The sequence below is a fragment of the Ferruginibacter sp. genome (genome assembly GCF_028288465.1).
In the GTDB taxonomy this organism is placed as follows: domain Bacteria; phylum Bacteroidota; class Bacteroidia; order Chitinophagales; family Chitinophagaceae; genus Ferruginibacter.
Map to the genome: position 1 here is coordinate 1 of NZ_JAQBNR010000071.1, position 49,573 is coordinate 49,573.

Sequence of the window (49,573 nt, forward strand, 5' to 3'; positions counted from 1 at the left end):
TTGGAAGTCAGCCCTCCGGGGGATTTAATGGTAACAATTGTATTGACTTTTGAATTTGCTATTATTTCGTATGATAAATTAACCGGGGTAAGATCCCGTTGAATTATGTTTTGGGACAATACCAAAAGGTGAGGTACCCATTTACCCTCTTTATTTACTATGCGGATATCACTGTAATCTGTTTTTACACGTGCGCTTATTTCCGGCGTAAAAACAATATTATAAAAGCTGGATTGTTTAACGGTATCCAGCAAACTAAAGTATTTATAACCGGCTGTTTGCGCACTACAGCAAAGACATAGCAGGTTAAAGAAAAAAACACTAATCCACTTTGGCTTCATTATCTATAATTATTTTTTTTAGGCGCTGATACATAAATGATACAATCAGCAGCAATATACCAAGACAAAAGAAAGCAGCAATCTTTCCGCCTGCGGGAATGTTCCTGATATCGAATATAAATAATTTAGCCAGGGTTAACGTAAACAGGCTAAGCGAAATAATTCTTAAAGAACGATATTTATAATGCATGCCCAGCCACATAAAACCAAATGAACACATACCCCATAAAATGGGCAACCCTGTTTTTATATAAATGCGTTGGATATTTTCGAGCGGGTTAGTTGTACTGTAAAAAATAGTATTCACAATTAAAGCAATTTCTGAGCTGAGGTAAATGACAGCAACAATGCACAATACCCACGCTGAAAAATTAAACAAGTCTTTCATAGAATTGCTGTTGCTTTTAAAAAGGCGCATTAATCTGTAAAGCGCAATTGCTGCAAGAAGCGCTGTTGCCCAGTGTGCCAGCATATGTATTTCGTTGCTGTTATGAATGAGCATGTTTTGTTGTATAAAAAACACCTGTGTTTCAAACAATAGATATAACAGCACTGAAACCGACAGCAGCAACGCAATGGTTTGCCAATGCAGGTTTGCCCACTTAATTTTCGGACTAACGTAGGTTACTATGTTTAAAAATATTGTTGTGTACAACAATACGTAAAGCATGTTGAAGTTACTGTCAGGATAATAAAAATTGAATTGAAAATTAATTTCCAATGCTCCTGCCAGGAACAGTAATACAATTGCACCCAGGCGAAAAACCATTGGATGCGGAATGATTTTAATGCCTGTTGCCAAACTTGTTTCATTGTCTCTGCTGCGCAGCATGAATAACAGGTAAGTAGCAGCCGCTGCAAAAATGGACGTGATGAAACCCTTATTGACGATGATTTTAACGGCATTATTTTGAAGAATGTACAATTGAGACCAGTCCATGAAAAGGCTGATCAGCATTAATAACCATACAAGAACCGATGCATATTGAATGATGGTAATTCTTGCTTTTGTAAACAACCAATAGAGCAGCACAGCTTCACTAGCCCAAAACAACGTGATGTAATTACCATGTAATTGTATGGGTGCGGTGATAGAAATAAAGGTGAGCGTAATGCCAATCAGCAGGTATAAAATATTAGAATCTGCTTTTTGTTTACGGAATAAAAAATAAGAAGCCGCTAAGTTATAGATGCCCATCGAAGCACTGAATAAGCCTTTGAATTCCGTCGCATTCATTTTGTTTATACAGTAAAGGCCAGCGGCAAAATAAAGGGAAGTGCCTGCAAGCAGAATACCGAAATCAGAAGCAATAAATTTCTTTTTCTCCCTGATATTATGGGCAATGTTTATTATAAAATACATCAGGTAAAAAATGGTAGCGTATACAAAACCATTCCGGTAAGTGGAAAACGGTTCATCATAGCCCAGCGTTATGAGCCAGCTGCCAAACAGGATAACGGTAAAAATAAAACTCAGCAAATTTAGCAGGCGCCAGGCTTTGTTAAAAGCAATTACTAAAAGACCGGCGTTTAAGATAATAAGATAAATAAACAATGCTTTGTAATTGTTGCTGCCATCACTCACTAAAAAAGGTGCAGCAAAACCGCCAACCAGTGCGATAATAATTAACTCCTGTTTATTATACAGCAATGAAAGTAACACTGCAAATAGAGTGATTACTACCATAATAATAAACGCAGTTGTTTGACTAAAAAGATGAAACTGGTGATAGGCCAGCGTAATAGTAAAATAAAAAACAGCCAAACCACCTCCCGCCAAAACGGAGCTAAAACTTTTGTAGTTGTTGCGCATGCGATGTGCCAGGGCTACCAGTATACCGCCACAAAATATACCAATAGATACCCGTCCAACCGGGCCTACCCAATCCTGGTCAATCGCATACTTTACAAAGAAGCCAATGGCCAGCACCAATATGGCGATGCCAATTTTATTGACAAGATTTTCGCCAATAAATTTTTCCATATCCGGATGGCGCTCAAAAAAACCGGGCGCTGGTTTGGGAAAATCTCCTGCAGGCAGAGAATTGATCAACGGTTTTGCTGGTTCTGTTTTTTCGGTCAAAATTTCTTCCTGCTCACCTGCGTTGAATGTGGCTGGTTGTTCAGTAGGCTGAGGTTCATTTGTAGTCAGGGCCGATATTATAATAGGCTCCGGATCATCTGCTATTGTAAACAGGCTGGTATACGTATTTACATCTTTTAGCGGCGGTTTTACTTCAACGGGTACATCTGCTTCTTTGATGGTGGAAGGTTCGGGTGGAGCAATCTTTTCGGGCGTTAATTTTATAAGCTGGTTTCTTAGCAGCCTGAACTCGCCTTCGAACTTTTCAAGCTGCCGGCTTATTTTACTGTTTTGGTTGAGTACGATAATTAAAAAAATAATCAGCAAAAGGATAGACAAAAATTCCATACGGCATAAATTGGGTAAAGGCTAAGGTAGCGAAGCAATTATCAATTATGTAAATTTTTTTAAGGCAGGTGCGGAAGACTGCGGGTTAACGATGGAATTGTATGAAATTATATGATCAATGAATGTATTCAACCATCAACACCAGTGTTGAATAATGCCTACGCATTGAGGCACTTTGTGTGATTAATGTAAGCTGATTTAATTGCTGATATCAAACAAGACAGCTAACCTGGCAGCAGTATTTAATTATCTATCTCCAGGTAAATCGGGCAATGATCACTGTGCTTTACATCAGGATAAATGTCTGCGCTTACCAGCTGATTTTTAAGCGCATCGGTAACAGTGATATAATCAATGCGCCAGCCCTTGTTGTTTAAACGCACTGTTGGAAAACGCTGACTCCACCAGCTGTAACGGTGTGGTTCGGGATGAAATTCCCTGAAAGTATCTATCCAGCCACTGGCTAAAAATTGACTCATCCATTCCCTTTCCTGTGGTAAAAAACCAGAAGAATTTTTGTTACCCTTTGGATCGTGAATGTCTATTTCATTATGAGCAATATTGTAATCGCCGGTTAAAATTAATTTGGGGTATTGCTTTTTTAAATCGTTCACCCATGCATGAAATTCATCCAGCCAAACATATTTAAAAGCCTGCCTTTCTTCACCGGAAGTACCCGACGGAAAGTAGGCATTGATTAAACGGATATCTCCAAAATCAGCCTGTATTATGCGTCCTTCATTATCACTGGATGGAAGGCCGCAGCCAATCACCACATTATCCGGTTTGATTTTTGAAAAAATAGCAACACCACTGTATCCTTTTTTTTGCGCACTAAACCAATGATGATGAAACCCCAATTCATCCAGTTGTTTAAAGTCTACATCATCTTTGGTAGCTTTTGTTTCCTGCAGGCAGATGATGTCCGCCGGGTTGGTTTTGAGCCAGTCGATAAACCCTTTTTTAAAAGCAGCACGAATGCCGTTGACATTATAGGAAATGATGCGCATGAGAAAAATTAGTTGAAGTTTACAAATTCAATATAGCAGTTATGATTTTACTTTTCCACCAGCAGGGAAAGTAATACCGAGATTCAAAATCATTTCATAAGTACCGAAAGCATGTTTGGCTGTGCCCTGATATATTTTTAGATTTGAGTAACGGGCATAATCAATTTTGTTGCAATACTCCAGGTAAACATACTTGCAAAACGTCGCCCTGATGGCTCCTTCAACACCCATGTTCCAGCCACCGAGTTGAAAATGTGCATCATTTGCCTGGCCGAAAAATTTGTTATCAACATGCGGAATAACCGGACCTATACCTGCTTTGGCTAAAAAATCAATCTTTACTTTTTCATTGTTGCTACTGTACCATTGCGAACGCTTAACAATATTAAACAGTAAAAAATTGGCTCCATTATTCAGGTAATAATAAAAATCTGGCTGGCGGAAACTTACAACTGTATCTACTGTTCTTTTGTTAAGTGTACCTTTAACTCTTGCCTGCTGATCTGTAAAAATAAACTTGGTATGATCAAAATTTATTTCAAAAGCGATGCCTCTTTTTTTATTTACAAAAAGGCCGATGCGGTAGTTATATTGTGGTATTGAAATGGCTTTTGTAAATAAGCCTTCGTTCCATCCCGGATGATCATTGCCGCGAATGTTTACAAAGCTGTAATGATTACCAAGAGATGGCTGATCAATTTTTACTTTGCTGTTGGTGTACCATTCTTTATTATAACCCCATGAAAAATAGAATTCTTTTTTTCTTTCTTTTTTATTTGTTTGTGCTGCTACGGAGGAATTAACAACAGTTAGTGTTAAGATGCAGGCTACATATTGGATTAATACTCTTTTAGTCATTCAATTTACTTTCTTTATGATTTGCAAAAATATACAAAAATCGGGCACCCGCATTTGAATTGTACGGCAAAATCTAATTAATCCAGAAATTGTGGTGCTTCCAGTTAAAACTACCTTGCAATATAAAAATACACGGTAGTTAATGTAGTAATATTACTAAATTATTCTGAGCCAAATCTGGTAATAAAATTAAGTTTTGGCTTGAAATAAAAATGAGATGTTGAGCCAAAACTGGAAATAAAGTGTAGTTTTGGCTTAAGATAATTTAAATTTATTTGGATGATTATCATTGGAAGAGAAGAAGAAAAAGCTTTACTGGATGAGGTTTTAGCAAGTACAACCGCAGATTTGGTAGCAGTATTTGGCCGGCGGAGAATTGGCAAAACTTTTCTTATACGCAATCACTTACAAAAGAACATTATTTTTGAATATTCAGGGATCCATAATGTAGAAACTGCCGTTCAGTTAAATGGTTATTGCCGGGCGCTGGCAAAACAACTAAATACCAATATTGATTTACCAGATGCTGCTGACTGGTTCGCTGCTTTTGATTTAACATCAAAGCTGGTGCAAAAAAAATTACGCCGAAAGAAAGTGATCCTGTTTTTAGATGAGTTCCCCTGGATGCAAACACCCAAGTCTAATTTTTTGGCCGCCTTTGAGCAATTCTGGAATACCTGGGCCAGTAAGCAAAATAACCTGGCCATTATTCTTTGTGGGTCTGCAGCCAGTTGGATGATACAAAATGTAGTACGTAATAAAGGAGGGTTGCACAACCGTATTACCCAAAAAATTGCCTTGCAACCTTTTACACTATATGAAACGGAAGCCTTTTTAAAAAGCCGAAATGTACAATTGAACCGCTACCAGATAACCCAACTGTACATGGCTTTTGGAGGTGTACCACATTATTTAAACCAGGCAACGCCAGGCCACAGTGCTGCACAGATTATTGAAAAAACATGCTTTACAAAAAACGGGTTTTTATACAATGAGTTTACTGATTTATATAAAGCATTGTTCGATACTGCGGATCGCCACTTTAAAGTAATTAAAGCATTGGCCGCAAAACCGATGGGGTTAACTCGTAATGAAATTATCAAATTGTGTAAGTTGCAAAGCGGCGGTAGTACCACTAATTTGCTGGATGAATTATCGGCATCTGGTTTTATTACACCTTATATTCCGATTGGGAAAAAAAGTAAGGATAGCATTTATAAACTTACAGACGAATACTCCTTGTTTTATTTAAAATTTATGGCGGCCAACCGCGATGGCAGCAAAGGTACCTGGCTAAGGTTAAGTGACACGCCTGCCTGGAAAAGTTGGAGCGGTTTCGCATTTGAAAGTGTGTGTAGCAAACACATTCCTGCTATTAAAATAGCCCTTGGGATCAGCGGCAGTTACAGCGAAACATCTATTTGGAGAAGTAAAGGCAATAACAATAATGGTGGAGCGCAAATTGACCTTGTAATTAACCGGAGGGACAACTGTATTAACCTTTGCGAAATTAAGTTTTACGAGGCTCAATTTTCATTGGATAAAAAGTATGCTGCGGCCTTACAACAAAAGAAAAATATTTTCAGGGCTGAAACAAATATCAACAAACATCTTTTTATTACGCTCATTACCAGTACAGGCATTCAGCCAAACGAAAATAGTATTGGCCTGGTTGATCAATACCTGAATCTTGACCAGTTGTTTGTTGCATGGCAAAAAGAAAGATAACATCCTGAGCCAAAACTATCTTTTAATCATAGTTTTGGCTCAGGATATTTTAAGCCATTGCAATGGCTTAACGTAGATAAAACCATAGCCTACTGTTTTATCTACGCTTACATTTTTGAGGTGTCAGCAAGATAAAATAACAGCTATAATCCGCTACGTTATTCCAGAATGGGGCGCAGCCACCTTTTTACTTCATCCGGTGGCATTGCTTTTCTCTCTGTATAATCTTTCAGTTGATCATCATTTATTTTGCCCACACCAAAATATTTACTTGCCGGGTTAGCAAAATACCAGCCACATACCGATGCCGCAGGATACATGGCCAATGATTCTGTGAGGTGAATCCCGGTGGTAGCTTCACCACCTAATAAAGTAAACAGTTTGTATTTTTCTGTATGGTCAGGGCATGCGGGATAGCCTGGTGCTGGCCTGATTCCCTGGTAGGCTTCGCCTATCAATTGCTCATTGGTTAAATGTTCGTCTGATACATAACCCCAGTATTCAATACGGGTTTTCTTATGCAGCAGTTCTGCAAATGCTTCTGCAAAACGGTCGGCTAAAGCCTGTAAAATGATCTTATTATAATCATCATGAGCTTCCTCAAATTTTTTGATATGGGGCTCGATGCCTTCAATAGTTACTGAAAAGGCGCCTATAAAATCCTTGAGACCAGTGGCCTCCGGTGCAATAAAATCACTTAAAGATAGGTTGGGCTGACCGGCCGCTTTTTTTATTTGCTGGCGTAAAAATTCAAGCTTTAAAGTGGTCGCTTCATCTTTTACTTCAACCGTATCTGGTGATGTTTTAGTAGCAGGCCAAAAACCAATAACGCCTCTTGCCGTTAACCATTTTTCAGCAATAATTTGCTGCAGTAATTTTTTGGCATCATTGTATAATTTGGTTGCTTCAACACCAATCACTGTATCCGTAAGCAATGCAGGAAATTTGCCGTGCATTTCCCATGCAATGAAGAAGGGCTGCCAGTCAATGTATTCAGCTATTTCAGCAAGGTCATAATTATTGAAAACTTTTGTTCCGGTAAATGCTGGTGCTACCGGTGTAAAATTGTCCCAGTCAACTGCAGCACCGTTTTGTTGGGCTTCTGCAAAAGGTAAATAATTCTTGACTGTTTTGCGACTGGCAAAATCTTCCTTTAATTTATGATATTCGGTTTTGATACCATTTAAAAATTCAGGTTTTGTTTCTTTGTTTAGTAAGCTGCCGGCAACGGTTACGCTGCGGCTGGCATCCAGTACATGTATCACACCGTTATCATATTCCTGCGCAATTTTTACGGCCGTGTGCATACGGCTGGTTGTGGCGCCACCGATCAAAAGTGGTTGTGTCATGCCTCTTCTTTTCATTTCGTGCGCCACATGCACCATCTCATCCAATGAGGGTGTAATGAGCCCGCTCAGCCCAATGATGTCCACATCGTTTTTGATGGCCGCATCCAGAATTTTATCTGTTGCTACCATTACACCCAGATCAATAATATCATACCCGTTGCAACCTAATACAACGCCTACAATATTTTTACCGATATCATGTACGTCCCCTTTTACGGTAGCCAATAAAATTTTTGCTGCGCCAGCTGCCTCTTCATTAGTAGTCCCTGCGGCAAGATGCGCCTGTTTCCTGTCTTCTTTTTCCTGTTCGATAAAAGGCGTTAATACAGCCACCGCTTTCTTCATTACACGGGCACTTTTTACAACCTGTGGTAAAAACATTTTGCCTGCGCCAAACAAGTCACCCACGATGTTCATTCCATCCATCAGCGGACCTTCAATAACATCCAATGGCTTCGGATATTTTTGACGGGCTTCTTCTGTATCTGCATCAATGTAATCTGTAATGCCGTTTACCAACGAGTGGGCAAGCCTTTTTTCTACCGGTTCATTTCTCCACTTTTCATCTTTCACCTCTACCTTGCCTTTTGCTTTTACTGTTTCAGCATGGATGATTAATTTTTCTGTCGCTTCATTGTTATCATTGTTGCGGTTTAAAATTACGTCTTCGCACAGGTCGCGTAAAGTGGGATCTATTTCATCATACACCACCAGCTGGCCGGCATTAACAATACCCATATCCATACCTGCTTTAATGGCATAAAAGAGGAACACGCTGTGAATGGCTTCCCGCACATGGTCATTGCCGCGGAAAGAAAATGATACGTTGCTTACACCACCACTTACCTTGGTCAAAGGCATTAGCCTTTTAATTTCTTTCGTAGCTTCTATAAAATCAACAGCATAATTATTATGTTCTTCAATACCGGTAGCAATAGCAAAAATGTTGGGATCAAAAATAATATCCTGCGGATCATACCCAACCTGTTCAGTCAGAATTTTATAGGCCCGGTGACAGATTTCGATTTTGCGTTGTTTGGTATCAGCCTGCCCCACTTCATCAAACGCCATCACAATAACCGAAGCGCCATAGCTTTTACAAATAAACGCCTGCTCAATAAATTTGGCTTCGCCTTCTTTCATCGAGATAGAATTCACGATGCACTTACCCTGCACACATTTTAAGCCGGCTTCGATGATGGCAAATTTGGAAGAATCAATCATGATGGGAATCTTTGCAATATCCGGTTCTGCCTGTACCAGGTTTAAGAAGGTGGTCATTGCTTCCACGCCTTCCAGCATGGCATCATCCATGTTGATGTCAATTACCTGTGCGCCACTTTCTACCTGTTGGCGGGCCACACTAAGGGCTTCCTCATACTTACCATCCTTAATCAGACGGGCAAATTTTTTACTGCCGGTTACATTGGTTCGTTCACCAACGTTTACAAAATTTGTTTCAGGCCTGACAACCAGTGGCTCCAATCCGCTTAAACGCAGGTAAGGTTTGATGTGAATATTTTCGCTCATAATTTTATACTTCAATTGCCCTGTGGCTTGCTGATATTTAATATTTTTTTGACGACCTATTTTACAGTTTCATAACCTAATACGCTGCTACAGTTGGTCACACCATGCTTTGTAAATGCATATGGAAGTTTACTTGCAACTCCACGTCCTGTAATTTTTGATATCACAAATCGTTATATCAAAGAATCTACTCTGCTGACGTTAATTGTAGGGTGCTTATCTTACTCAATTATTTTTATTCTGAATCAATTTCCGGGACACTGTCCCGGAAATTGGATTTTATAAAGCTTCTTCCAGCACGGGTAACTCCCTTGGTTTATATTTAGCCACTTCATCTGCAATATGTTTGATGTGATCCGGTGTGGTGCCACAACATCCGCCAACGATATTTAACCAGCCATTCGCCGCCCATTCTTCAATGATATGCGCTGTTTCATGCGGTTGTTCATCGTACTCACCAAAGGCATTGGGCAAGCCTGCATTGGGATAGGCAGATGTATAACAACTGGCAATGGAAGATAACTCTTCAATATGCGGCCGCATTTCCTGTGCGCCCAATGCACAGTTAAGCCCGATGCTGATGGGGTTGGCATGCTGCAGCGAAATATAAAAAGCTTCCAGCGTTTGACCGCTTAAAGTTCGGCCACTGGCATCTGTGATGGTGCCGGAAATCATGATTGGCAATTCGGCAATACCATTTGTTCTGAAATAATTTTTAGCTGCATACACAGCGGCCTTAGCATTCAGTGTGTCAAAGATTGTTTCAATCAGTAACATATCCACGCCGCCATCTACAAGGCCTTTTATTTGCTCAGTGTAGGCCGCGGCTACTTCATCAAAAGTTACTGCACGAAAGCCCGGATTGTTTACATCCGGAGACAGCGACAATGTTTTATTGAGCGGGCCAATAGCACCCGCAACAAAACGTGGCTTATCCGGATTTTTGGCAGTGTATTCATCTGCAGCTGTTCTGGCGCACTGTGCTGACGCCACATTTAGTTCATAAGCCAGCGATTGCATATCATAATCAGCTTGCGCAATTACCGTACTGCTGAAGGTATTGGTTTCAATAATGTCGGCACCTGCCTCCAGGTATTCTTTATGTATGCCAATGATAATACCAGGCTGGGTAATACTCAGCAAGTCATTGTTTCCCTGTACATCCGTATGCCAGTCTTTAAAACGTTCGCCGCGGTAATCGGCTTCCTTTAATTTATGCCGTTGTATCATGGTGCCCATGGCGCCGTCAATGATTAGTATCCGTTCTTTAAGGCAATCTTTTAATGTTTTTTTCATCGCTTTAATAAAAGTTAAATTATTAACTAATAGTTGAAGTGAGTGACACAACGATGCTGAACATGGCTGTAACGGCTCACTAAAAAATCGTAAACTATTAAACGAGAATCAAATCCGGGAGAAGATGTTGGGAGTTGCTTTCGTTTATTAGTTCACTTGGCCTTTGAAGGCTGTTGAATACAGGCTGAACAATAAACAAATCCACCTGTAACCCTGTAAAATTAGGACAAGTTTACGTTATAGCAAAATGCGGACGGCACAGAAGTTCATAGATTGAGCGGGGCTAATTTCCGGCATTGATGTAGTTTTCAACCGGTATACGGTTGCTGATACTTTTGGCCAGCGTCATTTCATCAGCATATTCCAGCTCGCCGCCAAAGGCAATACCGCGGGCAATGGTGGTAATTTTTACGGGATATGCTTTTAATTTTTTTCCGATATAGTAAATGGTCGTGTCGCCCTGGATGTTGGCGTTGAGGGCAAAAATGATTTCTGTAATAGATTCTGTTTCCATTCTTTTAGCAAGGGAATCTATGTTCAGCTGGTCGGGGCCTACACCATCAAGTGGCGAAATAATGCCGCCGAGTACATGATAAATGCCGTTGAATTGCTGGGTGCTTTCTATGGCGATTACGTCCCGGATATTTTCTACCACACACAACAGATCCTGCTTGCGGCTGTGGTTGCTGCAGATATTACAAAGCGCAGCGTCTGAAATATTGTGGCAGCGGGAGCAAAATTTTATTTCTTCCCGCATCAATGAAATGGCTTCGCTGAAACGTGTTACATCTGTCACATCCTGTTTGATAAGATGCAGTACCAGCCTGAGCGCTGTTTTTTTTCCTATGCCCGGCAGGCGTGCAAATTCATTCACCGCATTTTCTAAAAGAGAAGAAGAAAAAATCATGGCGCAAAGATAAATGGTTATTTTAATGGATAATTGATAATGGGGTAATGGATAATTTTTTGTGGCTGATACTTTCCGCAATTCAGGCGAAATGCTTTCTTTTCGAAAACAATAGCCTTGCAATCAGCAGGCATTATCCAATATCCATTAAAAAATTATCCTTTAAAGCTCTATTTCCCGCTCATTATCCCAATTGGCTTTGATAGTTAATTTTTTATCTAGTGTGAGCGCATGCTCGGGTTGAATTTTCTTTTTGTAATTGCCTGGGTCCCATATGCCATTGTTATTGGCGTCGTACAAAATGCGCAATTCGAATTCGCCGGGGTTAAAATATTTATCCGTCCAGGAGGCAGCCGTAACTTTTACAGATTTTACAATTTCAGCACCGTTTAAAAACTGTATTACCGGGTGGCGTGCTGAATCCAGCTTGGTAAAGCGCAGGGTTATGCTACCATAATCACTTTCCTTTTTTGTTTGAAATTTGAGCGTATCAGATTTTGCCAGCGTATTGTTGGCGGTATCGGCGATGGCCTCTTTTGGAATCACTAAACGGTAGGCGGTTTCCAGCGGCCATTTGTTTTTTACAATGATAATTTTACGGGTGCTATCCATCGTTATGGTGGCTCCTTCCACCTTAATAAAGTTGGTGTCGGTCAAAACTATTTTGGTGCTGTCGAACAGTTTTAATTTATTATTAAAGCGCAATTCAAGATTGGTAAATATGTCCTGGGCCGCACCGGTACCCAGGCTGGGAGTTAGTTTCAGCTTTTTATCAGCGGCAGATTTGGCTGGCAGGCCAGCTGCTTTTTTTATATCTTTTTCTTCTTCGTATGCGTACAATCTTACCGAATCGTTTTTGCCACTTACCCGAACCGGTTCATCTGCAAAAGCAAAACTTTCAATTTTTGAGTTGTAGGTTTTACCGCCATCGCCATCCTTTAATGCATACACTTTATACTCTCCCGGGGCAAGGTTGGTAAAAGTAAAAATGCCGTTGCGGTCTATCCTGGCAATATAATTAGGCTTTCTTATTTCAACAGCAGAATCAGGGGCATCGCGGTATAGCAATGCCTGCAGTGTACTATCTGGCTTGCCGGTTTCGGCCATTAATACTTTGCCGCTTAATTTTAAAGAATCAATGGTGTTGCCGGTTGAAAATACATAAGTAAATTCCTTAAACGGGTTGCTTTCGTTATTGTCTACAATAGCGTTTCCAAAATTGATGGCATAAGTAGTTTTATCCAACAGGGTATCTTTTAACTTAATACTAACCTCTTTTAATTTATAGGTAATGATGGGGAAAGTTTTTGGAAAAGGCGATACAATCACATTTTTTTGAACGTCCAGCACATTGATGTACTCATCAAAAACCAGCGTGATTTTATTGCCGGTAAAATTCGTGGTCATTAATTTAGGAAGGGCAGCAACCAAAACAGGCGGGATACTATCCCTGGGGCCGCCGGTTGGTGCACCAATCTGTGCACAACCGCTTCCGGTAACCGTAATAAAGTAAATAAAAAAAACAGCAGCAGCGGTGTATAAAACATTTTTAATCTTCATCAAATGGTGTTGAACTGCAAACTTAAACCCTTTATGCTATTTGCCCGCAACCCTGAATCATAAAATTGACTTAAGGGTTTATTTCCTCCTCTTCTTCAATCAGATCATGCAATGCGACTGCCAGCTTGTTGTCTTTTACAAAATTGCACCAGTGGCATTCGGGTTTACCACAGCCAGTATAAAATTCCCTGGCCTGTATTTTTGCCCATACTGTTTTTATTTGTTGTTTTACAGTTTCAGTATCAGCCGGGGTGATGATGATTTTTTCTTTGCGGTATTGTTTCTTTTTATCGGGTTCAACAAAATCAAATTCGGTGCTGATCACCTTCCAGTCTTTCTGGCCATAATTATCAACCAGTATTTTATAAAATACCGCCTGACGCCAGTAATCGCCACCATTGGGGTCTTTATCATTTGGGCCTTTCATTTTCGGTAACGCATTGTCAACATTGCCGCTTTTATAATCAACTACATTAATCTCTTTGCCGTTGAATTCAAGTTTATCCAGCTTGCCTTTTAGTGGTACGCCATTTACAACTACGCCTTGTATGTTTCTTTCAACGGTTACAATCTTGTTCCAGGTATTGATGTATGTGTCATAGTATTCCGGCAATACCATGGAGCCTTGTTCCATTCTCCGCTGAAATTCCTCTTCTGTAAAATTTTCCCGGTGTTTGCGCAGGTACCTGCTAAAGTCAGCCACTACTTCTTCTTTTGGCGGAAAGGTTTTGCTTTCGCTGGCAAGCATCTTGGTGAACAATTTTTCCAACGCATGATGGATGGCACTTCCAAACTCCAGCGTTTCGCTTTTGCCCGCCGGTATGCGGATGAGGTTTTTATAATAGAAGCCTAAAGGACAATCCAGGTAAGCACTCAGCGCCGTTACATTCATCACGAATTTATCCAGTAAACCACTGATAAAATCGGCCTCGCTTTTTTCAATTTCCGGCGCCTGTGCGGTGAACTGCAGTTGCTGAAACGCCAACATTTCTTCATCTGTTAAAGTAACTTTTTGTACCGGCAAAATATGCTGTTCTAAAATTTCTGCCAGGAACATGGAGGGTTCCATTTCTTTACCATCGTTTTTATATTTGGCATAAGAAATATGCAAATGCTTTTCCGCACGGGTTAGTGCTACATAAAACAGTCGTCGTAATTCCTCTTCCTCGCTTGATTTTGGTTGTGTTGAAAACAGCGTATCCGGCATTTTATAACCCCCAGCCGGCTTGCGTTTTTTTTCCCAGCTGGAAGCATTGATGCCCGCAAAAAATACGTATTCAAATTCAAGCCCTTTACTGCCGTGCGCCGTTAGCAGGTTTACACCTTTATCACTTCCTGATACCTGCGTGAGAGGTAACTTCAATTCCTCTTTTTGCATAAGATCGATTGTTTTCACCAGGTCATCCAAATTTAAAAAGGGATTGCGTGCTGTTTCATCTTTTATAAAATCGAATAGTTTGGTAAGCAATTGCATCAGCATCACCTTTTCATCACTTTGCATAATGTAGGTGAGCACACCACCATCATGAATGATCTTTTCAAACAACTGCTGCAGGGTTACATTCGATACATCAGCAATCAATCTTTCAATGATGCCACTAAAGTTTTTTAGTTTTTCATTGATGCCGGTATCAAATAAATCTTTAGGCCTTGCTGTTGCTTTATCATACAATAATTTACGAATAGATGTTTGTTCATTGTTATACCGCTTCTTATTCACTTCCACCGTAATTTTTGCAATTTCAATAGGTGGAATTAAATAAAAATCATAATGCAGTATTTCGAATAGCATTTTATCGCCGCCATAGGGAATATCATGTTCGGCATTTAAGTAGCGCAGTATTTCGATGATTTTTTTTGCAAAAGGATGTTCCAGAATATTAACCGAACGCTTGCTGAAGATGGGTATTTTTTTTAACCGCAGGTAAGCCGCCAGTTCTTCGCCATATTTATTTTCTTTGTAGATGACGGCAATTTTTCCGGGGTCTATCCCCTCCTGTAATAATGCCTCTACCTGGTTGGTAATGCCGGCCAATTCATCCCTCACGGAATTGTACTCTGTAATAACCGGCAGGTGCAGCAAGGATTTCAGGCCTTCCCGGGATGAGATCAATTCTTTGCTGAGGCCTTCAATTTGTTTTACCAGCCGCTCTTCATTTTTGTTGATCAGCGTTTTTGATATATCCAGTATGGGTTGAGTGCTGCGGTAGTTATTGGTGAGTACCACGGTTTTTAAAACCGATACATACTGATCTGCAAAGCCCAGCATGTTCTCCACATTGGCCCCCTGGAAACGGTAAATACTTTGGTCATCATCGCCCACTACAAATACATTCGGTGTATCCCAGTAATTGATGAGCAGCTGCACCAGCCTGTTTTGTGTACCGCTGGTATCCTGGAATTCATCTACCAGTATGTACCGGAACCTTTCCTGGTAATCGGACAAAACATTCGGGTTGTTTTCAAAAACAGCAATCACCCAATTGATCATATCATCAAAATCGTAGCGGTTTTTCTGGCGCATCAATCGCTGAAAATTCTCAAACTCATTTACCGCCGCACGTAACTTTTCGGCCTTATCTATTTCTTCATCAATCTTATCCTGCTTGATATCACCGGCATTAAATTGTTTATATTTTCTTTTATATACAAACTCATCCCGTAGCGGCAAATCTTTTATAAAATCATTTATTTTTTCATTGATGAAGGAAGGCGTCCAGCCCTCTCTTTTCATGTTACTGAATAAATTACGCAGGTTGTTTACTTCATAATATACATCGCCGCGGTATCGTTTCAGCGGATGTTCTTTCTTAAAATTATCTATCAGCGCTTTAAACAATTGTATGCTCTCCAGTTCGGAAATGGCATCCAGCGAATTCTTTTCAAACAACGGCAAATTGTCCTGTATTACATCATTGCAAAAAGCATGGAAGGTGTAAATATTTACTTTGTAAGCATCTGCGCCGATAAACTGCTGCAGCCTGCGTCGCATGGCAATAGCGCCTGCATCGGTGTAAGTAAGGCATAAAATATTTTCAGGCAGGGCATCCGTATCCAATAATATTTTACCAATTCTCGCAGCAAGAATTTGCGTTTTGCCCGTGCCCGGGCCAGCAATCACCATTACCGGACCTTCGATGGTATCTACGGCAATACGTTGCTGTTCGTTCAGCTTTTTATATTCTTCGTTGAATTTTTGTTGTAGTTGTTGTTGATATGTTTGCATGTTCTGTTGCAGGACGGTTTAACTTAAAAAATAATCTCCGGGGGAAATTGATTAAAGATAACAAGCCTGCCGGTAGCGTTAAAATTTTTATGGATGCAGCATTCATTTATGATGCTGACTGATGGTTAACTTTTATAACTATGTTCAACTTTTTTCTGTACTTAACCGCAGGCGGGAGTTAAACACCGCCAAGGGTGATGGACAAAACATAAAACAAAACACACTTAATATTGTTGTAGGGTAAAATATAAAAATGAGCAAAGTCTACTCCCTTAAAACCGTACAGCAATTACCCATTACCCTTGATGCAGCCTGGGACTTTTTCAGCAGTCCCGCCAACCTGCAAAAAATTACACCTGATGCCATGGGGTTTAATATAGTTTCCAAATACCATGGCGATAAAATGTACCCCGGGCAGATAATTGAATATACCGTAAAACCATTGCTGGGTATACCTTTATACTGGATGACGGAAATTACACATGTAGAAGACAAAAAATATTTTGTGGATGAACAGCGTTTTGGTCCCTACAGTTTATGGCATCACCAGCATCATTTTAAAGCCGTACATGGTGGTGTTGAAATGACGGATATCGTGCACTACAAAATGCCATTTTGGTTTTTTGGAGACATTGCCAATTCTCTGTTTGTAAAAAAGCAATTGAAGGGGATATTTGATTACCGGTTTACTGCTGTTGAAGCCATGTTTGGAAAGATGGTTGTATAGCTACACTCGCTGTATTTTATTTAAGCACACGCAATTTTGATAGCCCGTTATTTTTATAACGGGTATTTTTTTGCATGTAACCGGTGATTAATGGCTTGTTAACGCTATAAAAATAAACTGTTTGTGGTATTGACATTGCCTTGAAGGATTTCTATCTTGTAGGATAATTGATTGAAGCCTGCAGCAATACAACTACTAATTTTTAACAGCAGGGAATAACAATTACCAGGCTGCAATCCTGAGGCAATGATGCAATTGCACATTGTACTAAATCCACTCCGAAATCAGAAAGGCAATGGCTACACATGTGAGCACCGCAGTGGTGAACATGTGGAGGTATCAGATCAACATACTAACAGCATTTCTTATATTAAAAACAGATCAACATGGCAAAGAAAACAAACAAACCAGTTTTTAAAATGGGTTGGTTACCCGACCTGCCCGATGCGAGGGATTTTATGTATGCAGCTCCGCTGAAATTAATGCAGAAAATGCCGGCAAAGGTAGACCTGCGCCCAACCTGTCCGCCGGTATATAACCAGGGCGGATTGGGTAGTTGCACTGCCAATGCACTTTCCGGCGCTTTTCAGTTTGGTAAAAAGAAACAACGCAAGGCTGATTTTATGCCCAGCCGGCTTTTTTTGTATTATAACGAAAGGGTAGCCATTCATACTGAAAGCAGCGACAGTGGCGCCTTTTTGCGGGACGGCATTAAATCGCTGAACAAAGATGGCATCTGCAAAGAAGCTGAATGGACCTATGATGATGATTCAACTCCGGGCGCAAAGTTTACTAAAAAGCCACCGGCCGCCTGTTATTCCCATGCACTGCAAAACCAGATTACTTCTTATCAGCGGCTCAGCAATAGCAATATCAGCATATTAAAAGGCTGCCTGGCAGAAGGCTATCCTTTTGCCTTTGGCTTTACCGTGTACGAAAGTTTTATGACGGCTGCAATGGCCAAAAAGGGGATTATGCCAATGCCCGATTTCAGCAAAGAAAAAGTAGTGGGTGGCCACGCCATTCTTGCAGTTGGTTATGATGAAAAAAAGCAGATGGTATTAATAAGAAACAGCTGGGGTACAGGCTGGGGTATAAAAGGTTATTTCTGGATGCCTTATGCCTACATCACCAATACACATCTCTGTGATGATTTCTGGACCATCCGGCTGGTAGAGTAAACGTTAATTTCACACAACGGGGCTAAGAATACAAAGGCCACAAAGAAAATTTCTTTGTGGCCTTTTATGTAAGACTGATGTCAAACAATCTTTAGCCTGGCATCCGGGTGATATATTTTTCCATTTGCTTAATCTGGTCGGCAATTTGAGGCGTGGTTGGTTTAAGTCCTTTTGCTTTTCTGAAGTATTCTTTCCCAGCCCTGAATTCTCTTTTATTGATCATAATGGATGATAATTGCAGGTAAGCCGCCGCTTCATTTTCCTTATCAGGTAGACCTGCACGGATAGCGCCGCGGATATAGCTTTCTGCCTGTTTCATATCACCTTTTTGCATGGCGAGCATGCCCAGCTGTAATTTATTGGCACCTTCTGCCTGCTTCATCTGGTCGCCTAAAATGCCACCGCCACCCATCAGTGACTGGCTCATTTTTAAATGTTTTTCAGCGCCTTCATAATTCTGATCTGCCATATCCAGGTTGCCTTTTACGGTATAATAAACAGAACGAATAGGCTTGATGAGCAACGAAGGAAACCAGATTGAATCTATAACTTTTTTAGCTCCTTCAATATCACCACTTTCCATGCATTCCTGTATCAGACGCATGGGGCCAAAAATAAAATGACCCACAATTAGTATTACCGCGGCCAGGTACAATACAAATGAAGGCCAGAAGCCAGCCTGGACATTGGTAAATATAGCCAGCGCCAATAAAACTCCTCCCAACCATAAACGGTATTTAATCACCAGGGTTAACCACTTCATATACTTAAAAAATTTGGATGGCAAAGATAAGGCTAAGAAAATTACGAATCTTAAAGAAGCCGCCGGGATTGTTTGATGCGGCAAAACCGGTCCAAATAATCAATGTTGGAAGCTATTGGGTTGTTTGTTACTTTTGCACTCCAAAATAAGTTTATCAGCAGCTGGTTGCTGGAATGGTCCCGTAGTTCAGTGGATAGAATAGAAGTTTCCTAAACTTTAGACACAAGTTCGATTCTTGTCGGGACCACATCCTTAAAAAATTAAAGAATAATAGCCTTACAAAAATTCTACCAGTAAGGCTTCTTGTTTTCAAGCGAGGCCCGATTTCTCCCAATAGTCATTAATTGTACTTCAATAGCTATTCTAATTTTGGTAAATTGCTAAAACTGTTGTTGCAGATAACGATCGATCGGCCTCTGCAACTATTTACATTTTTCTGCCTCTAATGGTTATCAATCATTCAACGCATCGCATCTCAGGCAGGATAGAACAGGATAGTGAATTCACTTTTAAATCATAGTTTGCAAATAGTATGTAAGAAGGTGTCAGACTGCTGTTACCGGGTTATCAAAACCTTTGACCGGCATACGTTACATTGTTAGCGTTACAACAGGCAAGTTTTAGTTGATGGGTGTTAATAATATTGATGGCGCATCAAATGTTCCTCAATTCCGGCAGGAAAATTATTATTTCACCATCATTATTTAACATACCAGCAATAACCCCAAATTGACAGTAAATCCGGGTTACTGAATAAATTACTTTAACTTTTACATCAGCGGTCACCATGCAATTAGAATATCGCAACCGGTGGTCGCTGATATATTTTTAAGATATGGTACCAGGAACAGGCTGATCAAAAAATAAAATATGAAGTACCAAATTAAAATGCTTGTAATATTTGGAATGCTGTTGTTGATTGCCGGAAGTGCCGTTGCCCAAAACAGGAAGCAGGCTGCTGATAAAAAATATGATGTTGCTGCATTTCTCTATCCCGCTTACGCCAGCGATGATCCCCGGTTACGTCCATTCTGGCCCTCGGGTATTGGTGAATGGGAAACAGTTACCAACATGCAACAACGGTTTCCTGGTCATTACTGGAACCGGAAACCTGTTTGGGGAACCGTAAATGAAGCCGATCCGGCGGTTATGAATATGGAGATCAATGAGGCTACCAAGCACGGGATAAATGTGTTCATTTTTGACTGGTACTGGTATGACGGCCGCCCGTTTATGGAAACTACATTGAACAATGGTTTTCTTAAAGCTGACAATATAGATAAGATGAAATTTTACCTGATGTGGGCCAATCATGATGTAGTAAATACATGGGATACAAGACTGAATAAAGTGGAGGATGGCAATGTAATCTGGACAGGAAAGGTGAGCAGGGATGAATTTGAAAAAATCTGTAAACGCAATATTGAAAAGTATTTTAAGCTGCCGCAATATTATAAAATTGATGGTAAGCCTGTATTCATGATCTATGATGTACCACAACTGATTGCAGGTCTTGGTGGGGTAGAACAAACAGCCGCAGCGCTCAAATGGTTTAAGGAAGAAACAAAAAGGGCCGGCTTTCCCGGGCTGGAACTGCAATTAACCATGTGGTCGCAAAACCTTAACTATAGCGGGTTTGATGGAAGCAAGACCAAAGCTCCTGAAAATGAATTTGTAAAAAAACTTGGCTTTACCAGCGCTACACATTACCAGTTTGTTCATTTTTTAGACGTGAATAATGATTATATGGATATCATGGAAAAAGTAAAAAAAGAATGGGCCAGGATTGATACGGCTTTTGAATTAACCTATTATCCGCATGTGAGTATCGGCTGGGATAATAGCCCGAGGTTAGGCAAGAGCGCTGTGATGAAAAACAATACGCCCGCAAATTTTGCCAAAGGATTACAAATGGCCAAAGACTATATCGATGCCCATCCCCGCCAGGCTCCGCTGATTACCATCAACAGCTGGAACGAATGGACAGAAACCAGTTACCTCGAACCCGATAACGTATACGGTTACGGGTATCTTGATGCGGTGAAAGCGGTCTTTATGAAGTAATATAAGCTGAGACTTAACAGTTAAAATAGCGTATGGTATTTAGCATTAATCATCGTACTTTTCTTTAAAGAACCGATCAGAAGCCAGATGAATCTATCAAAAAAATTTATTAAAAAAAGGCGACTCTCACGTCTTGCTATTGCCAGTTGCAGCATAGGGGCATTGCTGATTTTTTTATCAGCTATTATCAATCCGGCATCGGCAGAAGGCCATGAAGCGGTGGCTGGTGAAGGCTTCTGGCTTTGGTCATTTTTAGGAAGGCTGCATCCAATGATTGTACATTTTCCAGTTGGCCTTTTATACATCGCTTTATTTTTTGAATTCATTTCATGGAAGCGTGCATCCCTTCAGCTCCGCAGCAGTGTGCCGTTATTAATTGCTACGGGTGCCATTTCATCCGTGATAGCCGTAGTGCTGGGCCTGTTGTTATCCAATACCGAAACCTATGGCAGCAGTGTATTACAGGTGCATCAATGGTCAGGAATTGCTACCATGGTACTGGCCTGTGCTACTTACTATCTCTATCTGAAAAAACAACGTAAATTTTCAATTATACTGCTTACTGCAACTGTATTGGGTGTTACTGTAGCCGGTCATTATGGAAGTGAACTAACCCATGGCGAAGACTATCTCAGCAGTGTGCTGCCATTTGGTAAAGATGCAGGAACAGGGACTGACAGCACTGTTAGTTTTGCCGGTATAAAAGGTCCGCTGGACAGTTCGCAACAACAGGAACTAAACCTGCAGGTAAGAACCATACTGGCGCATAATTGCTATAGTTGCCACGGTGAAACAAAAGTGAAAGGAGAACTGAGACTGGATAGTAAACAATACATTTTTAAAGGCGGAAAAAACGGCAGCATTCTTACGCCGGGGCATCCGGATAAAAGTGAGATCATCCGCCGCATATCGCTTTCCCGCAGGGATAAAGAAGCGATGCCGTCCAAAGGCAAAGGCCTTACTGCAACAGAAATAGCCACCCTTACTTTATGGATAAAACAAGGCGCACCCTGGCCTGACGGACCGGAAAGAAGCCTGTTTCGGGTAGCAGCAATGGCACCCCGTTTACCTGCTGTTCCACCAGCTACCGGCAACCTTACCTCACCGGTTGATTTGTTTGTAAACAACTATTTTAAACAACATAAAATAAGCTGGACTAAACCTGTTGAAGACCGTATTTACCTGCGCCGTATTTATATGGATGTCATCGGCCTGGTACCACCGCCAGACAGTATGGATGCTTTTGTAAAAGATACCAGGCCTGATAAAAGAGCGCTGGTGGTGCAACAGCTGTTGAGCCGCAATGACGATTATACACAGCAATGGCTAAGCTTTTGGAACGATGCATTGCGCAACGATTATTCCGGTACCGGCTATATTACCGGCGGAAGGTTTGGCATAACCAAATGGCTGTACACATCACTAAAAGAAAACAAGCCATACAATCGTTTTGTAAGCGAACTTATCAACCCCGATAAACAATCCGATGGATTTATAAAAGGTATTCAATGGCGCGGCACCATCAACTCCAGCCAGCGTACCGAAATGCAGGCGGCGCAGAATGTATCGCAGGTTTTCTTTGGCGTTAATCTTAAATGCGCTTCCTGCCATAACAGTTTTGTAAGCGACTGGAAGCTGGATGATGCCTATGCTTTTGCCAACGTTTTTTCAGACAGTACACTGGAGATAAACCGTTGTGATAAACCTACCGGCAAAATGGCCGGCAGAAGAATATTATTTAAAGAGCTTGGCAACATCAATCCGGATGCTCCCCGGAAGGAGAGATTAAAACAATTGGCAGACAGCCTGGTGCAACCCCGCAATGGCAGGCTGTTCAGAACTTTTGTAAACCGCATGTGGGCCCAGCTAATGGGCCGGGGCATTGTTGAACCGGTAGATGTAATGGACAATGAGCCGTGGAGCCAGGATCTGCTGGACTGGCTTGCATATGATTTTGTAACTTCAGGATATGACATTAAAAAACTGATGTATACCATCCTTACTTCTCAAATTTATCAGCAGCCTTCGGTAACGGTAAAGGAACCGGGATTGCTTACAACCAAAGATTTTGTGTTTAAGGGAATGGTAACAAGAAGGCTAACTGCAGAAGAATTTACCGATGCCGTTGGCCAGGTACTGGCACCTGTTTATGCAGACAGCATGATTGTTTTCAACCTTATGCCGGAAAACATAAAACCGAACATTCCTTTTGCAAGGGCATCGCTGGTGAAAAATGATGCTTTTCTTACGGCATTGGGACGCCCAAACAGGGAGACAGTGTCTACCAGCAGAACCTCACAGGCCAGCTTATTGCAGGCACTGGAATTGACCAATGGCGCACAATTTAACCAGGCCTTACATAAAGCTGCTGTTAAATGGAAGGAACGATATAAAGATCCATTAACCATGACGAGGGAAGTTTACAGGGCGGCCATCAGCAGGTTGCCATCGAAAGAAGAAGAAAAGGTTGCATTAACAGCGCTGGGCAATACACCTTCTGTTGACGCAGTGCAGGATTTTTTATGGGCCATTGCCCTTCATCCTGAATTTCAATTGATTTATTAATTGCTGAATGATAACATATTTGCTCATTGCATAAATTGAACTGTATGAATGCTCATTGGAACAGAAGAGATTTTCTTAAAACCGCCAGTAGCGCCACATTGGCAGCATTGGCAGCCGGAGCGCCTGTGGCAAGTCTGCTAAGTGGTTGTGCCAAAAAATCAAAGTTAAATGACGCTACTGCAGATACAGTCATCCTTCTATGGATGGCGGGTGGCATGGCGCATACGGAAACCTTCGACCCCAAAAGATTCACGCCATATGAAAAAGGTATGGAAGGTAACAGGGTGCTGAGCACGTTTCAATCCTTGCCCACGGCACTGGATGGAATTCATTTTTCTGAAGGGCTGCAATACATTGGCAGTGTAATGAACAAGGGCAGTCTTATTCGCTCATATGTCGCGGCCGATATGGGTCATATCCTTCACTCCCGGCATCAGTATCACTGGCATACCTGTTATGAGCCGCCACAAACAGCAGCAGCTCCACACCTGGGTGCCTGGATAGCCAAAGAACTCGGTCCGAAAAATCCGGTGATTCCTGCGTTTATTGACATTGGTCAGCGCTTTACTTTGGGCGAAGCAGAAGAGTTAAAAGCTTTTCATACGGCCGGTTTCCTGGGTAATGAATTTGGTCCTTTTATGATACCCGATCCTACACAGGGTTTGGAAAGTGTGCGGCCGCCAGTGGGTATGGGCGCTAAACGTTTTGAAAGGCGCAACCAATTGTACAATGAGCTTATCAGCAAAAGTCCGGCAGGAGAGTTTGGCAGCGATTACCAGAAAGAATCACTGAAGCGTTCCATGGAGCAGGCTTATATGTTGTTGAATTCGCCGGAGGCAAGTGCTTTTAACCTAAGCCTTGAACCAAAAGAAAGTTATGATATTTACAATACCGGCCGCTTTGGCCTCGGGTGTTTAATGGCTAAAAGGCTTACGGAACAAGGCGCCCGGTTTATAAGTGTTACAACCGAATATGAACCTTTTGTAGGTTTCGATACGCACGAGAATGGCCATACCCGTATGGTGAATATGAAAAAAATGATTGACGGACCCGTATCTCAACTAATTAAAGACCTGGATAAAAGCGGGCGGCTTGACAGAACACTGGTAATACTGGCCAGTGAATTCAGCAGAGATATGATGGTAGAAGGAAGGCCGGATGCCAAAGTGCAGGAGCAGGTGGCTCAGCCGGATATTTTACCTGATATGAAGTTTTACGGGATGCACCGCCACTTTACAGATGGCTGTTCAATGCTGATGTTTGGAGGTGGCATTAAAAAAGGATTTGTGTATGGAAAAACGGCTGAAGAACGGCCTTGCAAAACCATCGAAAACCCGGTTAAGATAGACCAGGTGCATCAAACAATTTATCATGCCTTAGGCATTCCGGAAGACACGCAATATGAAATTGAAAAACGTCCTTTTTATACAACTCCGGATGGAAAAGGAAAGGCCATTAAAGAACTTTTGATAAATTCGCCGGTAGCTGAACATGTGTAGTTGAAGTGTAATTTTTTGCCCTTTCAGAAATAAATTTTGCTATTGCTTTTTTAGGCTTGTAATAATGTGTTTAAATACGGTTTTTCTTTTTTGATTTTTGATACGGCAATTGCCGGTAAAAAAAATAGATTACTCTCACAATTAAACAGCGATCGAATGCCTGCAACTACTTCTTTTTTTTACCGGGTTATTTTTTTATGTATCATTTTATGGTCGTTTAAATATAGCTCTGATGCTCAGCCGGCAGCAAAAAAATCTACTTCCGTTGTTTTTAAAAAACATATCATTAGTCCTGTTTTTGTATCGGAAGGCGTTGCCGTAGCAGATGTAAATACAGATGGCAAAATGGATATTCTTGCAGGCCGTTACTGGTACCAGGCGCCGGGCTGGCAACCGCATATCATTCATGCCGATACACTCAATCCCGTACCGGGATACAGTACCAGCTTTTTAAATTATAGTATGGATGTAGACAATGATGGCTGGCCGGATTTGATACGATTTGATCAGCCGGGCGGTATTTGTGTTTGGTACCAAAATCCACAAAATAAAAATAGTCTGTGGCAAAGTCATGTGATTGTAGCCACAGCGGGTAATGAAAATCCTGCATTCGTGGATGTGGACGGAGATGGGCGAATGGACATTATCTGCAATGACATTACAAGCAAACAGGTAATCTGGTTACAATCACCAAAGGCAAAAAATGATACTGTTTGGCAACGCCACGTAATCAGCAATGATCCATCAAGAGGAACAGATAAATACACCCACGGACTTGGCTGGGGCGATATCAATAAAGATGGTCGCAATGATGTGATGATAAAAGCCGGCTGGTGGCAATCGCCGGTAAATGTAACAGACAGTAACTGGCAATTTCACGAAGCCAATTTTGGAGCAGACTGTGCCAACATGTTTGTGCTGGATGTTGACAAGGATGGCGATCAGGATGTCATCAGTTCTTCAGCACATGATTACGGTATCTGGTGGTTTGAACAACAAAAAGATAGCAATGGAAATAGTAACTGGATAACACATACCATCAGCAAACTTTTTTCAGAATCGCATTGCCTTGCTTTGGAAGATATCAATGGAGATGGCAACCCTGACCTTATCACCGGCAAACGGTATTATGCACATAACGGCGGCGACCCGGGCGGGCATGAAGCAGCAGTGTTATATTGGTTTGAATTTGTACCCGGCAAAAATCCGCAATGGATTCCGCATTTGATTGACAGTAATTCGGGAGTTGGATTAAGTATGGTTGTTCAGGATATAAATAGAGATAAAAAGAAAGACATTATCATTTCAAACAAAAAAGGGGTGTTCTTTTTTGAGCGACAATAATAGACCGTGACAATTTATCTGGATTAATGGGGGGTTATAATTTACACTCAAAAGCCCCATCTATAAAGAAAAGAAAAATTTACCTTTACTTTTCAAATTAATTTTTCATGACAACAATTGCCCTTCGAAAAAAAATAGCCGATTATCTACAAGTAGCTGATGATAAGAAAATAAAAGCCATTTATACTTTGCTGGAAAATGAAATTGAGCAATCGGCTCTGGAATATACGGATGAGCTAAAAGCCACGCTTGACCAGCGCTATAACGACTATAAAAATGGCGGTAAAATGATAACCGGTGTTGCTGCAAAAAAACAAATAAAGAAAATACTACAATCAAAGTAATGAACTACGTGCATTATTTTGAACCGCTTGCTTTAAAAGAGTACGTCGATGCATTAAAATGGTATAAGCAAAGAAGTGATGCTGCTTCAATCAACTTTGTAAAGGAAATGGATGTAGCAATTAAAGTAATTTGCTCCGATCCTCAAAAATTCAGAACTACCTATAAACAATTCCGGGAAACTGCGCTTAAAAAATATCCTTTCTATATTATCTACTCAATAGATGAAAGCCGGAAACAAGTGATTATATTTTCTGTCTTTCATTCTAAAAGAAATCCGTTAAAAAAATACTCCAAAAAATAACAGTCTTTTTATTTTACCATTAATACCAGAAAGATGTACCGATTACTTAAGGGGGGACAAATTTCTTAATAAATTACTAAAAAGTTTAGTAATATTGCAAATGACCTATGCCGAAAGTATAGCTTCATTTATACATGACAGCAACCAAAGCCGATATTATTGCCCGTTTGCAAAAGGATATTTTTCCTTTACAGGGATTTAAAACTGCCCTGAATAATACTGCTTTGGACAAGGCGCTTGGTCCCATAAAAAATGCTTTTCCCGGCAACCATTTTCCATTGGGTGTAATGCATGAATTTATAAGTGATAGTAAAGAAACAGTTGCTGTTACAACAGGTTTTGTTGCAGGAGTATTGGCTCAGCTAATACAGGATGATGGGGTGATGATATGGATAGGTGCCTGCAAAAATATTTTTCCACCGGCATATCAATCATTCGGCATAGCCCCGGATAAAATTATTTTTATCGATCTGCAGAAAGAAAAACAAATTTGCTGGGCAATGGAAGAAGCGCTTAAATGCGAAGGGTTAGTGGCGGTAATTGGTGAAATGCAGGAATTAAGTTTTAACGCTTCAAGGCGGCTGCAGTTGGCCGTGGAGCAAAGTAAGGTAACAGGTTTTATTATACGCAACAATCCCCGCAGTTTAAATACTACCGCCTGTGTTACGCGTTGGCAGATAACTTCTTTACGAAGCCGGCTGCCGGAAGGAATGCCCGGTGTAGGCTTTCCCCGCTGGAAAGTTTCCCTCCTGAAAGTAAGAAACGGCAAGCCGGGAAGTTGGGACATTGAATTTGTCGCAGGCCGCTTCAGGCAGGTAAATTCCATACCAGCCATTCCGTTACAGGTACAACAAAAAACGGGATGATATGTCAAAACGTTTTGTATCTATATGGTTCCGTCAGTTAAAAACGGATTGGCTTACCCGCCGCCAACCCAGTTTGAAACAGGTACCCTTTGTATTGGTTTTACCCGATCATGGCCGGATGATAATCACAGCCGCCAATGAACCGGCAAAAATTCAAGGCGTATATACGGGTATGGTATTGGCAGATGCAAGGGCCATTATCACAGATTTGCAATATTTTGATGACGAGCCCGGGCGGGCGGCCATATTATTAACCGGACTAGCAGAATGGTGTATACGGTACACACCGGCCGCTGCAACCGATACACCTGATGGATTGTTGCTGGAGGTAACCGGCTGCGCTCATTTGTGGGGTGGAGAAGAACAGTATTTAACGGATATAGCCAAACGGTTACACCATATAGGTTATGATATCAGCATTGCCATAGCAGATACCATTGGCGCAGCATGGGCAATGGTACGGTTTGGTAAAAAGATAAACATTGTTGAACCATCACGGCAAGCCGATGCGTTGCTTAATTTACCACCTCAGGCACTAAGGTTGGAAGCAACAATAATTGAACGCCTTGAAAAACTGGGACTGCGGCAAATTCACCAGTTTATTGCAATGCCACGAACAGCCTTGCGGCGGCGTTTTGGCCAGGAATTACTCAACCAATTGGATAAGGCATTGGGTTTGGAAGAAGAAACCATTCAGCCAATACAACCCGTTGTACCATACCAGGAAAAATTGCCCTGCCTGGAACCAATCGTAACCGCAACGGGTATTGAGATAGCCTTGCAGCATTTGCTGGATGCGGTATGCAACAGATTGCAGCAGGAACAGAAAGGGCTTCGGCTGGCCATATTGAAATGTTACCGGGTAGATGGAAAAATGATATCGGTTGATATTGGTACCCTGCGTCCTTCCTGTAACAGCAGGCATTTGTTTAAATTATTTGAAGAAAAAATTGCCACCATAGAACCTGCCCTGGGGATAGAATTATTTATATTGGAAGCAACTGCAACAGAAGATCTTTCCACCGTACAAAAAAATTTGTTTGGGCACAAAGGAGCATTGGATGATATTGAGCTGGCAGAATTGCTGGACAGGATGGCCGGAAAGATTGGCGCACAGCATATTCACCGCTTTATACCCGATGAACATTACTGGCCCGAACGTTCTTTTAAAAAGGCTGCCTTAAACGAAGCTCTCGCTACCGGGTGGAAAGTCAGCAACCCGAGACCGTTGCATGTATTGCCGAGGCCACAACTCATTAATGTGACGGCGCCGGTTCCCGATTATCCACCCATGAATTTCAGGTATATGGGCAACTTACACACCATTATAAAGGCAGACGGTCCGGAGCGTATTGAGCAGGAATGGTGGTTGCAGCAGGGGCGGCACCGGGATTATTATATAGTTGAAGATGAGGAAGGTAAACGCTATTGGCTTTTCCGGTCCGGTCATTATGATGTGGAAAAAACCTACCGGTGGTATTTACATGGTTTTTTTGCATAAGGTTAATGGAAGCATTTATTATTTAAAAGAAATAAGAAGATAAAATATTAAGATCGAAATTTTTTATTTAATTGTTACAGGCTGCTTACTTTTTTTGTCTTGACACAAAAAAAGTAACAAAAAAAAGTCAAGACAGCAACGAATACAGCCCGTTTGCTGTCAAGGAGCTTTGTTGAGCTTTTGTGCATAGTAATTTCAGCTTTAGTAATCCTATTCTTAGGCTTGTTACATTCTAAGTATAAAGAACAGGCCTGCTACTTTTTATAGCATTACTAATACGTTTGATTATTAAATTCTTAATCCTCCCAACATCAGAAACGTTAACAAATACAGTGTTCATTTTTATAAATACAAATGCAATACACAGAGCTACAAGTCACTTCTAACTTTAGTTTTTTAAGGGGCGCTTCTCACCCGGAAGAAATGGTGGAGCAGGCAGCGGCATTGGGTTATACTGCCATTGCCATTACTGACCGCAATAGTTTTGCGGGTATTGTACGGGCACATGCGGCAGCTAAAAAAAATGGTATCCGCATCATTGTTGGTTGCAGGCTCGATCTGTTGGATGGCGTATCCCTGTTAGCCTATCCAACTACCAAAAAAGCCTATGCGCAATTGTGTAATTTACTAACGCTTGGAAACAGGCGTGCAGAAAAAGGCGACTGCCATTTGTATAAAAAAGATGTGTACGAATATGCTGACGATATAAAATTTATCCTGTTGCCACCGGAGCAATTAAATGAAGTATTTGAATTTGAAGAGGCTTTCAAAAATATTGTGCAGGAATACAAACAGGCTTTTGGAGAAAATCTATACCTGGCAGCAACCCGCCGGTACCAGGGCGATGACAGTAAATATTTATTCCGGATGGCACAACTGGCAACACAATTTCGTGTGTCGCTGGTGGCTACGAATGATGTGCATTATCATGAACCCGCCAGGAGACAATTGCAGGATATTGTAACCTGTGTGCGGGAGAAATGTACCATTTACAATGCTGGTTACCGGTTGCATTCCAATGCAGAAAGATTTTTAAAACCGAATGATGAAATGTTGCGGTTGTTCAGGCAATATCCTGATGCCATCCGACGCACAGAAGAAATTGCAGCAGCCTGCCAGTTTTCATTGAACGAATTAAAATATGAATACCCGGAAGAGATCACTACGGGTGGCCGCACGCCACAGGAAGAACTGACAATGCTTGCATGGGAAGGTGCGCAGAAGCGCTACGGAGACAATCTTTCCCAAAAGACTATTGATTCGATTAACCATGAATTGAAATTCATTGAGGAGATGAATTATGCCGCCTATTTTCTTACGGTGCATGATATAGTGCGTTTTGCCCGGCACCAAAAAATTCTTTGCCAGGGTCGTGGCTCCGCTGCCAATTCAACAGTTTGTTATTGCCTGGAGGTTACCTCAATTGATCCCATCAAATTTGATTTGTTGTTTGAACGTTTTATCTCTTCTGCAAGAAATGAACCACCGGATATTGATGTGGATTTTGAACATGAACGACGGGAGGAAGTGATGCAATACGTGTTTCAAAAATACGGGCGTGACAGGGCGGCGATTGTTGCTACCGTAACACAACAACACCAGAAGGGAGCCATCCGTGATGTAGGCAAAGCCATGGGTTTATCAGTCGATACCATCAATAAAATTTCCGGTTCCGTCTGGGAGTTTACTGATGACATGTGGCAAGGTAAGGGCATGGCGGAACAAGGCATGAACCCCGGTGACCTGCACCTGAAAAAAGTAATGCAACTTACCCGGGAGTTCATGGGGTTTCCGCGACAGCTAGGTCAGCATACAGGTGGCTTTGTAATCACCAATGGTAAACTCAGTGATCTCGTTCCCATCATGAATGCACGCATGGTTGACCGTACCTGCATTGAATGGAACAAAGATGATATTGATGCGCTCGGCTTCATGAAGATTGATGTACTGGCATTAGGCATGCTCACCTGCATCCGTAAAGCATTTGACCTGGCAGGAGAGCATTATGGTCTCGAACTTACCTTGGCCAATGTTCCACAGGATCGCCCGGAAGTGTACGAAATGATTTCTCATGCAGATACCATTGGTGTTTTTCAGATAGAAAGTCGTGCACAGCAAAGCATGTTACCAAGGTTAAGACCCAATTGCTTTTATGACCTGGTGATTGAAGTAGCCATTGTGCGGCCGGGCCCAATACAGGGCGATATGGTGCATCCTTATTTAAGAAGGCGTAATAATGAAGAAGCAGTAGAATATCCGTCCCCCGAATTAAAAGAGATACTGCAACGTACATTGGGTGTGCCTTTGTTCCAGGAGCAGGCAATGAAAATTGCGATTGTTGCCGCAGATTTTTCACCTGCAGAAGCAGACGAATTGCGGCGTAGTATGGCTACTTTTAAAGCAAAGGGGTTGGTGTCGAAATTCAGGGAAAAGCTGGTGACGGGAATGACAAAAAAGGGATATAGCGAGGAGTATGCAATAAGGGTATTTAAACAACTGGAAGGGTTTGGAAGTTATGGCTTTCCTGAAAGTCATGCTGCCAGTTTTGCCCTGCTGGTGTATGTAAGCAGCTGGCTAAAATGTTTTTATCCGGATGTTTTTGCCTGCGCTTTGTTAAACAGTATGCCCATGGGTTTTTATCAGCCTGCGCAAATAGTGGCTGATGCAAAAAAGCATGGAGTGGAAATCAGACCTGTTGATATTAACCATTCCCAATGGGATAATTTGCTGGAAGAAAAATCGGGTAAGTATTGTGCTATGCGGCTTGGCTTCCGGCAGGTAAAGGGATTGCGGCAGGAAGATATAGCCATACTCGTATCAAACAGAAAGCTACCCTACAACAGTATCAACGCTTTGCGGGATATTGGTTTGCCCGAAGCCGCCCTGGAAAAATTAGCTGATGCCGATGCGTTTCGTTCTATTGGGTTAGACAGAAGGCAGGCTTTGTGGGAAATATCTACCAAGGACCGTCCGCACGCAATGTTTTCCGGCCAGCCTGCTGCAGATGCTGCCGGTGAAAATATAGTATTGCCAGTGATGAGTATTTCAGAACATGTGGTACACGATTATGCCGCCACAGCTTTATCATTAAAAGCGCACCCGGTGAGTTTTGTAAGAGAAAAGCTGAACCAGTTGCACATTGTTACTACCAGACAGTTGTCAACGTTAAAAGACGGCACCCTTGTAAAAGTAGCCGGACTGGTGCTGGTAAGGCAACGCCCAGGTACTGCGAAAGGTGTTTGCTTTATGACGATTGAAGATGAAACCGGTTTTTCCAACCTCGTAATTTTTCAAACACTGTTCGACAAATTCCGTAAAGAAATTTTGCAATCCAGGTTGATTATGGTGGAAGGAAAAGTACAAATTGAAGGAGAAGTGATTCATGTAATTGTACAACGATGTCATGATTTTTCAAAACTTTTACGGCAGTTAACTGCGGCACAGCAACATGATCCGAACGTGCTTACGTTGGCTTATGCGGATGAAAAATCTATCCCCACCCATGCACAACACAAAAGACCCACCGCAAAGGAAATAGCGCAGGAAAATATTTTCCCGGATGCCCGGAATTTTAAATGAGGGGATGTGAGTTTAATAAAAAAACTGTTCCGAAACTATTTTGCCATCCTTCACATGATACACACATATCTCATGATTGGTTTTGCGTTCTTCGCCTTTCATTTGCAGATCCGTATCCCAGGCAACGGAAAAATAATCACCCGCCACTACCGGGTCGCTGATGGTGCTGCCATAAAACTCCGCAACATGCGATACAAACAACGCTGCTTTCGCACGGATGGCGTCCATGCCCCTGGTTTCCAGTGGCAGCAAGCCTTCGCGTGGTTCAATGCTCACAATATCTGGCGAAAACAATAATTCTTTTACTTCTTCTATCTGGCCATTGCGGCACATGTTTACTAATGTAGTGGCTATTTCTTTTGTTGTCATGATGATGATTTCTTCTTTCAAAAATATTGATTTTTGCTTTTTGAATTCCGATACATAAACAAAACCTATCAGACTTTACAGTAATTTGCCACCATTAACCCAACACCTTCATTGATGAAAATAAATATCCGCGGCTTAATGATGGCTTCAGTATGTGTAACTTTTTTTTGTTTTGCAACACCACCATCGCCTGTACAACAACTGAAAAATCCTCCCGGTAAAGAACCGGATGAAACCATTTCTTACCGGGTGGATAATTACAATGTAACGGCAACATTGTTTCCCGACCAGGAACCACAGGCTTTTATTATCAGGGATACGCTTATATTGGGCTTTAAGTGCCATGGTAAATATGAAGGCATGAATAAGGACGATACACTCGATTTTATATGCATTATTCCATACCATTTTCCATTGCCCGAGTTTACCTCAACCTTTGACAATAATTGGGGCCTGAATGGCTGTACTCACTTATGCACGCTTTCTTACTCCCCCTTGATGTGGTTTTCAGGGTATGCGACCAATGCAGCTGCGCAAATAGGCAAATTCAGGATTTACCCGCCTGAGTTGTTAGACGCCAAAGGCGGTATGTCTGGTGACAAAATATCGGGTCTGTATCGCGTAAAAGGAGATTTTGAATTGAATGAAGCCACCCTCATCTCTGCATCTACCGCACCGGAGTGTGATCATTCATCAGACGTCCGGATGGAAAAAAATATTTATCCCTGGTATGATCCTGCTTGTGTGACATTGCAAAAAAAGAAAATCACCAATGGGCATTTTTCTATTAAGATAAAAATGTTGTTTATCTAAGCTGCTTTAATAATTTACATACTGCTCGGTAAAACTTCCATCAGCATACAGATCAATCAGCCCGTAACCCGGTGCGGTTTCTCTTTTGTTGCCCTTCCACCAGGCGCCGCTTACTGCGCCGTTGCAGATATAGGTTACATTGTTGTACACTACTTTGTCTCTTAAATGAACATGGCCGCTGAGGCAGAGTTTTACATTCGGGTAACCATTAAACAGCTTGATTATTTTAGCCGTATCCGTATGCATGTCACCACCTGTCATTTCCCATTTGTTTACAATGTCATCTTCAATCATCAGCGTAGCGGTTAAAATGGGAATATGCAATAAAACACAAACGGGCATACTTGCGGCGGTTGACTTCAACTCGTTTTGTAACCAGCTAAACTGCTCATCACCCAGTTTACCGATGTACCAGGTGTTGTCAATATCCAGGTGTACACTGTCCAGCACAATAAATTTCCATCCACTTTGCGTAAAACTATACCAGGGTTTGGAAAGCTGCAATTGGTCAAGTGAAAATTGTTTGCCATAAACAGCCTGGCCTTTGTTGTTTTCACTCCACCAGATATCATGATTGCCCAGGGCATAATGTATCGGTAATGTACAGGCGCTTTTTACAATGCTATGATATAAACTCCATTGCGCATTGATTGCGGGCAGGTTTTCTTTATTCATATCAAATACAATATCGCCGCCGTTTAAAATCATGCCAACAGCGGGGCTTTGCGCTTGTACATGTTGCAGGCAGCGCCGGAAGCGGGCAGGTGCATCCCATTCATCTTTCAGGTGCACATCGGTAAGATGCGCTACCCGCAGCACCGGTGGCAATGATGTTGGCAATTGAACCGGTAATATTGGCGCCAGCAACAGGCCACCCAGATTTTTGATAAGCGATCTTCTTTTCATGTTGTTATTATTGAAGGAATATAATGTGAATTGGATTAAGTATTACAAATGTATTATTGTGAACTCAAAAAAGTTAGCCCTTTATTTTTTTAGGTTGCTTTACTTTTTCCATGTTCACGGCATTTTTCATTTTGATGCATTCGCCTCTATAGCCCGGTGGGCTGCGTAACCCGAACGCTGCTGCTTTTGCTTCTTTCGAAAATCCCGATAGCTACGGGAATGCTGCGCATTTTTCGGATTCCGGCAAGCCGGAACCGAACCAAAAGATGTAGCTTATCCGGTTACTGTTTTCAATACGGAGGAATAATTTGAAGACTATTGAAACGGGGTAGATTTTAATACTGTATGATTTTTACTTTTTTTGATTTTGAATTTAGTTCGTAAAAATTATTTGTGCTATAGAATCAGATGCTTATCGATTTTACTAAGCTGTAAAGATGCAAAGAGTAGAATTACTAAAGCTGAAACTACTATGCACAAAAGTTTAACATAGCTCCCTGACAGCAACGGGCTGTATTCGTTGCTGTCTTGACTTTTTTTTGTTATCTTTTTTTTGTGTCAAGACAAAAAAAGTAAGCAAGAAGTAACAATTAAATAAAGTAATTGCGGCTCACCTTTCACCTCCATCTCACCCGCATAAAAACTATCTGCGAATAATCCTTTCGCTCATACAAAACACCTATTTCATTGTCGGCAAGTTTCACAAGATCAGAATATCCAGTAGCATCTTCTTCGGCTTTGCCGGTACCCTTATCCAACAGGTAATTTTTTTGCCAGTTGCGGCCATCATCATAACTAATGCGCAGGGTAAGACTATCCCGGTGTTCCTTGCTGGCCGCATTGCAAAAGGCGACAATAGCTTTCCCCTTTTTATTCCCCACGGTTAAAATACTTCCCTGGCAAATAGGATCGGGTAAGTTGTTGTCAATAAAGGTTGTATCCCAGCTGGCGCCGCCATTGCTGCTGAGCGACACAATCCTTGCCATTGCATCGGCCCCCTGGTTGCGGCTGTTCATCATCAGCTTACCATTTCCCAATACGGTTGCCATTGATTCATTGCTGCCTGCACGGCTAACAGTGGCGCCAATCTTAAACGTTGTGCAATGATCATCTGTATAAAATCCATGGGCGTTATAATCTGTTGCATCTGCTGTTGGCTCACCGGCAGAATGATTGGCGGCTACGAATATTCTTCCCTTGTACCGGCCACCTGAAAATTGAATCGCATGTCCGGGTGTGTTGGCATAGCTTCGCCAGTCTTCTTTAAAATTATAAGCGGGATTAATTGCTGGCTGTTTAGGCCGGTGCGTTTGTGTGGTGATATTTACCGGTTTACTCCAGCTATAGCCATTGTCGGTGGAAGCGATATACCACACTTCCCGCAGCCCGTTTCCTTTTCTTACTTCATTTTCATGGTTGTTGCCGGTATTGTAAAATAAAATAATTCTTCCATTCGGATAGGCCGGATCCGTAAGGTCAACCACCGGCGCCGGATTGCCGGCTTGCAGGCTATCAACATCTGCCACTGTTTGCAAAGCAGCCCAGGTAATGCCTTTGTCAAGACTTCTTTTTGCAACAATATTAATGTCACCAAAATCATTGGAGCCATTCACCCGCCCTTCGGCAAAAGCCAGCAAATCGCCATTGGGTAAATCAATGATGGCGGGTATGCGGAAGGTTGCATACCCATCTTTTCCTGATGAAAATACAGTGCTTGATTTTTGCTGAGCGTTTAGCACAGTAGTCCATAAAAGAACAAGCAAAACTGATTTGATTTTTTTCATACCTGGTTTTACAAACATTTTTATCAATCGCTGAATATTATCAGGCCTCGCAAAAAAAATGGGTTCAATTAACTGCAAAATAAAAGGCAGGATACAACCTGCCTCTTTAAATTCAATTTGTAATAATTGTTTATTTAGACGGGAAGCCCGCAGTTGCTTTTACTTCCTCTATTTGTTTGGTATGCCTTACGGTATGCTGCGCCAGTAATAAAATAATCTGGTAAGCGTCCATTGGTCCCATCGGACCCTGTTCGGCGATGTGATTTCTAAAATCGTCTGTTGAGGAATTAATATAATCAATGTGTTTTTTACGTTCTGCTGTTAAAAATGCCATGGCTTCCTCTTTGGTTGCCCATTTGGCATTTTTGGGTTCAAAGGGTTCGCTGGTTTTAACCTTATGGCTCCTGTCTTCAACACCTGTTATTACCATGTCATCAGTAGCTTTAACCAGGGCTTTTTTATCAGGATTGGCCGGCGCGGACATTACACCCTGCATCCAGCCCCAGATATTGGTTTCGGATAAGGCCAGGTGATATACACATTCTTTCACAGACCAGCGGGTACTGTCGGGTTTAAAATTTAACTGGGCTTCACTTAATCCTTCTACAGATTTGGTTAAACGTTCCAGGCTTGACTGTAACAAACCTGTCACTTTCGCTTTTTCATCTTTGGAGAGCTGGCAAAATGCTGCAGTTGAAAACAGCAATAAGCCAATTACGGCAAGTAATTTTTTCATACATTTTGATTTTAGCAGGTGATATATAGCATTTGTTTTAAGCAATAAATCTACAGTGAATTATAGATAAATGCTACTAATTTAATATAAAAGGTAAAACTATTTATCCCGGCGGTGGTAGAAAAGCGCAACGCTGAGATTGGATATCGGATAAATACGAAAGGCAGGCTGGAATGGCCTTTACAGGCTAAAATAAGCTTGTGGCTTTACCCGGTTTTGCCTGGTGTATGTAAATGGGGTGCGAAAATAACCCTATTTCTTTTCGTAAATATCCTTCTGCGCGACTGAATAATTACGCTACACTCCGTAATTAATGAACGATATAAATAGCGTAATGCTGCTCTTGTACAGGATATCTAACTGTTGCATCTTTGTATCAGAAAGTAATGATTGAAACATCAAAACAATCTAAGTCCAAATCCAAAAAACAATAATCGAATTCCTGTGAAAACTGCAAATTCAACATCCTGAAACTATGCTGTTAAAAGCGATGATGTTTCAAAAAACCAAAACCCAATATCCGGAACTATGCTGTAAAAAGCGATGATGATCCAAAAACCGTTTGAACCCAATATCCTAAGCCTATGCTGTAAAAAGCGATGATGGCAAAAAGACCAGAACACTGAAACCCAGCAACTCGTTTTATCGATTTTCTGGAGCGGTAGCCCGCAAAAATCCTGAATCGGTCAGCTTTGGCTGACTAAACAAACATCTTACTTCCACAGACTATGAAAAACTGGTACCTGTGGAAGTTTTTTTATTGCCCCATACTAAACTCCTGGCACAACTACAGGTTTTATTGAGCAGATGAACTGCCCACCCCACAATTTTTTCAGGGAATGACAGCAATACCCGGTGCTTGTTCCTGCACAGGTAAAATTGTATATTGTGTTTGAAAACAGGCCCTCAGTTAAGCCCGTTAAAATTTTTGAGTCTATTTCACCGATCGCTTAATTCATTTTTTAGCTTCCATTCATCCCTGCTAAACCAGCTCATTAAAATAAGCAGCCGGATTAAACCTGTTTGCGTTTTCATTGTCAGTAATTACCAAAACAGACGTTTACAAAGCTTCGCATTTTGTTAACAATGGTAACTCTGTTTAAACGGCCTGAAAATTGAATCATTATTACAAAATATGGTTGTATGGAATCTTCTTTAAATAAAAAGCCGGCTATTCTGCTTATTGATGATGATAAAGACCTGCTTGAAATACTTCGCCGCAAACTTGTAAAAGAGGGTTGTGTGGTAAATATTTCCCAAAATGGCGCCAAAATAAGTGAAATGATTGTAGAATCGACCCCTGATTGCATTTTGCTGGACATACATATGGAAGGTATCAATGGCACCGATATTTGTAAAAAACTAAAGTCCCAGGCACAAACAAGTGATATCCCTGTGTTACTTTTATCTGCCAACCATAACATTGAGAAAATAGCCGCACTCTGCGGTGCAGACGGGTACATTTCAAAGCCACTTGATATCGCCTTGTTTGCCAGGAAAATAAAAGATGTGCTTAAACTGAGGTATTTTCTATAAAGCTCAGTATAGGATCAGTCACAAAAAGACAGCGGATCGGGGGTAACTTTCTTGTACGGCTAGCAAAAACCACCCTATTATGACGACACACCTTCTGTTACAATAATGATAAGGTAGCTATTTTCCGGTATCCTGATTGTCTCTACAAATTCAACCAGTAATTTACTTTTAAAACAATTGCCCTGTTTTTATTCAGCATAAAAGGCGTAGTGAAGTAATTATCCGTGTATACGAGGTACAGGTCGCTCATAGGCTTAAAGCGGTATTGAAACCGGCTGTTGATGTTAAAATTATTTGCCTGCGTGTTGTATTGCAAAAAGGTTGTCCACGAAACTTTGGTGTTGAAATTATACTCCACTTTTGGAGAAATTAAAAACAATTCGCTGCTGCCATAAGGATCAGGAAAACTTAGTTTATCATATTCAGCCTGTACAATCAAATTGAAGTGCGGCCTGCTTCTCAGCGTAATGGTGCCTATCAGCGAATGGATATTACCGTTATAAAATTGTCCACCAAGATAAGTAAGGCCATAGCTGAATAATTTCCTTGTATCAGAAGTATAGGTTACGGCCGCCTGTGTGTATTTATAGTTAGTTACAGGCAGAGGTTTGGCATCTGTAAATGAAACAGCATACAACAAATCCAGGTCATTATGCAGTACATCGGCCTTTATACCGGAAGTGCTGTTAAACTCTGCCATATAGGATAAAGTGAGATCGGTTTCGTTGAAAGAATTATTGGGATTTACCACGGAATAAGTTTCAGCTTTAAAAGTATGGCGGGCTATTATATTGCCTGTTGGATATACCATGTATGCGGCATTGGTGTACAGGTGTTTAAAGCCCACCCTGATGGTGGTGTCTCTCAATGCATCATAATTATTGATGCGTTGCACATAACCCATATCAGTATAATAATTGGTGCCCAGCGTGGCAAGATCAATGGTAGCAGTGAATTTTTTTTCGTTAAAAGACAGGCCGGTTTCCTGGTAATTATTTTGACTGCTGATGCCGGGTTTAAATGAATGATGAAAAGCATACCAGCCACTCCACTTTCCATCCCGGCTCAGGTATTCTAAAGACGTGCCGGCATTTCTGCCCCAGGCATTCAACGGGTCTTGTTTTTTCTGACCGGCGTTTTGGAAATTTTCACGGTTTAAAAAATATACTTTTACAACAGATCTTGCCAGTACATTTTTGTTGATAGATATGGCAGAATAATTTTCCGGCGAATAATTTCCTTTGGCGCCTGTTTGCATATTCATCAACCCAAAACGGGTACTGGCATTCAGGTTACCTGATAACCTGGCCCCGCCAATAATTGGGATGGGGTTATTGTCTTTATCCAGGCCGATCCTTCTTGAATAAAAAGGTGTCATTAATCCCGGTATGCCGTACTCACCAAAAATGTCTGAATTTTCTAAAAAGAAAGATCTTTTTTCAGGAAGAAAAATATCAAACCTGGTCAGGTTGGTTACCTGCTGATCTACTTCCACCTGGGAAAAATCGGGGTTGAGCGTAAGATCTAAATTAAGAGAAGAAGATAAGGCAATCTTGCTGTCCAATCCTGCGCTGAAAGCGGCTTTAGCCGGCTCATGATTTTCTTTATCGCCCTGGATATTACTGGTAATAAAAGGGATCATTACCATATTTTTTCCGGCATCCGGCGCTGGTTTATCCCAAATCAGTGCGCCTGTATAACCCATATTGTAAATCCTGAAATTGGTAGGTACATGCGTCCAGCCGGAATACTGGTTATGGCTCATATCTACCCTGATAAAATTGATGCCCCACAAATTGTTGCCTGCAGGATAGCGCAGGCTTTTAAAAGGAATGGCTATTTCGGCAATCCACCGGTCGTTATATTTTTTGGTGGCCGAAAACCATTTGTTATTCCAGCTCCAGGTAAGGCCGTCCTGCTGGCCCAGGCTGATCTGGTCTTCAGATTGTGCGTTCATCGCATTTACTGCAAAGAAGAATCCGTTGGTATGGCTGTTCTGCGGATCTAAAATAATGCCTACACCATCATTATCCAAATGACCAATATCTCTTTTTAAACTTTGAATGATGCTTTTTCCGGAATCGAAGCAGGTAAAAGCTACATACAAATACTTGTCATCATAGCTCACTTGCACCACGGTTTTATTGGCCGGCCTTCCAATGTCAGAAGGGTATTTCATAAAAAAATCGCTCTTCTTTTCGGCGAAGGCCCAGGTGCTGTCATCCAGCACGCCATCCACTTTTACAGGCCTCGCAGTCTGTGCAATGTGAACCTGGTATTCAGTCTGGAAATTTTCAACGCTTACCGTTTGTGCATATATATTACTATACCATACCAACAATAACAGGATAGGGGCAATTAATCTCATAAGGTTGTAAAAATACAGAACCAGCTATAGATGAAAAAATTTGTTGATAAACGGAAAATGAACACAGTTCCTTTATATTGCGTTTTTATCTTTTATTGTATTTGCTACCTAATAACTTGTAAGTATGTGGAAAGCATTGATCACAGGCATTACCATGGGTTTGTATCTCGCCATTTCTGTGGGACCCATTTTGTTTACTGTGATAAAGCAAAGTCTTAATAACGGCATACGGGGAGGTTTTGGTTTTGTAGCAGGCATCTGGTTCAGCGATATTTTATTTGTTATAATCAGCAATGTATTCACTGTTTTTACGGCTCATTTTGCAGATCTGTACATCCGGGAGATTGGCTATGGCGGAGGTTTGTTATTAGCTGCTCTTGGCGCTTATTACCTCTTCTTTAAAAAAACTATTATCACTCCGATTGAAACCGGGCAAAAAGGCATTCCGCATACGCAGATGGCTAAATTATTTGCTACCGGGTTTTTTATCAATACACTCAATCCAATTTTATTTTTTGAATGGCTTACCGCGGCAACAGTTTTCGCAAAGACCTATACCATTAATTACCGCGTGCTTATTTTTTCAACCTGCCTGGCGGTAAATATTTTTTCAGATGTATTGAAGGTGCTCCTGGCCGGAAAAATTAAACCCAGACTAACAGTGCATAATTTAAACATCATCAATAAAATCACGGGGGGCATTCTGCTGGTATGCGGGGTGTTTATATTGTATCAAACTTTTTATCATGCAGATAAGTGGAGGCAGAAAGAAGAGGAGGTAGCGATGCAATATTTCAAGAATCATCCAGGCAGATTAACGTGATAAAGCATTGCAGCCGTTCTTCAACGGCTGCAATGCTATCTTATTTGGGTTACCAGGCATTACCAAAGATCACCTGTTATTGGGTAAAAATTAAAATGGCTCCATGGTTTTGGTAGCTTTCATATCCCTTGTATTTTTTTGTACCGCAATGGCCGAAAAAAGGCTGAGTACAAAAGACATAGCGTAAAAGACTTTTTCACTTTTTTCAAGGCTCGCATTCCACAAGCCAATGGTGAGCAATACAATGGATAAGATGGTGCTGAATCATGCAATGCCGTAGTAGAGGTTGGTTACCGGAATGCCTTCCATTTGGTCACGCACCGCTTTTTGAACAGAGATGGATGCAAAGAGACCAAACATGAGTACGGTGAAATAATAGCCCTTTTCGTTCAGTTGCATACTGGCATTCCAAAGGCCAATGATAAATGCAATGGTTCCGATAAATAAAGCCGACCAGGAAGCAGCTATAAAAGCAGCAGAAGGTTCTTGTAATTGTTTTTGTTCCATAATAATTTTTTATGAACAACAAAACTATTGTTAACAATGGCTGGTTTTTTTGACAAGTATCAAAAACGATTAACGCAAATGTTAAAACTGGCTGCGTATCCTGCTAAGGGTTTCCTGGCTTATGCCGAGGTATGATGCAATGTACCCGAGCGGTACCCGTTCCAAAATATGCGGCGATTGCAGCAACATATTTTCATACAATTCCTTAGCTGTTTTAAACTGGGCGTTTACAAACCGTTCTTCCAGCCGGATATAATATTTTTCATAGGCAATTCTTACCAGCCGTTCAATTTCGTGGTGATTATTAAACAGCTCACCCAGTTGTTCTTTCGAGACAGACCATAAAATACTACCCTCCAGTAATTGAATATTTTCCACTGCCGGCAACCCTGTGGTAAAGCTATAAAAGGAAGTCACAAAATCATTTTCAAAAGCAAACCAATGGGTAATTTCTTTGCCATCAGAATTATAAAATCCCCTCAGGGCGCCCTTTTCCAAAAAATATAGATGCCTGCAGATTTGAAGGTCTTTCAGTAAAAATTCATTTTTCGACAGCACTATTTTTTCCAGGCTGTTCAGTAAGGCATCTTGTGCCGCTGCGGTCAGGCGGTAGTAACGGTTGATATGGGCTAATAGATATTCCATCGTATTGTTAGTTGGCAAGGGGGATAAAGATAAGCTGGTAAAAGTTATGGGAATAATAAGAGGTTGACCTGGATGCTATAAATGACAAACTTTTCTCCATAATTCACGTTACATGTAACAGACAGGTTTGTGTTTAGTAAAGTTGTTTTGACTTGGTTGCCGCCAAGGGCTGAAAAAGTAAAAGTGAGTGACACAACGATCCCGCACAGAAATTCAAATGCTGGTGCCAAAATGCCTTCCAGCTACCTGTAGTATAAAACGCTTGCCCTACAATAATTTTTTTCCTTTAAAAAAACCAGCTATTTTTATAAAGATTGCATGCCAGTGTTTATCAAAACTGTAAAATCCAATTTATGGCAATTCGTGTTGCAATCAATCACAAAACAACTTATACTTACGACCGTTTGATTAGCCTTTCGCCGCACATTTTCCGGCTGCGACCTGCTGCACATTCCCGTACATCTATCGAATCATATTCTTTCAAAATAAAGCCGGAAGAACATTTCATCAACTGGCAGCAGGACCCATTTGGTAACTACCAGGCAAGGGTTGTTTTTCCGGAAAAGACATCTGAATTAAGCGTTGAAGTAGAACTGATTGCCAATATGGTGGTGATTAACCCCTTTGATTTTTTTGTAGAAACTTATGCAGAAAATTATCCCTTTGCCTACGATGACCAGTTGCGCAAAGAGCTGGTACCTTATTTTGAATTTAAGGAATACGGTCCTTTACTGAGGCAGTGGATTGCAGGGATTGACCGCAGCAAGAAAACGATCAACGATTTTTTGGTGTACATCAACCAAAAGTTAAACAGGGATATCAATTACTCCATCCGCATGGAAGTGGGCGTGCAAACCTGCGAAGAAACGTTGGGCAAGGCATTGGGTTCCTGCCGCGATTCGGCCTGGTTGCTGGTGCAGATTTTACGTCACCTGGGTTTGGCCGCACGTTTTGTTTCCGGTTACCTGGTACAATTGACTGCTGATATAAAATCACTGGATGGCCCTTCAGGACCGGAAAATGATTTTACTGATCTGCATGCCTGGACGGAAGTATATATTCCCGGTGCCGGTTGGATAGGGCTGGATCCTACCTCTGGTTTGTTTGCCGGCGAAGGGCATATTCCATTAGCCTGCACACCCGATTTTGAAAGCGCCGCACCTGTTGTTGGTGCTACAGATAAATGCGAAACCATCTTTACTTTTTCCAACCAGGTTACCCGTATTCATGAAGATCCCCGGGTTACAAAACCTTACACCGAAGCGCAATGGGCCGCTATTACAGCCACAGGATATAAAGTGGATGAAGACCTTGAAAAAGGGGATGTGCGCATGACGATTGGTGGTGAGCCTACTTTTGTTTCCATCGATGATATGGAAGCCGATGAATGGAATACGACGGCAGATGGAAAGCAAAAACGGCTGTTGTCACACGAATTAATTTTCAGGTTGCGGGAAAAATTTGGTCCCGGTGGTATGATCCATTACGGCCAGGGAAAATGGTACCCAGGCGAACCATTGCCCCGCTGGCAATATGGCTTGTTCTGGCGTAAAGACAATATACCTGTTTGGAAAAATCCCAAGCTGGTTGCACATGAAAAAATTGAAAAAGAATACAATCATGAAGATGCCTGGCTGTTTACAAAAGAGCTGGCAAAACATCTGGCCATCAGCACCATCAACATCAGCGTGGCGTATGAGGATGTATTTTATTTTTTATGGAGCGAAGGAAAATCGCCACTCAATATTGATCTGACAAAGACAAATTTAAAAGATGAGCTGGAAAGAAAAACCCTGGTACAAATGCTGGACAAGGGTTTGGATACACCGGCCGGTTATGTAATTCCGTTGCGATGGAATTACAGCAACGACCAATGGAAAAGCAGTCCCTGGGTATTGAAAAGGGACCAGCTATTTTTGATTCCAGGCAACTCGCCCATGGGCTTGCGTTTGCCGCTCGATTCCTTACCCGATGTGGCTAAAGAAGACGAACCACAAAAAGTAGAAAGAAGTTTATTTGACCAACTGCCCGACTTGCTGAACTTCGATGCCGGCATACAAAAGAGATATGACACCATTACCGTGCACCCGCAGCAGGAAACAAAAACAGCCGTAGCTGAAGAAGAGGTATCAGCAAATCCTTTAAAGCCGGTGAAAAAAGTAAAAGCAAAAACACCGGAGGCCGAAGTGCCAAGATTGTTTAAGGCTGAAGTAATAAAAACTGCTGTATGCATTGAACCAAGGGATGGCTTCCTGTATATTTTTGTGCCGCCGATGGACTACCTGGAACACTATCTTGACTTTGTTGCTTCTGTAGAAGCCACGGCTGAAAAGTTACAGATTCCGGTACGCATTGAAGGATATGAACCACCGAGAGATTACCGCATGGAGCGACTGGTGGTATCGCCTGACCCGGGTGTAATTGAAGTAAATATTCATCCCTCAAAAAACTGGAAAGAGCTCACTGGTATTATTGATACCTTGTACGACCAGGCTTTTTTATCCCGCCTCGGCACAGAAAAATTTATGCTGGATGGCAGGCATACCGGCACTGGTGGCGGCAATCACATTACCATTGGTGGTACTACGCCATCTGATAGTCCGATGTTGCGCAGGCCAGACCTGTTGCGGAGTTTGATCACTTACTGGCAGCATCATCCCGGGCTGTCTTATTTATTTTCAAGTGCGTTTATCGGCCCTACCAGCCAGGCACCACGCATTGATGAAGGCCGTGATGAGAAATTGTATGAGATGGAAATTGCTTTTACACAAGTACCTGAAAATGGCAATGTGCCCTTCTGGATTGTAGATAGAATTTTCCGTCACCTGTTGACAGATATCACCGGTAACACCCACCGTTCTGAATTTTGTATTGATAAATTATACTCGCCCGATTCATCCTCCGGCTGCCTGGGCATTTTAGAATTCAGGGCTTTTGATATGCCGCCGCATAAGGAAATGAGCCTTGTGCAAATGCTGCTGATCCGTTCGCTTATTGCCTGGTTCTGGCAAAAGCCATACAAGCACGACCTGGTAAGATGGGGCACTGAACTGCATGATAAATTTATGCTGAGCCATTATGTAAAGGAAGACATGAAGGAAGTGGTAAGCGATCTGAACAGCGCCGGATATCCGTTCGACATCAGTTGGTTTGAACCTTTCTTCGAATTCCGCTTTCCCCATTATGGTACAGTACAGGTGCAAAATATTGAAATGGAAATCCGTATGGGTATTGAACCATGGCACGTATTAGGCGAAGAGATGAGCAGTGGCGGCACGGCAAGGTTTGTGGATTCTTCCCTGGAAAAAGTACAGGTAAAACTGACCGGTTTAAATGGAAGCCGTTATATTTTGTTGTGCAACGGGACAAGGGTTCCGCTAAAACCAACTGCCGTAAAAGGCGAATTTATTTGCGGCATCCGCTACCGTGCATGGCAGCCACCCTCGGCATTACATCCAACGATAGGGATTGACGCTCCGCTTACTTTTGATATCGTTGATACCTGGAACAGCCGCTCTATCGGCGGTTGTACCTATTATGTTTCTCATCCCGGCGGCAGAAGTTACGACAGCTTCCCCATCAACAGTTACGAAGCAGAAAGCCGCCGCTGGAACCGTTTTGGTACCACCAGTCATACACAGGAAGTATTAAGGCCGGCAGCAAGTCCTGACATTGCAGCGCACTATATTGCACAAAACCGCAAACCATTTTTCTACGATCCGCCACCATTAGCGATCAATAAAGAATATCCTTATACGCTGGACATGCGGCAGTTCTGGAAGAAGTAGAAGTATAGTAATTGTTTATCAACCTTGCGGTCTGACCTTCGGTACCGACCGCAAGGTTGATAAAACGATAAATGAATTCAACCAATGCAATCTTTAATTATTTTGATATTGGAATAGATCACCAAGAATGCTTGCTATCTAAACTATTTGCGGTCTGACCTTCGGTACCGGCCGCAAATAGTTTATGTCCCCTTCTTCCTGTAACTATTGGGAGAAGTCCCCATCACTTTATGAAACAGCCTGGAAAAATAGTAATGATCTGCAATGCCCAGTTCTATAGCAATCTCTTTTATTCTGAGATTGGTAAACAACAAAAACTGGCAGGCTTTCTGAATTTTTAAATGATTGAAATATTCTATCGGGGAATAGCCGGTTTTTTCTTTAAAAAGAAAGGAAAAATGGGAAGCTGATACATTTACATGTTGTGCCAAATCCTGCAATTTCAGGCTGGTAGCAATATGGGTATTCATAAATTCAATAGCAATATCCACCGGGTCTTTTTCTGTTGCAGTGCCGGGCGGTTTTAGCTTTTCATTGAATATAAAAGTCGAGAGAAAATACCAGAAACACATGTTGGCATATACCAGGTTGGCTTTTCTAAAACCTCTTTCCAGCTGGGTATAAATTTCGTTAAAAACAGCAATGCAGTTTTCATTATATTTAATAAATCCTTTGTAGCCGCCGGAATGTTTGTTGGAAAATTCCGCGATTGCTTCTGCCATATCCCCTTTAAAGTGTACCCAATAAATTGTCCATGGATTGGTATCATCAGAAGCATACCGGTGATAAATGCCGGCAGGAATGATAATAAAATTGCCGGCGTTGAGGGTGTACTTTTTTTGACCAATGATGGCAGTACCCTTTCCATCCAGGCAATAGATAAAAATAAACTGCTCAGCACCTGCAGGCCTTTCCCTGTAATGGTATTTTGCTTTTGGATAATACCCTATGTCTGTAATAAACAGGGGCTGGCTCAACTTGTTTTTTTTGTTGATAGCAGACACTATTTTCTTTGGAATCAGAACCGTTTTTTGTCCCTGGAACCCTTCCTTCTTTTTATGTTTTTCAATTGTTGCGGCAAGCATATCGTAAAATAATCCATTAAAATGAAAATTTACTCCATTCTTATAAGAAATAAATAGAGTTTCCTTTGTTCACGAATTTTAAATGTACTTCTATATGCATGCTGACGTACAAGCCTGGCAGGAAAAAGTAATCATTCCAACCTACCCGGTTGGTGCACCCGAAAAAAATCCCATGTTTTTAGAGAAGCGGGTTTACCAGGGCAGCAGCGGTGTGGTATATCCGCATTCCATCATCGAAAAAATATCCGATCAAAAAATTGATACAACTTACAACGCAGTATTTATTGAAAATAAGTATCTCAAAATAATGATCCTCCCCGAGCTGGGTGGCAGGATACAGATGGCCTATGATAAAATCAAACAACGGCATTTTATTTATTTCAACCAGGTGATTAAACCGGCACTGGTAGGGCTTCTTGGTCCATGGATATCCGGTGGTATCGAATTCAACTGGCCGCAGCATCACCGCCCTTCTACATTTGAACCGGTAGATTGTACCATTACCGCCAATGCCGACGGCAGCAAAACAGTCTGGATAAATGAAGTAGAAAGAATGTTTCGTACAAAGGGAATGGCAGCCATTACATTGTACCCTGATAAGGCATACATTGAGATCAACGGAAAACTGTATAACAGAACGCCTTTTCCGCAAACCTTTTTATGGTGGGCCAACCCGGCAGTAAAAGTAAATGAGCATTACCAGTCTATTTTTCCGCCGGATGTATATGCTGTATATGACCATGGTAAAAGAGATGTGTCTACCTTTCCCATTGCAACAGGCACATACTACAAAATTGATTATTCGCCAGGTACGGATATTTCCCGGTATAAAAATATTCCGGTGCCTACTTCCTTTATGGCAGTAAGTTCCAAATATGATTTTATGGGCGGGTATGAGCATGACACAAGGGGCGGATTATTGCATGTGGCTGATCATCATGTAGTGCCCGGTAAAAAGCAATGGACATGGGGCAACAGTGATTTTGGTATTGCCTGGGATAGAAATCTGACAGATGAAGATGGCCCTTATATTGAATTAATGACCGGTGTTTTTACAGATAACCAGCCAGATTTTTCCTGGCTGCAGCCTTATGAAGAAAAAGAATTTACCCAATACTTTATGCCTTACAGCGAAGTGGGCGAAGTAAAAAATGCAACCAAAAATGCGGCAATCAATCTTACGTTTAACGGCCAGCAGCTTGAGGTGAAATTGTATGTAACCAGCCACTATGAACAACTTAG

General features: G+C 41.5%; 36 protein-coding genes and 1 tRNA gene. 18 read left to right on the plus strand and 19 right to left on the minus strand.

The genetic code is table 11. The features are described 5' to 3' along the window. The 4 genes from JWR61_RS26560 to JWR61_RS26575 form a co-directional block, all read right to left on the minus strand. A partial coding sequence (locus JWR61_RS26560) for a hypothetical protein (protein WP_301930672.1) occupies positions 1-341 on the minus strand: 341 nt, incomplete at its 3' end. Then, a complete protein-coding gene (locus JWR61_RS26565; RefSeq protein WP_301930673.1) occupies positions 322-2,772 on the minus strand; it encodes a DUF2339 domain-containing protein in 2,451 nt (816 codons plus the stop codon). The genes JWR61_RS26565 and JWR61_RS26560, both read right to left, overlap by 20 nt. Before the next feature lie 242 nt (positions 2,773-3,014). Beyond that, a complete protein-coding gene (locus JWR61_RS26570; protein WP_301930674.1) occupies positions 3,015-3,782 on the minus strand; it encodes an exodeoxyribonuclease III in 768 nt (255 codons plus the stop codon). Positions 3,783-3,821: 39 nt separating this feature from the next. Next, positions 3,822-4,640 (minus strand): hypothetical protein, encoded by an 819-nt coding sequence (locus JWR61_RS26575; protein ID WP_301930675.1) that lies wholly within the window; start codon positions 4,638-4,640, stop codon positions 3,822-3,824. 279 nt (positions 4,641-4,919) lie between these two features. On the opposite strand from JWR61_RS26575, the gene JWR61_RS26580 reads away from it, so the two are divergent. After that, positions 4,920-6,368 carry an ATP-binding protein gene (locus tag JWR61_RS26580; RefSeq protein ID WP_301930676.1) on the plus strand — a complete coding sequence of 483 codons (1,449 nt, stop codon included), beginning with the start codon at positions 4,920-4,922 and terminating at the stop codon, positions 6,366-6,368. Positions 6,369-6,526: 158 nt separating this feature from the next. Here the strand turns inward: JWR61_RS26580 and metH are convergent, their stop codons facing one another. From metH to JWR61_RS26605, 5 genes are all read right to left on the minus strand, one after another. After that, positions 6,527-9,247 (minus strand): methionine synthase, encoded by a 2,721-nt coding sequence (gene metH / locus JWR61_RS26585; RefSeq protein WP_301930677.1) that lies wholly within the window; start codon positions 9,245-9,247, stop codon positions 6,527-6,529. A gap of 279 nt (positions 9,248-9,526) precedes the next feature. Next, on the minus strand, positions 9,527-10,543 hold the full coding sequence (locus JWR61_RS26590; RefSeq protein WP_301930678.1) for a homocysteine S-methyltransferase family protein: 1,017 nt from the start codon (positions 10,541-10,543) through the stop codon (positions 9,527-9,529). Between the two features lie 283 nt (positions 10,544-10,826). Further along, complete coding sequence (gene recR / locus JWR61_RS26595) at positions 10,827-11,450, minus strand: recombination mediator RecR (protein ID WP_301930679.1); 624 nt, start codon at positions 11,448-11,450, stop codon at positions 10,827-10,829. 162 nt (positions 11,451-11,612) lie between these two features. Beyond that, on the minus strand, positions 11,613-13,010 hold the full coding sequence (locus tag JWR61_RS26600; RefSeq protein WP_301930680.1) for an Ig-like domain-containing domain: 1,398 nt from the start codon (positions 13,008-13,010) through the stop codon (positions 11,613-11,615). A 70-nt stretch (positions 13,011-13,080) separates the two neighbouring features. Beyond that, complete coding sequence (locus tag JWR61_RS26605; protein WP_301930681.1) at positions 13,081-16,236, minus strand: ATP-dependent DNA helicase; 3,156 nt, start codon at positions 16,234-16,236, stop codon at positions 13,081-13,083. Positions 16,237-16,489: 253 nt separating this feature from the next. Between JWR61_RS26605 and JWR61_RS26610 the strand changes: the two genes are divergently transcribed. After that, complete coding sequence (locus tag JWR61_RS26610; protein WP_301930682.1) at positions 16,490-16,963, plus strand: SRPBCC family protein; 474 nt, start codon at positions 16,490-16,492, stop codon at positions 16,961-16,963. Between the two features lie 386 nt (positions 16,964-17,349). Continuing rightward, entirely contained in the window at positions 17,350-18,144 is a 795-nt protein-coding gene (locus JWR61_RS26615) for a C1 family peptidase (RefSeq protein ID WP_301930683.1), read from the plus strand. 91 nt (positions 18,145-18,235) lie between these two features. Here JWR61_RS26615 and JWR61_RS26620 read toward each other — a convergent pair whose 3' ends face one another. Further along, a complete protein-coding gene (locus JWR61_RS26620; RefSeq protein ID WP_301930684.1) occupies positions 18,236-18,907 on the minus strand; it encodes a M48 family metallopeptidase in 672 nt (223 codons plus the stop codon). Between the two features lie 175 nt (positions 18,908-19,082). Here JWR61_RS26620 and JWR61_RS26625 point away from each other — a divergent pair. The 10 genes from JWR61_RS26625 (at position 19,083) to JWR61_RS26670 (ending at position 32,971) form a co-directional block, all read left to right on the plus strand. After that, positions 19,083-19,154: transfer RNA gene (locus JWR61_RS26625), tRNA-Arg, on the plus strand. A gap of 623 nt (positions 19,155-19,777) precedes the next feature. Further along, positions 19,778-20,971, plus strand: coding sequence for a glycoside hydrolase family 99-like domain-containing protein (locus JWR61_RS26630; protein ID WP_301930685.1), 1,194 nt, complete (start codon positions 19,778-19,780; stop codon positions 20,969-20,971). Between the two features lie 87 nt (positions 20,972-21,058). Beyond that, positions 21,059-23,536 carry a DUF1549 domain-containing protein gene (locus JWR61_RS26635; RefSeq protein ID WP_301930686.1) on the plus strand — a complete coding sequence of 826 codons (2,478 nt, stop codon included), beginning with the start codon at positions 21,059-21,061 and terminating at the stop codon, positions 23,534-23,536. Positions 23,537-23,580: 44 nt separating this feature from the next. Beyond that, the gene (locus JWR61_RS26640; RefSeq protein WP_301930687.1) at positions 23,581-25,035 is read left to right on the plus strand and encodes a DUF1501 domain-containing protein; all 1,455 of its coding nucleotides are present in this window, start codon (positions 23,581-23,583) and stop codon (positions 25,033-25,035) included. 156 nt (positions 25,036-25,191) lie between these two features. Beyond that, positions 25,192-26,379 (plus strand): VCBS repeat-containing protein, encoded by a 1,188-nt coding sequence (locus tag JWR61_RS26645; RefSeq protein WP_301930688.1) that lies wholly within the window; start codon positions 25,192-25,194, stop codon positions 26,377-26,379. A 107-nt stretch (positions 26,380-26,486) separates the two neighbouring features. Next, entirely contained in the window at positions 26,487-26,723 is a 237-nt protein-coding gene (locus JWR61_RS26650) for a hypothetical protein (protein WP_301930689.1), read from the plus strand. Continuing rightward, positions 26,723-27,025, plus strand: a complete 303-nt coding sequence (locus tag JWR61_RS26655) for a type II toxin-antitoxin system RelE/ParE family toxin (protein ID WP_301930690.1) — start codon at positions 26,723-26,725, stop codon at positions 27,023-27,025. The genes JWR61_RS26650 and JWR61_RS26655 overlap by 1 nt, the downstream gene beginning before the upstream one ends. A 134-nt stretch (positions 27,026-27,159) precedes the next feature. After that, positions 27,160-27,891, plus strand: a complete 732-nt coding sequence (locus JWR61_RS26660; protein ID WP_301930691.1) for an ImuA family protein — start codon at positions 27,160-27,162, stop codon at positions 27,889-27,891. Position 27,892: 1 nt separating this feature from the next. Continuing rightward, the gene (locus JWR61_RS26665) at positions 27,893-29,392 is read left to right on the plus strand and encodes a DNA polymerase Y family protein (protein WP_301930692.1); all 1,500 of its coding nucleotides are present in this window, start codon (positions 27,893-27,895) and stop codon (positions 29,390-29,392) included. A gap of 354 nt (positions 29,393-29,746) precedes the next feature. Beyond that, complete coding sequence (locus JWR61_RS26670) at positions 29,747-32,971, plus strand: error-prone DNA polymerase (protein WP_301930693.1); 3,225 nt, start codon at positions 29,747-29,749, stop codon at positions 32,969-32,971. A gap of 12 nt (positions 32,972-32,983) precedes the next feature. On the opposite strand, the gene JWR61_RS26675 is transcribed toward JWR61_RS26670, so the two are convergent. Beyond that, entirely contained in the window at positions 32,984-33,361 is a 378-nt protein-coding gene (locus JWR61_RS26675; protein WP_301930694.1) for a nuclear transport factor 2 family protein, read from the minus strand. A 93-nt stretch (positions 33,362-33,454) separates the two neighbouring features. On the opposite strand from JWR61_RS26675, the gene JWR61_RS26680 reads away from it, so the two are divergent. Continuing rightward, positions 33,455-34,153, plus strand: coding sequence for a hypothetical protein (locus JWR61_RS26680; RefSeq protein ID WP_301930695.1), 699 nt, complete (start codon positions 33,455-33,457; stop codon positions 34,151-34,153). Positions 34,154-34,159: 6 nt separating this feature from the next. Here JWR61_RS26680 and JWR61_RS26685 read toward each other — a convergent pair whose 3' ends face one another. The 3 genes from JWR61_RS26685 to JWR61_RS26695 form a co-directional block, all read right to left on the minus strand. Further along, a complete protein-coding gene (locus tag JWR61_RS26685) occupies positions 34,160-35,059 on the minus strand; it encodes a metallophosphoesterase (RefSeq protein ID WP_301930696.1) in 900 nt (299 codons plus the stop codon). Positions 35,060-35,676: 617 nt separating this feature from the next. Continuing rightward, complete coding sequence (locus JWR61_RS26690) at positions 35,677-36,843, minus strand: exo-alpha-sialidase (protein WP_301930697.1); 1,167 nt, start codon at positions 36,841-36,843, stop codon at positions 35,677-35,679. Positions 36,844-36,973: 130 nt separating this feature from the next. After that, positions 36,974-37,579, minus strand: coding sequence for a DinB family protein (locus JWR61_RS26695; protein ID WP_290340731.1), 606 nt, complete (start codon positions 37,577-37,579; stop codon positions 36,974-36,976). Positions 37,580-38,722: 1,143 nt separating this feature from the next. On the opposite strand from JWR61_RS26695, the gene JWR61_RS26700 reads away from it, so the two are divergent. Next, positions 38,723-39,115 (plus strand): PleD family two-component system response regulator, encoded by a 393-nt coding sequence (locus JWR61_RS26700; protein ID WP_290340730.1) that lies wholly within the window; start codon positions 38,723-38,725, stop codon positions 39,113-39,115. Positions 39,116-39,257: 142 nt separating this feature from the next. On the opposite strand, the gene JWR61_RS26705 is transcribed toward JWR61_RS26700, so the two are convergent. Next, positions 39,258-41,483 carry a carbohydrate binding family 9 domain-containing protein gene (locus tag JWR61_RS26705; RefSeq protein ID WP_301930698.1) on the minus strand — a complete coding sequence of 742 codons (2,226 nt, stop codon included), beginning with the start codon at positions 41,481-41,483 and terminating at the stop codon, positions 39,258-39,260. 124 nt (positions 41,484-41,607) lie between these two features. On the opposite strand from JWR61_RS26705, the gene JWR61_RS26710 reads away from it, so the two are divergent. Next, positions 41,608-42,306 carry a LysE family translocator gene (locus tag JWR61_RS26710; protein ID WP_301930699.1) on the plus strand — a complete coding sequence of 233 codons (699 nt, stop codon included), beginning with the start codon at positions 41,608-41,610 and terminating at the stop codon, positions 42,304-42,306. Positions 42,307-42,396: 90 nt separating this feature from the next. On the opposite strand, the gene JWR61_RS26715 is transcribed toward JWR61_RS26710, so the two are convergent. From JWR61_RS26715 to JWR61_RS26725, 3 genes are all read right to left on the minus strand, one after another. Then, positions 42,397-42,561, minus strand: a complete 165-nt coding sequence (locus tag JWR61_RS26715; RefSeq protein WP_301930705.1) for a YiaA/YiaB family inner membrane protein — start codon at positions 42,559-42,561, stop codon at positions 42,397-42,399. 9 nt (positions 42,562-42,570) lie between these two features. Beyond that, positions 42,571-42,813, minus strand: a complete 243-nt coding sequence (locus JWR61_RS26720) for a YiaA/YiaB family inner membrane protein (RefSeq protein ID WP_301930700.1) — start codon at positions 42,811-42,813, stop codon at positions 42,571-42,573. Positions 42,814-42,894: 81 nt separating this feature from the next. Further along, complete coding sequence (locus JWR61_RS26725) at positions 42,895-43,458, minus strand: Crp/Fnr family transcriptional regulator (RefSeq protein ID WP_301930701.1); 564 nt, start codon at positions 43,456-43,458, stop codon at positions 42,895-42,897. A 353-nt stretch (positions 43,459-43,811) separates the two neighbouring features. On the opposite strand from JWR61_RS26725, the gene JWR61_RS26730 reads away from it, so the two are divergent. Beyond that, positions 43,812-47,246 (plus strand): DUF2126 domain-containing protein, encoded by a 3,435-nt coding sequence (locus JWR61_RS26730; protein WP_301930702.1) that lies wholly within the window; start codon positions 43,812-43,814, stop codon positions 47,244-47,246. A 182-nt stretch (positions 47,247-47,428) separates the two neighbouring features. On the opposite strand, the gene JWR61_RS26735 is transcribed toward JWR61_RS26730, so the two are convergent. Beyond that, a complete protein-coding gene (locus JWR61_RS26735) occupies positions 47,429-48,331 on the minus strand; it encodes an AraC family transcriptional regulator (protein ID WP_301930703.1) in 903 nt (300 codons plus the stop codon). A gap of 94 nt (positions 48,332-48,425) precedes the next feature. Between JWR61_RS26735 and JWR61_RS26740 the strand changes: the two genes are divergently transcribed. Then, the coding region (locus JWR61_RS26740; protein WP_301930704.1) for a DUF5107 domain-containing protein at positions 48,426-49,573 on the plus strand (1,148 nt) is incomplete at its 3' end.

Bases quoted from the DNA above. Each gene is read 5' to 3' on its own strand.
- JWR61_RS26645 (WP_301930688.1), top strand. From the start codon at position 25,192: ATGCCTGCAACTACTTCTTTTTTTTACCGGGTTATTTTTTTATGTATC.
- JWR61_RS26635 (WP_301930686.1), top strand. From the start codon at position 21,059: ATGAATCTATCAAAAAAATTTATTAAAAAAAGGCGACTCTCACGTCTT.
- JWR61_RS26610 (WP_301930682.1), top strand. From the start codon at position 16,490: ATGAGCAAAGTCTACTCCCTTAAAACCGTACAGCAATTACCCATTACC.
- JWR61_RS26580 (WP_301930676.1), top strand. From the start codon at position 4,920: ATGATTATCATTGGAAGAGAAGAAGAAAAAGCTTTACTGGATGAGGTT.
- JWR61_RS26735 (WP_301930703.1), bottom strand. From the start codon at position 48,331: ATGCTTGCCGCAACAATTGAAAAACATAAAAAGAAGGAAGGGTTCCAG.
- JWR61_RS26575 (WP_301930675.1), bottom strand. From the start codon at position 4,640: ATGACTAAAAGAGTATTAATCCAATATGTAGCCTGCATCTTAACACTA.
- JWR61_RS26700 (WP_290340730.1), top strand. From the start codon at position 38,723: ATGGAATCTTCTTTAAATAAAAAGCCGGCTATTCTGCTTATTGATGAT.
- JWR61_RS26620 (WP_301930684.1), bottom strand. From the start codon at position 18,907: ATGAAGTGGTTAACCCTGGTGATTAAATACCGTTTATGGTTGGGAGGA.
- JWR61_RS26570 (WP_301930674.1), bottom strand. From the start codon at position 3,782: ATGCGCATCATTTCCTATAATGTCAACGGCATTCGTGCTGCTTTTAAA.
- JWR61_RS26660 (WP_301930691.1), top strand. From the start codon at position 27,160: ATGACAGCAACCAAAGCCGATATTATTGCCCGTTTGCAAAAGGATATT.
- metH (WP_301930677.1), bottom strand. From the start codon at position 9,247: ATGAGCGAAAATATTCACATCAAACCTTACCTGCGTTTAAGCGGATTG.
- JWR61_RS26600 (WP_301930680.1), bottom strand. From the start codon at position 13,010: ATGAAGATTAAAAATGTTTTATACACCGCTGCTGCTGTTTTTTTTATT.
- JWR61_RS26705 (WP_301930698.1), bottom strand. From the start codon at position 41,483: ATGAGATTAATTGCCCCTATCCTGTTATTGTTGGTATGGTATAGTAAT.
- JWR61_RS26725 (WP_301930701.1), bottom strand. From the start codon at position 43,458: ATGGAATATCTATTAGCCCATATCAACCGTTACTACCGCCTGACCGCA.
- JWR61_RS26655 (WP_301930690.1), top strand. From the start codon at position 26,723: ATGAACTACGTGCATTATTTTGAACCGCTTGCTTTAAAAGAGTACGTC.
- JWR61_RS26685 (WP_301930696.1), bottom strand. From the start codon at position 35,059: ATGAAAAGAAGATCGCTTATCAAAAATCTGGGTGGCCTGTTGCTGGCG.
- JWR61_RS26690 (WP_301930697.1), bottom strand. From the start codon at position 36,843: ATGAAAAAAATCAAATCAGTTTTGCTTGTTCTTTTATGGACTACTGTG.
- JWR61_RS26670 (WP_301930693.1), top strand. From the start codon at position 29,747: ATGCAATACACAGAGCTACAAGTCACTTCTAACTTTAGTTTTTTAAGG.
- JWR61_RS26615 (WP_301930683.1), top strand. From the start codon at position 17,350: ATGGCAAAGAAAACAAACAAACCAGTTTTTAAAATGGGTTGGTTACCC.
- JWR61_RS26605 (WP_301930681.1), bottom strand. From the start codon at position 16,236: ATGCAAACATATCAACAACAACTACAACAAAAATTCAACGAAGAATAT.
- recR (WP_301930679.1), bottom strand. From the start codon at position 11,450: ATGATTTTTTCTTCTTCTCTTTTAGAAAATGCGGTGAATGAATTTGCA.
- JWR61_RS26720 (WP_301930700.1), bottom strand. From the start codon at position 42,813: ATGGAACAAAAACAATTACAAGAACCTTCTGCTGCTTTTATAGCTGCT.
- JWR61_RS26695 (WP_290340731.1), bottom strand. From the start codon at position 37,579: ATGAAAAAATTACTTGCCGTAATTGGCTTATTGCTGTTTTCAACTGCA.
- JWR61_RS26665 (WP_301930692.1), top strand. From the start codon at position 27,893: ATGTCAAAACGTTTTGTATCTATATGGTTCCGTCAGTTAAAAACGGAT.
- JWR61_RS26710 (WP_301930699.1), top strand. From the start codon at position 41,608: ATGTGGAAAGCATTGATCACAGGCATTACCATGGGTTTGTATCTCGCC.
- JWR61_RS26565 (WP_301930673.1), bottom strand. From the start codon at position 2,772: ATGGAATTTTTGTCTATCCTTTTGCTGATTATTTTTTTAATTATCGTA.
- JWR61_RS26630 (WP_301930685.1), top strand. From the start codon at position 19,778: ATGAAGTACCAAATTAAAATGCTTGTAATATTTGGAATGCTGTTGTTG.
- JWR61_RS26640 (WP_301930687.1), top strand. From the start codon at position 23,581: ATGAATGCTCATTGGAACAGAAGAGATTTTCTTAAAACCGCCAGTAGC.
- JWR61_RS26730 (WP_301930702.1), top strand. From the start codon at position 43,812: ATGGCAATTCGTGTTGCAATCAATCACAAAACAACTTATACTTACGAC.
- JWR61_RS26680 (WP_301930695.1), top strand. From the start codon at position 33,455: ATGAAAATAAATATCCGCGGCTTAATGATGGCTTCAGTATGTGTAACT.
- JWR61_RS26650 (WP_301930689.1), top strand. From the start codon at position 26,487: ATGACAACAATTGCCCTTCGAAAAAAAATAGCCGATTATCTACAAGTA.
- JWR61_RS26590 (WP_301930678.1), bottom strand. From the start codon at position 10,543: ATGAAAAAAACATTAAAAGATTGCCTTAAAGAACGGATACTAATCATT.